We start from the raw sequence: 56,242 nt of genomic DNA on the forward strand, positions 1-56,242 counted from the left end.
AGAACCTGGCCAAGCTGGAGTTCCGCCGCATGTTCAGCGGCGAGATGGACATGAACAACGCCTACCTGGACATCCAGGCCGGCTCCGGCGGCACCGAGGCCCAGGACTGGGCCAATATCCTGCTGCGCATGTACCTGCGCTGGGCCGACAAACGCGGTTTCGACGCAACCATCATGGAACTGTCCGCCGGTGAAGTCGCCGGGATCAAGGGCGCTACCGTGCACATCAAGGGCGAGTACGCCTTTGGCTGGCTGCGTACCGAGATCGGCGTGCACCGCCTGGTGCGCAAGAGCCCGTTCGACTCCGGCAACCGTCGTCACACCTCGTTCTCGGCGGTATTCGTCTCGCCGGAAATCGATGACAACATCGAGATCGAGATCAACCCGGCCGACCTGCGTATCGACACCTACCGTTCCTCGGGGGCCGGTGGCCAGCACGTAAACACCACCGACTCGGCCGTACGGATCACCCACGTACCGACCAACACCGTGGTCAGTTGCCAGAACGAACGGTCCCAGCACGCGAACAAAGACACCGCGATGAAGATGCTGCGGGCGCGTTTGTACGAGCAGGAAGTGCAGAAACGCAACGCGGCGTCCCAGGCCCTGGAAGACACCAAGTCCGATATCGGCTGGGGTCACCAGATCCGCTCGTACGTCCTCGACGCTTCGCGGATCAAGGACCTGCGCACCAGCATTGAACGCAGCGACTGCGACAAGGTGCTCGACGGCGACATCGATGAATATTTGATCGCCAGCCTCAAGCAAGGGCTGTAACGCGACACCCACGTGGCGGGCGGGCACGCTTTCGAAGCGCGGCTCGCCGGCAGACTCCGGCCCGGGCCGGGGGCAACGAACCTGTGATGGAAACCTTAAAGACATGAGCGACCTAGAACTCGACCCGCAAGCCCTGCAACAGGAAGAAAACTCCCTGATCGCCCTGCGCAAGGAAAAGCTTGCTGCCGAGCGCGCCAAGGGCCAGGCCTTCCCCAACGACTTCCGCCGCGATTCGTACTGCGATGCCTTGCAGAAGAAGTACGCGGACAAGACCAAGGAAGAGCTGGCCGAGGCGGCGATTCCGGTCAAGGTTGCCGGTCGCATCATGCTCGACCGTGGTTCGTTCCTGGTGATCCAGGACATGACCGGTCGCATCCAGGTCTACGTCAACCGCAAGACCCTGCCGGAAGAAACCCTGGCCGCCGTCAAGACCTGGGACCTGGGCGACATCATTGCCGCCGAAGGCACCCTGGCCCGCTCCGGCAAGGGCGACCTGTACGTCGAAATGACCAGCGTGCGCCTGCTGACCAAGTCCCTGCGCCCGCTGCCGGACAAGCACCACGGCCTGACCGACACCGAGCAGCGCTACCGCCAGCGCTACGTCGACCTGATCGTCAACGAAGACGTGCGTCACACGTTCCGCGTGCGCTCGCAGGTCATCGCGCACATCCGCAGCTTCCTGATGAAGCGTGACTTCCTGGAAGTCGAGACGCCGATGCTGCAGACCATTCCGGGTGGCGCGGCGGCCAAGCCGTTCGAAACCCACCACAACGCCCTGGACATGGAAATGTTCCTGCGCATCGCGCCGGAGCTGTACCTCAAGCGCCTGGTGGTCGGTGGTTTCGAGAAGGTCTTCGAGATCAACCGCAACTTCCGTAACGAAGGCGTTTCGACCCGGCACAACCCCGAATTCACCATGCTCGAGTTCTACCAGGCCTACGCCGATTACAACGACAACATGGACCTGACCGAAGAACTGTTCCGCGAGCTGGCACAGTTGATCCTGGGCAGCACCGACGTGCCGTACGGCGACAAGGTGTTTCACTTTGGCGAGCCGTTCGTGCGCCTGTCGGTATTCGATTCGATCCTCAAGTACAACCCGGAAATTACTGCGGCCGACCTGCAGGACATCGACAAGGCGCGTGCCATCGCCAAGAAGGCCGGCGCCAAGGTGCTCGGTTTCGAAGGCCTGGGCAAGCTGCAGGTGATGATTTTCGAAGAGCTGGTCGAGCACAAGCTGGAGCAGCCGCACTTCATTACCCAGTACCCGTTCGAAGTGTCGCCGCTGGCCCGTCGCAACGACGAGAACCCGAGCGTGACCGACCGTTTCGAACTGTTCATCGGCGGCCGTGAAATCGCCAACGCCTACTCCGAGCTCAACGACGCGGAAGACCAGGCCGAGCGCTTCATGGCCCAGGTGGCCGACAAGGACGCCGGTGACGACGAAGCCATGCACTACGACGCCGACTTCGTTCGCGCCCTGGAGTACGGCATGCCGCCGACGGCTGGCGAGGGCATCGGTATCGATCGCCTGGTGATGTTGCTGACCAACTCACCGTCGATCCGGGATGTCATCCTGTTCCCGCACATGCGGCCCCAAGCGTAAGTGTTTCAATTAAAAAGCCGCCTCGATGGGCGGCTTTTTAATGCCTGTCTGGTACAAACGTATCAATTGGTTACTTCTGAAATAGCGAGGAAAGACCTGTCGTGAATCGTGCAATGGCTCCAGAAGGTGCAGCGGGCGTCGCCACTGCTGTCGCTGAAAGTGTTCAGTACCAGGGTCGCAAGGCCAGCCGACAGGGCAGTGAACAGCGCCGCCAGGAGATTCTCGACGCGGCCATGCGCATTGTCGTGCGCGATGGCGTGCGGGCGGTGCGCCACCGCGCGGTGGCCGCCGAAGCGGGCGTGCCGCTGTCGGCCACCACTTATTATTTCAAGGACATCGACGACCTGCTCACCGACACCTTCGCCCAGTACGTGGAACGCAGCGCGGCGTTCATGGCGAAGCTGTGGACCAACAATGAAGGCCTGCTGCGCGAGATGGTCGCCTACGGGGATGGCAGCGCCGCGTCGCGCTCGCAACTGGCGGACGACATCGCGCGGATGACGGCGGACTACGTGCAGCATCAATTGCACAGTCGTCGCGACTACCTGATGGCCGAACAGGCCTTCCGCCAGGAAGCACTGCTCAACCCGCGCCTGGCGGTGTTGGTGCGTTCTCACCAGCAGATTTTGCTGCACGGCACCTGCCAGTTTTTCCAGGTCCTGGGCTCCCGCGAGCCACAACAGGATGCCAAAGTGTTGACGGCGATTATCGGACGGATGGAATATCAGGGCTTGCTCAATGGCGCCGAGCCGGTAGCTGAAGAAGACATGCTCGGCATCCTGACCCGTTACATGCACTTGGTACTGGCGTCGGTGTGACCCTGGTGGGTTATTACGGTCCCCTGTGGCGAGGGAGCTTGCTCCCGCTGGGCTGCGCAGCGGCCCCTCTTTTATGAGCGCTGCGCACTCAAGCGGGAGCAAGCTCCCTCGCCACGGAAGACAAGGCGCTGAAGCCATAGGGAGTTCCAATGAAAGCCTGGCGTGCCGTTGCACTGGCCGTGTCGTTGCTGCTGCTCAGTGGCTGCCTGGTGTCGTTCAAGGCGCCGTTGCCCGACAGCGAAGCCGCGCCCAAGGGCCTGCTCGGCCACTGGACCAGCACCAACGCCTGGGGTGAGCCGGTAAACCTGGAGCTGACGGAGGTCGGCAAGCATCGCTACCAGGCCGTCAGTTATTTCAGGGCCAGGCCTCAGGAGCGCGAAGCCATTCCCCTGACCGTCTCCCGCCACGGCAGTCGCTGGTATTTGTCGGCCAAGGTGCCGGCGCGCTTCGGCGGCCATTTCGTCATCGCCGGTTTCGAACTGACCGACAAGCAGGAACTGGTGGTCTACAACCTGGACATGGAACAGATCAACCAGGCCATCGGCCAGAAGCTCCTCAGCGGCCAGCCAAACCAGAGCGAGGAGGGTGATGGCGTGCTGGTGGACAGCGACATGAACAAGGTTTTCAGCTACCTCGACGACCCGGCCAATTCCGATGTGTTCTCGGAAGCCGTGCGCTACCAGCGACTGAGCAAATCCCAATAACGGCTACAAGCGGACGTTTTTTCACAGGAGTTTCGGGTGGACGATTACCAGCAGACGATACGCACCTTGTCCGATCGCATTGTGCTGGCGCAGACACCGATCCGCATTCTCGACGCGGTGAAGTGGGACGAGAGCATCCGCAAGGGGTTTCTCAAGGCCAAGGGCAAGGAAATGCCTGCGGTGGATCGTGATTATTACCTCAACCGGCCACTGTCCTTCGATTCCAGCAAAGTGAAGCTGGAGTTCCAGAACATCGAGCGCGACATCACCCGTCAGCTTGGGCAGTTCAACCCGGTGGGCCAGATCATGCGGCGCATGTGCAAGGAATACCGCATGGTGGTGCGCATGCTAGAAGCGCGCGGCACCGAGGATTTCGGGCTGATTTCCCAGGAGCTGTACGGCGCCGCTTCCGATGCCTTCCACGCCGGTGACCCGACCCTGGCCGACCTGGGCCTGATGCTCTCCGACTACCTGAACAACATCGATGGCCGTGGCGACCTCAAGGACGAGCCCAAGGTGCTCAGTGCCAAGGAGGCCGTCAGCCTGTTGCAGCATCGCCTCAACCGGGTGTTTGGCGAGGCCGAGGAAACCATTCGCGTATTCGAGTCCGACGGTATCGTTGCTGACGCGGCGGCGGGCGCCGACTACATCAAGATCCGCACCGACGCGATGTTCAACGAGCGGGATGTGCGCGCCCTGGAGGTCCATGAGGGACTGGTGCACGTTGGCACCACCCTCAATGGTTTGAACCAGCCGATCTGCACCTTCCTGTCCAAGGGCCCGCCCTCGTCGACGGTGACCCAGGAAGGCCTGGCGATCCTGATGGAAATCATCACCTTCGCCTCCTACCCGAGTCGCCTGCGCAAACTCACCAACCGCACCCGCGCCATCCATATGGTGGAGGAGGGGGCCGACTTCCTGCAGGTCTTCGAGTTCTTCCGCGAGCAGGGCTTCGAAATGGCCGAAAGCTACGGCAACGCCAGCCGCGTTTTCCGTGGCTCGGTGCCGACCGGTCTGCCATTTACCAAAGACTTGTCCTACCTCAAGGGCTTCATCATGGTTTACAACTACATTCAGCTGGCCGTGCGCAAAGGCAAGCTGGAGCAGGTGCCGCTGCTGTTCTGTGGCAAGACCACCCTGGAGGATATGCGCACCCTGCGCCAGTTGGTGGATGAGGGCCTGGTCGTGCCGCCCAAATACCTGCCCGAGCAGTTTCGCGACATGAACGCCTTGTCGGCCTGGATGTGCTTTTCCAACTTCTTGAACCACCTGAGCCTGGACCGGATCGAAGCGGATTATTCGAACATTCTTTAACAGCACCACCCATCCCCTGTGGGAGCGAGCTTGCTCGCGATAGCGGTGGTTCAGTCAACGCCTTTGCTGACTGACCTGCCGCTATCGCGAGCAAGCTCGCTCCCACAATGGGGTGTGTGTAACCTCCAATTTTACGAGGCTTCACCGGATGCGAACCCTCGGCATCATTTGCCTGCTGCTGGCCCTGAGTGGCTGCAGCTCCCTGCTGTTCTACCCCGAACGCGGCCTGCCGTTCACGCCGCAGCGGGCCAAGCTCGAATACCGCGACGTCACCCTGACCACGGCTGATGGCCTGAAGCTGCGTGGCTGGTGGCTGCCGGTGAAGCCGGGTGTCGAGGTCAAGGGCACGGTGCTGCATTTGCACGGCAACGGCGGCAACCTGTCCTGGCACCTCGGCGGGAGCTGGTGGTTGCCGGAGCAGGGTTATCAAGTGCTGATGGTCGATTACCGGGGTTATGGGGTGTCCGAGGGCGAGCCGAGCCTGCCGGCGATCTACCGGGACATCGACGCTGCGTTCAAATGGCTCGACCAATCGCCCGAGGTCCAAGGCAAGCCGCTGGTGCTGCTCGGCCAGAGCCTGGGTGGCGCGCTGGCGGTGCATTACCTGGCGGAGCATCCTCAGCGTCAACAGCAGCTCAAGGCGCTGGTGCTTGATGGCGTGCCCGCCAGCTATCGCGACGTCGGACGCTTTGCCCTGAGCACTTCATGGCTGACCTGGGCGTTGCAGGTGCCGCTGTCCTGGCTGGTGCCGGACGGCGACAGCGCCATTGGCTCGATCGCACAATTGAACGGCGTGCCGAAACTGATCTACCACAGCCTTGACGACCCCATCGTGCCCCTTTCCAACGGCATCCGCTTGTATCAAGCTGCGCCGCCGCCCCGGGTCCTGCAACTGACCCGGGGCGGCCACGTGCAGACTTTCGCCGACCCGACCTGGCGAACCGTGATGCTGCGCTACCTCGACGATCCCCTGCACTTCGATGGCTTGCGCCGCCTGGGCGAGGTGCCGAACTACCCGAAATCCTCCGTTGAATCATCCGAGAACCCGCAATGAGCGAAGAACGCAACGCCATCCCCCTGATCATCACCGGTATCTGCAGCATTCTCGGCACTGTCGCGGCGCTCTGGTACTACGGCTATCTGCATTTCGCCAAGCCCGAGGATGCGTTGCTGCTCAACCAGTTCACCATGCTCAAGACCGTGCCGGGCGAAGACTATAAAGTCGCCCTGGAGCCGGCGCCCCAGGTCGCCCAATGCATTGATGGGGTACTGGTGCTGTTCGACACCGAGCAGAAAGGCCTGACCGGTGTGCTGATCAACGAGAAGAAACGCGCGGTGCGCTGCATGGGGCAGGAGACGCCGCAGAAGCTTCAGCCATAAGCCAATTGAAGCGCACCACACCTCCCCTGTGGGAGCGAGCTTGCTCGCGATAGCGGTGGTTCAGCTACATTGTCAGTGGCTGATACTCCGCCATCGCGAGCAAGCTCGCTCCCACAGGGAGCTGTACAGCCAAACATCTTCTGCCAATAAAAAGCCCCGCCTGATTGAAGTCAGGCGGGGCTTTTGCGTTGCAGTCAGCCGATCAGTTGGCGCTCATGGTCGAGCGCGGGGCGACTGGCTGGTTGTCGTTGGAAATGGTGACTTCCACGCGACGGTTCATGGCACGGCCCGAGACGCTGGTGTTGTCGGCGACCGGAAATTCCTTGCCGTAACCCTGGGTCACGATGCGGGCCGGGTCGACACCCATTTTTACCAGGGCGGTACGCACGGAGCTGGCGCGGCGTTCGGACAGCGACTGGTTGTAGGAATCCGAACCGGTGCTATCGGTATAACCTTCGATGATCACCTTGCGATCCGGGTTTTCCTGGAGGAACTGCGCCAGTTTGCTCACATTGGTCATGCCGCTGGCGCGCAGGTCGGATTTGTTGGTGGCGAACAGCACGTCACCGAAGGTCACCAGCGTACCGCGCTCGGTCTGCTTGGCGTTGAGGCTGTCCTGCAACTGCTTGATCTGCGCGTTGCGGGCGTCGAGCAGTGCGCGGGCGCGTTCGTCACCGGCGTTTTTCAGCTCGGCTTCAGCGTTGCGCAGGGCGATGGTCTGCTTGGCCACTTCGACGCGCTGGTTGGTCAGGTAGGCCAGTTGGTCAACCTTGGCTTCGTCTTCGTTGTCCAGGTAGGCCTTGTCGGCCTTGGCCAGGAAGTCGGAGGCCTCTTTGGTTTCCAGGGCCGCGACCTTGGTGGCCGCCGGGTCGGCCTGCAGGCCGTTGTAGTTGGTACGGGCCTGTTCCAGGTTCGCGTTCGGGTCGTGGGAGCAAGCGGCCAGGGCTACGCAGGCGGCAAGCAGGGCGGGCATCATGAAATGTTTGTGCGTCATAGTCTGTCGTCCTTTTATCAATGAGAAATACGTCGTGGCTCGAACAGGGTTACTGAACCTTGTTCATGCCTTCCTGACGCAGTTCCTGAACCCCTTTCTGGGAATCCTTGAGGGCCTGTTCGGCCTTGGCTGCCTGGGCCTTGCGTTCGGCAACGCGCGCATCCCATTCGGCCTGTTCGGCCAGACGCTTGGCCTCTTCGTAGTTCTCGTCGTGCATGGCGATCTCGGCCTGCTTGAGTTTGTCCTGGGCCGATTTCATTTCCACCGCGGCAAACTCGGTGCCGCCCGCGCTGACGGCGCTGTTGACCGCCGATTGCGTGACCGCGTATTGCTCCGAAGGTGGATTGCCGGCGCAACCGGCCAGGATGAAGCTGCTACCGATAGCCAGGGCAGCCAACTTCAGGCCGCGCAAGCCAGTGGATGAGGGTTTGGCAGTGCAGGTATTCATAGGCTTCAACTCCATTGGAAAACTCCTGAAAAAACACTAATCCATGCTGGGACCGAAGCCGTGACGTCTGTTTTGGCGCTGGCGCCAGGGCGCGTTTATTTAAACGACCGTTCCAGTATGGTTACTCGGTGTGACCCGAGGCGTTTTTCAAAAGTTCAGGTAAGGATGGCCAATCGCCAAAAGAAATGCTGACTGATCGGTCAGTTGCCAAAAAGCTGAACTTTCAAGGCGGGCAGCGGTATTCCGGCACCACAAACTCGGTAGCGGTGCCGGGATAACGCGATGCGGGGGGAGGGGAATCAGTGCTTTGACTTGTCGTTTTGCGAGGAGAGTTGGCGCAGATGACGACGGGACAAGGCGAGAAATCGCGGGGTCGGACCGACGTCTTCGTACAGCGGGTCGCCTTCTTCATCGGTGGCCACGACCTGCGCGCCCTTGATGTAGGGGAAGCTGGCTTCCAGCTCCTCCAGCGCAGCGCCGATCAATTCGCCGAGCAGTTCTTCGGGCTGGCGCTTGGGGTACATGTCGCAGATCGCCGCCAGGCGTGCGGCGGCTTCCACATCCAGATGAATCGTATAACCGGTCTGGGTCAGGTGACCCTTGGCGTTTTCTTCCCAGTGCTGAGCAAGTTCACGGATTTTCATGATGGCGCCTCAATGGACCCGCTCGTGGCGGGCGCGACAGTGACAAGCCGTTGTGTGGCTTACCCATGAGACTAGCTTTGGCTGACAAGGTTTAAAGTCCCTTCGTCGCTTGTCATAAGCGACCGGCATCGGCACTCTCTCCTACAAAGCTGTCTGGACCTTTTTGCTGGAGACCTGCTGATGACCGATATTGATGCCCGCTTGCGCGAGGACGTCCACCTGCTCGGCGAACTGCTGGGCAATACCATTCGCGACCAGTACGGAGACGCCTTTCTCGACAAGATCGAGCAGATTCGCAAAGGCGCGAAGGCTGACCGACGCGGTTCGATGGATGCGGAACTGAGCGCCAGCCTCAACCAGTTGAGCGAGGACGAGTTGCTGCCGGTAGCGCGGGCGTTCAACCAGTTCCTCAACCTGGCCAATATCGCCGAGCAATACCAGCTGATTCACCGCCGCGAAGAATCCAGGCCGGCGCCGTTCGAAGCACGCGTGCTGCCCGAGCTGCTGGCGCGCCTGCGAGCCGAAGGCCATGGCGCCGAAGCGTTGGCCCGGCAGTTGGGCCGGCTGGAAATCGAACTGGTGCTCACTGCGCATCCCACGGAAGTCGCCCGGCGCACGTTGATCCAGAAATACGACGCGATCGCCGCGCAACTGGCAGCCCAGGACCATCGCGACCTCACCAGTGCCGAGCGCGCGCAGATCCACGAACGCTTGCAGCGGTTGATCGCCGAAGCCTGGCACACCGAAGAGATTCGCCGGACCCGCCCGACGCCCGTGGACGAGGCCAAGTGGGGCTTCGCGGTGATCGAGCATTCGCTCTGGCACGCCATCCCCAATTACCTGCGCAAGGCTGACCAGGCCCTGCATGCCGCCACCGGGTTGCGCCTGCCGCTGGAGGCCGCGCCGATCCGCTTTGCCTCATGGATGGGTGGCGACCGGGACGGCAACCCGAACGTCACCGCCGCGGTCACTCGCGAGGTGTTGCTGCTGGCGCGCTGGATGGCGGCGGACCTGTATTTGCGCGACGTCGACCATCTGGCCGCCGACTTGTCCATGCAGAAAGCCAGCGAGGCCTTGCGCGCCCAGGCCGGTGACAGCGCCGAGCCCTATCGCGCGGTGCTCAAGCAATTGCGCGAACGCCTGCGAGCCACGCGCAACTGGGCCCAGGCCTCCCTGAAGGGCACGACGCCGGCCACCGCCGAGGTGTTGCAGGACAACCGTGAACTGCTTGATCCGTTGGAGTTGTGCTACCAGTCCCTGCATGAGTGCGGCATGGGCGTGATTGCCGACGGGCCGTTGCTCGATTGCCTGCGCCGCGCGGTGACCTTCGGCCTGTTCCTGGTGCGCCTCGACGTGCGCCAGGACTCGACGCGGCACACGGCGGCGATGACCGAGATCACCGATTACCTCGGGCTGGGGCGTTACGAGGAATGGGACGAAGAGCAGCGCATCGGTTTCCTCTTGGGTGAGCTGAATAATCGCCGGCCCTTGTTGCCCCCTTACTTCAAGCCGTCGGCCGATACGGCGGAAGTCCTGGCCACGTGCCGCGAGGTTGCGGCGGCACCGGCAGCGTCCCTGGGCTCTTATGTGATTTCCATGGCCGGCGCGGCTTCCGATGTGCTGGCGGTGCAGTTGCTGCTCAAGGAGGCCGGCGTATTGCGGCCGATGCGCGTAGTGCCGCTGTTCGAAACCCTCGCCGACCTGGACAACGCCGGGCCGGTGATCGAACGTCTGCTGTTGCTGCCGGGTTATCGCTCGCGCCTGCAAGGTCCCCAGGAAGTGATGATCGGCTATTCCGACTCGGCCAAGGACGCCGGGACCACGGCGGCAGCCTGGGCGCAATACCGGGCCCAGGAGCGTCTGGTGGACATCTGCCGCGAGCAGCAAGTCGAATTGCTGTTGTTCCATGGCCGCGGTGGCACCGTCGGCCGTGGCGGCGGCCCGGCGCATGCGGCAATCCTGTCCCAGCCGCCGGGCTCGGTGGCCGGACGTTTCCGCACTACCGAACAAGGCGAAATGATTCGTTTCAAATTCGGCCTGCCGGACATCGCCGAGCAGAATCTCAATCTTTACCTCGCCGCAGTGCTCGAAGCGACCTTGCTGCCACCACCGCCGCCAACCCCGCAATGGCGGCATCTGATGGATGAACTGGCTGCCGACGGGGTCAATGCCTACCGGGCCGTAGTGCGGGAAAATCCACAATTTGTCGAGTATTTCCGCCAGTCCACGCCGGAACAGGAACTGGGTCGCCTACCCTTGGGCAGCCGTCCGGCCAAACGTCGGGCCGGCGGTATCGAAAGCCTGCGGGCGATCCCGTGGATTTTCGGCTGGACCCAGACCCGGTTGATGCTGCCGGCCTGGCTCGGTTGGGAAACCGCCCTGGGCAAGGCGCTGGAGCGCGGCGAGGGCGAACTGCTCGGGCAGATGCGTGAGCAATGGCCGTTCTTCCGCACCCGCATCGACATGCTGGAGATGGTCCTGGCCAAGGCCGACGCCGATATTGCCCAGTCCTATGACGAGCGTCTGGTGGAACCAGCGTTGCTGCCTTTGGGCGAGCATTTACGCGACCTATTGTCGCAGGCCTGTTCGGTGGTCCTGGGCCTGACCGGCCAGTCGCAGCTACTGGCACATAGCCCAGACACGCTGGAATTCATCCGCCTGCGCAATACCTACCTCGACCCGCTGCACCTGTTGCAGGCCGAGCTGCTGGCACGTTCGCGGCAGCAGGACGTGGCCCAGGGCAGCCCTGTGGAACAGGCGTTGCTGGTGTCTGTGGCAGGGATTGCCGCCGGTTTGCGCAACACCGGCTAATCTCCCGGAGGGTGAAAAAACAGCACGCCCGGCCTGTCCGGGCGTAGCTGTTTGCAGGGGCAGGGAGGTCGACCAGGCGACAGTTTGTTGCCCGGTTGCGACTCTCACTACCCCCTACGAAGGTCGCGTGCGGCGCGGGTTACTCCGACTTTCGGCGGCTTGTGTGGGTCGGGCCCGCTGTGTATCTTGATCAGCCTTTGGCCGTTTGGGCGGTCACGATCAAGTTTTTCGAAGATTGGCCCCACGAGGCGAATCCGAGCGTTTTACATAAAAAAATTGAGGAGCACATCGATGCGCGTCATTCTGCTGGGAGCTCCCGGGGCCGGTAAAGGTACTCAGGCAAAGTTCATCACCGAAAAATTCGGTATCCCGCAAATCTCCACTGGCGACATGCTTCGCGCCGCGGTCAAGGCTGGCACCCCACTGGGTGTTCAGGCCAAGAGCATCATGGATGCCGGCGGCCTGGTGTCGGATGACCTGATCATCGCGCTGGTCAAGGACCGCATTGCTCAAGCCGACTGCGCCAACGGCTTCCTGTTCGATGGCTTCCCACGCACGATCCCTCAGGCTGAAGCCCTGGTGAGCGCTGGCGTGGAGCTCGACCATGTTGTCGAGATCGCGGTCGATGACGAGGAAATCGTCCAGCGTATTGCCGGGCGTCGCGTTCACGAAGCGTCCGGTCGTGTCTATCACACCGTCTACAACCCGCCAAAGGTCGCCGGCAAGGACGACGTGACTGGCGACGAGCTGGTGCAGCGCAAGGACGACACTGAAGAAACCGTGCGTCATCGCCTGTCGGTCTACCATTCCCAGACCAAGCCGCTGGTGGATTTCTACCAGAAGCTGTCCGCTGCCCAGGGCAAGCCGAAGTACAGCCACATCCCTGGCGTCGGCTCGGTCGACGCGATTACCGGCAAGGTGCTTGAAGCACTGAGCTGAAAACGCTGATTGCAGCCTCAACTACGGCCCGCTTGCGGGCCGTAGTTGTTTATACTGGCGCACTTTTTCCCACCTGATTTACGGACATATCGATGAGCACCTTGCTGGCCCTGGACACCGCGACTGAAGCTTGCTCCGTTGCCTTGCTGCATGACGGCAAGGTCACGAGCCACTACGAGGTGATCCCGCGCCTGCATGCGCAAAAATTGCTGCCTATGATTCAGCAATTGCTCAGCGATGCCGGGATCACCTTGCAAACCGTGGATGCGATCGCCTTTGGTCGCGGCCCAGGGGCGTTTACCGGCGTGCGCATCGCCATTGGCGTCGTGCAGGGCCTGGCCTTCGCCTTGGAACGCCCGGTATTGCCGGTCTCGAACCTGGCCGTACTGGCCCAGCGCGCCTTGCGCGAGCACGGCGCGCATCAGGTAGCGGCCGCCATCGATGCGCGCATGGACGAGGTGTACTGGGGCTGCTATCGCGAAACCGCTGGCGAGATGCGCCTGGTCGGTGCCGAGGCGGTGTTGCCACCCGAAGCGGCGGCGTTGCCGGCTGACACCAGCGGCGACTGGTTCGGCGCCGGTACCGGTTGGGGCTACGGCGAGCGAATCGGCGTCAGCCTTGTCGGCCAGGATGCCTCGATGTTGCCCCATGCCGAAGACCTGCTGGCCCTGGCACGCTTTGCCTGGGAACGCGGCGAAGCCATCCCTGCCGACGATGCGCAGCCGGTGTACCTGCGGGACAAGGTCGCGACGCCCAAGTCCGAACGGTAAACCCAAACTTGACCACACTCTCGAGCGAGCACAATTGTGGCGAGGGAGCTTGCTCCCGCTGGGGCGCGAAGCGGCCCTGAAATTTCCTTGGTGCCCTTACTGGTCGGGCTGAAATTAAGTCTTGGGGTTGCTTCGCAACCCAGCGGGAGCAAGCTCCTCGCCACGAAGGCGTTGCTCCGGCTCAGAATCCGCCAAAGTCATCCCAAGACCCAAAAGTCACACCCAAAATTGCCAGTCGTCACTTTTTTCGCCGGTTTTTAAACCTTTTTGCCTTTATGTGTTCTAGTTATCACTTGCGCATTTGCGCGGATACGAATGTGCCGCTAAATTGCCATCATTGATACCGAGCATTCTGTTATGCGTATAGACGGCGTTTCATCCCAGTCCTACCCCATCAAGCGTCGGCCTCGTGCGGGTAAAGCCGCTGAGCCGGAAAACTTCGATGACATCGATGGTGAGCTGGAATTTCCGTCCGAAGAGCAACTGGCCGCCCGCGCCGCCAAAGCCTCTGCGCAACGCCTGAGCAATCTTCCCGCCCGTCAGCAGGACATGCTGTATCACCGCGCCATGAGCCGCAGTGTCGCCACGGCGCTGGCCAGCTACCTGAGCACCGCCGGTTTTGTTGATTGGGATATGGAAGTGCTGGGCCTCGACCTCTACATCTGATGCGGTTGCCCTACTATCTGGGTTGCCCGTCCTGGAGCGAAAACGCCTGGCGCGATTATCTTTATCCCCAGGACGCCAAAAGCTCCGATTTCCTCAGTCTCTACTCTCAAGTATTCAACGCCGTGGAAGGCAACACGACCTTCTACGCGAGCCCGGCCGCGTCCACCGTTCAGCGCTGGGCCGAAATCATGCCCGAGCACTTTCGCTTCACCGCCAAGATCCCCGGTGACATCAGCCACGGCGGCGACCTGCGCGAACACCTGACCGCCACCGAAACCTTTGTCCAGTTGCTAAGCCCCTTGGGCGAGCGCGTCTCGCCGTTCTGGCTGCAACTGTCCAAGGCGTTCACGCCCAATCGATTGCAGGAGCTGGCGGCATTCATCGACGCGTTCCCACGGTCGTTGGCCGTAGAGGTGCGTCACGATGAGTTTTTTGCCAAAGGCGACGCTGAACGACAGCTCAACCGTTTGCTGCTCGATCGTGGTGTCGAACGCATCTGTCTCGATCCCCGCGGCCTGTTCAGCTGCGCGTCGACCGCCCCTGAAGTCATTCACGCGCAATACAAGAAACCCCGGGTGCCGACGCGACCGGCGGCGTTCACTCAATACCCGCAGGTGCGTTTCGTCGGTCATCCGGTAGTGGAGGCCAACGAGCTGTTCCTGACGCCATGGGTAGAAAAAATCGCCGTGTGGATCGAAGAGGGGCGCACGCCGTATATGTTCCTGCACACCGCGGACAATCTGCTGGCGGCGAAACTCGCGATGCATTTTCACAGCCGCCTGATGAAGCGTTTGCCTGGCTTGCCGGCGCTGCCTGAGCTATATAGAGAACCCGCCGCCGAGCAACTCGGTCTGCTCTGAGGCGAACTCCGCAAAATTGCTCAGGAGCGACTTTCATGGATGCACAAACCCGCCGAGCCCAGGCGTTCAAGGCGTTGCACGAACGCGATGGGGCGTTTGTCATTCCCAATCCATGGGATGCCGGTTCGGCAAAGATGCTCGCCAGCCTCGGCTTTGAAGCATTGGCGACGACCAGTGCCGGTCACGCTTTTTCCCTGGCACGACCTGACGGCGCCCTGGGTCTTGATGACACGCTGGCGAATGTGCGAGCGATTGTTGCGGCCACGGACCTGCCAGTAGCCGTCGACCTGGAAAACGGCTTTGCCGATGCGCCCGAAGACTGCGCCCGCAGCTTGCTCCGCGCCGCGGACGCCGGCGCGGTAGGGGGCTCCATCGAAGATGCCACGGGCCGCGAAGACAGCCCGATCTACGATTTCGAGCACGCCGTGGCGCGGGTCAAGGCCGCCGCCGAGGCGGTGCGCAGTCTGCCTTTCCCTTTCCTGCTGACCGCGCGGGCAGAAAACTTCCTGCATGGCAGGCCGGATCTGGACGACACTATCCGGCGCCTGAAGGCCTTCGCCGACGCCGGCGCCGATGTGCTGTACGCGCCGGGGCTGAGCAGCGCCGAGCAAGTGCTGGCGGTGGTCCGGGCCGTGGCGCCCAAGCCCGTTAACGTACTGATGTCCGGCGCGCTGGACCTGACGGTAGCCCAGTTGAGTGAACTGGGCGTCAAGCGCATCAGTGTCGGATCGGCCCTCGCGCTGGCGGCGTATGGCGAGTTTTTCCGCGCCGCCGAAGAAATCCAACGGCAGGGGACCTTCACCTTCACCCGTCGCTCAATGCCTTTCAACCAGGCCAATCAATTATTCAAGGGTTGAATCCCGAGGCGTTGTCGTGCGGTTTTTGAAAGGACTGATGGTATTGGCGCTGATCGCTGGCGTCGCGGTGGTGGCGGTATGGCGCGGTTGGCTGGCCGTGCCGCCGCAATGGAACCCCTGGGCGCCGCTGGACGTGAAAGCGCCGCCAAATCTGCTGACCCGCTACAAACTCATGGCCCTGCGCAACGATCCGCAACTGTGCGACCAGGCGCTTGCCACGTCGGGGCTGCGGACCGCTCGCCAGGCTGACAGCGGCGCCAATACCTCGTGCCCGCTGACCAATGTGCTGCGGGTGCAGGGCGGTGAGGTGGCGCTTAGCAGCAGCTTCCTCGCCAGTTGCCCACTGGCGGTGGCCTTCGCGCTGTTCGAGCGCCATGCATTGCAGCCGGCGGCAATGGCCGCCTACGGCAAGCAAGTCACGCGGGTCGATCACCTGGGCAGTTTTGCCTGTCGCAACATGTACGGTCGTGAAAGCGGCGCGCGCAGCCAGCACGCCACTGCCAGCGCGTTGGACATCGCCGGGTTTCGCCTGGCCGATGGACGAGCCGTCAGCGTGCTCAGGGATTGGCCGAAGGACAACACCGATGCGCAGTTTCTACGGCAGGTGCGCGATGGCGCCTGCGACATGTTCAGTGTGGTCTTGAGTCCGGATTACAACGCGGCGCACCGCAACCATTTTCATCTGGATGTGGGGCCCTGGTGGATTTGTCGTTGAGGAATCAGGCAGCGATGCGCAGGTTCTGCAGTACGATCGAACGCGCCCAGCGAGTGTCGAAGTCCAGTTGTTTCTGCTGCGCCACCAATTCCTCTTCCGGGAATGGAGGGAATGGCTTGTCCAACAGGTCGAGTTCGAATTCGGCAATCGGCAGGGGCAGTCGACGCGGCTGTGGTGCCGGGCCCGGTTCTGGCAACGGTTGACCGGCGGCGAGGACGATCGGGCGAACCCAATTGCTCTCGAAGGTCTGCTGCTTTTGCTGTGCGACGATTTCTTCTGGCGGGAAGGGCGGGAACGGCTTGTCGAGCAAATCCAGTTCGAACTCGGCGATCGGCAGGAACAACGGCTCGGGTGGCTTGACCTGGGTTTCCGTCACGTCGCAGGTGCGCTGGCTGACGATATTCTCCAGCAGCTCGGCGCCCAGGGTCGGTTCAACCGCTTCATCGAGGGCGACTGGCTGGTAGCTGCCGGGCGCCGGTGCGTTTTCACCCAACTGGTCGGCCAGGGCCCGGGCAAAAAAATCCTGCCACAGGTGACTGACGCCGCTCAGCGCTTGGGTGTTGCGCAGGCTGTAATCGCCGTAAGGGGAGATAACGCCTATCGATGTGGATTGAATGTCTGACATTTTTCTCGGTCGACGCTCAGCTCTGGCAAAATGCCGTTCACCGTTGTTATCGGCCGTTTTTGCCGATCCTTAATTTTTTGAGCATGTTTTCATGACTGAGCAACTCGCGGCTTGCCGCATCCATGTCGAGGCCCTGGCCCCGGCGTTCCAGCCCCGCGCCGAGCAGTGGTCCGAGCAGCTCGGCCTGCCGTTGCAGATGGATGACGGCGAGTTCGCCTTGCAGGTCGGCGAGCACGGGTTGCAATTGCAGCAGCTGGGTCCCGATGCGCCGGGACCGGTGCGCGTGGATTTTGTCGAGGGCGGCGCAGCCCATCGTCGTTTGTACGGGGGCGGCAGTGGCCAGATGATCGCCAAGGCAGTCGGTGTCGCCCAGGGTGTGCGTCCGCGAGTGCTGGATGCCACGGCGGGGTTGGGCAAGGATGCGTTCGTGCTGGCGAGTCTCGGCTGCGAGATGAGCCTGATCGAGCGTCAACCCTTGATCGGTGCTTTGCTGGAGGATGGCCTGGCTCGCGGTGCGGAAGATTTCGATGTGGCGCCGATTGTGGCGCGGATGCGCTTGCTCAAGGGCAATTCCATCGAAGTGATGCGCAGCTGGCAAGGCGAGCCGCCCCAGGTGATCTACCTGGACCCGATGTTTCCCCATCGGGAGAAAACCGCCCTGGTGAAAAAAGAGATGCGCCTGTTCCGCCCGCTGGTGGGCGATGATACCGACGCCCCGGCGCTGCTTGCCGCCGCGCTGGCGTTGGCGACCCACCGGGTGGTGGTCAAGCGCCCGCGCAAGGCCCCCTGCATTGAAGGGCCGAAGCCGAGCCATGGGCTGGAAGGCAAGTCCAGTCGGTACGATATCTATCCGAAGAAAGCGCTCAAGGCTTGAGACCGGGGTGACTTCATTCGCGAGCAGGCTCGCTCCCACATAGGGTCTTGGGAAGGAGCTGTTCAGCATAATCCATATTCACCACCGTTCTCCTGTGGGAGCGAGCCTGCTCGCGAAGAGGCCCTCCCAGCCAGCGAAAGTGACCGGTCGAACTAAGGCCGATAAGCCCGCACAAACAACCCCACCACTTCCTGCACATGCGCTTCGGCCGCTTCGGCGTCCTGCGGCCCGTCGCAGCCATACAACAACCTGAAGTTCGCCGCGCCCTTGATCAGGCAGAAAAAATGCTCGGCGGCGTTGCGCGGTTTGTCGATGCTCAGGGCGCCGCTCTGGTCGATCTTGGTCAGCAACCTTTCCATCCCTGAGAGCATTCGCTGCGGGCCGGCCTGGTAGAAGATGGTCGAGAGCTTTGGATCCTGGCTACCCAACGCCACCATCAGCCGATGCAGGTTCACCGATTCGTCGCTGTTGATCAATTGGTTGAAGCCGCGGGCGATGTTCAGCAGCACGTGTTCAATCGGAACACCGTCGGCCCATTCGAAGAAAAGCGGCGGCACCTGTTCCTCGCACTTGGCAATCACGGCGGCGGAAAACAGCGTTTCCTTGTCATTGAAGTGGCTGTAGACGGTCAGCTTCGAGACGCCGGCCTCGGTGGCCACGGCGTCCATGCTGGTGCTGGCGTAGCCCAGGCTCAGGAACAGGCGTTTCGCGGCGTCGAGAATGGCCTGGCGCTTGGCCAGATCCTTGGGACGACCAGGGCCGCTGGAGGAGGGAGGATTGTTCGACATTATTCGCTTTTAATACTGGACTGGTGAGTTTGCTATTAATAACATACTCGCCAGTATAATTATTCCAAGCACCATTAGCGAAAGGTCATCCACCATGTTCCGCTATGTCCTGCCCCTCGCCGTGCCAGTCAGCCTGGCTTTTTTATTGTCTGCGTGCGGTCATGAGGAGCCGACGCCGGTCGCCGTGCGCCCTGCGATGGTCGTCAAGCCGGAGCCTTCGGCCCAGGCAATGGACAGTTATCCCGGCGAAGTACGGGCGCGGTTCGAGCCGGACCTGGCGTTTCGCATTGGCGGCAAGGTGAGCCGCCGGCTGGTGGAAGAGGGCCAGCGGGTCAAGGCCAACCAGGCGCTGGCCGAACTCGACCCCGAGGATGTGCGCCTGCAACTGGAAGCCAGTCGGGCCCAGGTCGCCGCCGCCGAGGCCAACCTGAGCCTGGTGAAAGCCGAGCGTGACCGCTACAAGACCTTGATGGAGCGGCAGATGGTCAGCCGCTCCCAATACGACAACGCCGAGAATCTCTATCGCTCCGGTGCCGCGCGGCTCAAGCAGATCAAGGCCGAATTCGACGTTGCCAGCAACCAGGCCAGCTATTCGGTGTTGCGTGCACCCCAGGACGGCGTGGTGGCCCGGCGGGCGGTGGAAGTCGGCCAGGTGGTGTCGGCTGGACAGACCGTCTTCACCCTGGCCACCGACGGCGAGCGTGAAGTGTTGATCAGCCTGCCGGAGCAGGGATTTGGTCGGTTCAAGATCGGCCAGCCAGTGTCGGTTGAATTGTGGAGCCAGCCCGATCAGCGCTTCAGCGGACGCATCCGCGAACTCTCGCCGGCCGCCGATCCGAAATCCCGTACCTTCGCCGCGCGCGTCGCCTTCACCGCTGGCAGCGTCCCGGCGGAACTGGGCCAGAGCGCCCGGGTGTTTATCCAGACCGCTGAGAAGGCGCCGCTGTCGGTGCCATTGTCGGCCCTCACCGCCGAGAACGGCGCCACCTTCGTCTGGGTGGTCAAGCCCGACAACACGCTCAAGAAAGTCCCGGTGCGCGTTGGCGCCTTCGGTGAAAAGACCGTGCCGGTGCTCGAAGGCCTGAGTGCCAATGACTGGGTGGTGGCCGCTGGCGTGCATGTGCTTCTGGACGGCCAGCAGGTTCGGCCGGTGGATCGCTCCAATCGCGTGGTCAACCTGGCGGCCAAGGAGTAATCCCCGATGGGCTTCAATCTCTCCGAATGGGCGTTGCGTAACCGCCAGATCGTACTGTTCCTGATGCTCTTGCTGGCGATCGTCGGCGCGCTTTCCTACACCAAGCTGGGTCAGAGCGAAGATCCGCCATTCACCTTCAAGGCCATGGTCATCCGTACCGTCTGGCCAGGGGCCACGGCCGAGGAAGTGTCGCGCCAGGTCACCGAGCGTATCGAAAAGAAGCTCATGGAAACCGGCGACTACGAAAAGATCGTCTCGTTTTCCCGGCCGGGAGAATCCCAGGTTACTTTTGCGGCTCGCGACTCCATGCATTCCAAGCAGATTCCCGAGCTGTGGTACCAGATCCGCAAGAAGATCGGCGATATCCGGCAGACCTTGCCGCCGGGTATCCAGGGACCGTTCTTCAACGATGAGTTCGGCACTACCTTCGGCAATATCTACGCGCTCACCGGCGACGGCTTCGATTATGGCGTGCTCAAGGATTACGCCGACCGTATCCAGATCCAGCTGCAGCGGGTCAAGGACGTAGGCAAGGTCGAGTTGGTCGGCCTGCAGGACGAGAAAATCTGGGTCGAGCTGTCGAACGTGAAGCTGGCGACCCTCGGCCTGCCCCTGGCGGCAGTCCAGCAGGCGCTGGAGGCGCAGAACGCGGTATCGACCGCCGGCTTCTTCGAGACCGGCAGCGAGCGATTGCAGCTACGGGTCTCGGGGAATTTCCAGAGCGTGGAAGAGATCCGTGACTTTCCGATCCGCGTGGCCGACCGGACCTTCCGCATCGGTGACGTGGCCGATGTTCGTCGCGGCTTCAATGATCCACCGGCGCCGCGCATGCGTTTCATGGCGGAGGACGCCATCGGCCTGGCCGTGGCGATGAAGGAGGGCGGCGACATCCTGATCCTCGGCAAGGCCCTCGAGGCCGAGTTTGCCCGCATCCAGAACACCCTGCCGGCCGGCATGCAACTGCGCAAGGTTTCCGACCAGCCGGCTGCGGTGAAGACTGGCGTCGGCGAGTTTGTCCAGGTACTGGTGGAAGCACTGACGATCGTGTTGCTGGTGAGCTTCTTTTCCCTGGGGCTGCGCACCGGAATGGTGGTGGCGCTGGCGATTCCGCTGGTCTTGGCGATGACCTTCGCCGCGATGTATTACCTGGGCATCGGTTTGCACAAGATTTCCCTCGGCGCGTTGGTGTTGGCGCTGGGGCTGTTGGTGGACGATGCGATCATCGCGGTGGAGATGATGGCCATCAAGATGGAGCAGGGCTACGACCGGATCAAGGCGGCCAGCTTTGCCTGGACCAGCACGGCGTTCCCGATGCTCACCGGCACCCTGATCACCGCGGCGGGGTTCCTGCCGATCGCCACCGCGCAATCGGGCACCGGTGAGTACACCCGTTCGATTTTCCAGGTGGTGACCCTCGCGCTGGTGGCTTCCTGGGTGGCCGCGGTGGTGTTCGTGCCGTATCTCGGGGAAAAACTCCTGCCGGACTTGGCGAAGATTCACGCGGCCAGGCATGGCACTGCTGACGGCCAGCCGGACCCCTACGGCACGCCGTTCTATCAGCGAGTCCGGCGAACGGTGGAGTGGTGCGTGCGTCGACGCAAGACGGTGATCACCTTGACCGTGCTGTTGTTCGTCGGCTCGGTGGTGCTGTTCCGTTTTGTCCCGCAGCAGTTTTTCCCGGCGTCGGGACGACTGGAGCTGATGGTCGACCTGAAGCTGGCCGAAGGCGCTTCGCTGGTCAACACCGCGGAGCAGGTCAAGCGCCTTGAAGCGCTGCTCAAGGACCACGCTGGCATCGACAATTACGTGGCGTACGTCGGCACCGGCTCACCACGCTTCTACTTGCCGCTGGATCAACAACTGCCGGCGCCGAGCTTCGCCCAGTTCGTCGTGCTGGCCAAGACCATCGAAGACCGCGAGCCCTTGCGCAGTTGGCTGATCAGCACACTGAACGAGCAGTTCCCGACCCTGCGCTCGCGGGTCACACGCCTGGAAAACGGCCCGCCCGTGGGGTATCCGGTGCAGTTTCGGGTGACGGGTGAACACATCGAAGAAGTCCGCGCGCTTGCCCGGAAAGTCGCGACAAAGGTTCGCGAAAACCCCTACGTCGCCAATGTCCACCTGGACTGGGAAGAACCGAGCAAGGTGGTGTACCTCAACATCGATCAGGATCGCGCCCGCGCGTTGGGCGTCACCACCGCCAACCTGTCGAGCTTCCTGCAAAGCTCCCTCACGGGCTCCAGTGTCAGCCAGTACCGCGAAGACAACGAGCTGATCGAGATCCTGCTGCGCGGCACCGTGCATGAGCGCACCGAGCTTTCGCTGTTGCCAAGCCTGGCGGTGCCTACCGACAACGGCACGAGCGTTGCCCTGTCGCAGATCGCGACGCTGGAATACGGCTTTGAAGAAGGGGTGATCTGGCACCGCAACCGTCTACCCAGCGTGACCGTACGGGCCGACATCTATGGCAAGGAACAACCGGCGACGCTGGTGCAACAGATTTTCCCGACCCTGGACCCGATCCGTGCAGAGTTGCCGGACGGCTATCTGCTGGAAGTCGGGGGCACGGTGGAGGATTCAACCCGTGGGCAGAAATCGGTGAATGCGGGCGTGCCGCTGTTCATCGTGGTGGTGCTGACGTTGCTGATGCTGCAACTGCGCAGCTTCTCGCGCACGGCGATGGTGTTTCTCACCGCGCCGCTGGGACTGATCGGCGTCACGCTGTTCCTGCTGGTGTTCCGCCAGCCGTTCGGTTTCGTCGCCATGCTCGGCACTATCGCGTTGTCCGGGATGATCATGCGCAACTCGGTGATCCTGGTGGACCAGATCGAACAGGACATCAAGGCGGGGCTCGCCCCCTGGCAGGCGATCATCGAGGCGACCGTGCGCCGTTTCCGGCCGATTGTACTGACTGCACTGGCGGCGGTCCTGGCGATGATCCCACTGTCGCGCAGCCTGTTCTTCGGGCCCATGGCAGTGGCTATCATGGGCGGCTTGATCGTGGCGACGGCGTTGACGCTGTTGTTCCTGCCGGCGTTGTATGCGGCGTGGTTCAGGGTCAGGAAAACCTGACCCACAGGCGCACATCGAACCTGTGGCGAGGGAGCTTGCTCCCGCTCGGTTGCGCAGCGACCGCAAAAGACCTGGGGGCGCTACGCACCCCAGCGGGAGCAAGCTCCCTCGCCACAAGTATTGTATTTGTCGGATAGGGCTCAGAGGGTGCCAAACACTTTCTTGGCCAAACTGGTCGCCGCGGCCGCCGGGTTCTGGCGGATCGTTGCTTCCTGCTTGGCAATCATCTTGAACAACCCGTCCAGCGCCTGCTCGGTCACGTAGTTCTCGACGTTGGCGCTCTTGGTGTCCACCACGCCGAGTGTCGCAGCCTGGCCGGCGAAGGCGTTGTACTTCTGGACCAGGCCGACCTTGTCGGTGGCTTGCTTGACGATCGGCAGGAACTTCGCGCGAATCTGCTCGCGGCTGCTCTTGTTCAGGTATTGCGTGGCCGAGTCGTTGCCGCCGCTCAGAATGCCCTTGGCATCCGTCACGCTCATGTTCTTCACCGCATCCACCAGGATCGGCTGGGCCTGCACTACGGCGGCTTCGGCAGCCTGGTTCATGCTGGTTTCCAATTGATCGACCTGAGCGCCCATGCCGAAGGCCTTCATCTTGCTGGCGACTTTACCGAGCTTGCCCGGCAGCTCGATCTTCACGTCGGGGTTGTTGCTGAAACCGCCAGGCTTACCCAGTTGCTTGACCGCGATCTGGGCGCCTTGGGTGAGGGCATCCTTCAGACCGCCCGTGGCGTCCTTCTGCGAGAGATCACCGAGCGACAGGGCCATGGCGTTGGCGCAGATCAACAGGCCGGCGCAGAGGCCGGTGAAACGGAGGGTAGGGCGGAGCATGGGCACTTTCCTTGAACGTTTGGAAAAGCATCAGCGTACGGCATTGCCAGGGATCTTCATATTCAGGGCGCCCGAATGCAACCAGGCGCCCAGGGTTCAGTCCGCAGCCGTCGGAACGTCCTGATCCGCCGCATCTTCGCTGCGATGCAACGCCACCTGGCGGATCGACAGACGAATTTCCGCCGGCAGCACCCGCTTGGCCGCGCCTTCAGCCAGCTCGCCGAGCAGTTCGTGATAGCTCAGCTTGCCTGCTTCGTCGCGCCGCAGGACGTCGAGGTCGAGCATCGTCTGGATGAAGTGGCGGAACAGGCTCTTGTCGAAGAACTCCGGTGCGTTCAGCCCATGCAGGATCGACAGGCGCTGGGCCATGACGGTGCAGAGGTCCTCCAGTTCTTCGGCGCTGATGCTGTTCTGCCCGCTGTTGAGCAGCAGCGAGACGGTCATGTAGAAACGCTGCAAGGTCTGGGCGATGCTTTTCGACAGCAGCGTCAGCAGCACGAAATGCCGCGAACTCGGCGCCGGGCGCAGGTAGAGATCTTTTTCGAAACGCAGCAGGCCTTGTTCAACGAATGCTTCGAGCCACTGGTCGACCACCGCGTCCAGTTCCTCCAGCGACCAGCGAATGAACAGCTCCGACTGCAGGTACGGATACAAGGCCCGGGTGTAGCGCAGGATCTGTTCGCGGCTCATGCGCGAGCTGCTCTGGAAGAAACTGGCGAGCAGCGCCGGCAGGGCGAAGATGTGCAGGACATTGTTGCGGTAGTAGGTCATCAGCACCGCGTTCTGCTCATCCAGATACAGAATCTTGCCCAGGGCGTCCTTCTGTTCCGACAGCAGGTCCATGCCTTTGACGTGCGCGATCAGCGCCTGGCCATCGCCTTCGGGCAAGGTGGTGTGAGGCGAGTATGGCACTTTGCGCAGCAACGCGAGGTACAGGTCCAGTACGCGGGCCATGGCGTGATCGTCCAGGGCCAGACGGCTGGTGGACAGCAGCGCGAGCGCGACCAGGTTGACCGGGTTGATGGCCGCGGCTTCGTTCAGATGGCGGGCGACACGTTCGCCGAGGCGGTTGGTGGTCGCGTTGAGCCAGTCGGGTTTGAACTGCGGACCGAGCTCCTGCTGGCGCCAGCCGGGTTGTTCGCCGTCGAGGAACTCCGCCAGCTTGATTGGTTCGCCAAAGTTAACCGCGACCTGGCCAAAGCGTTGCTTGAGGGCGCCGATGACCTTGAAGATGTCGAAGATCGACTCCTTCTTTTTGCTCGCACCCCGCAGCTCACCGAGGTAGGTGCGGCCTTCCAGTACGCGCTCGTAACCGATGTACACCGGCACAAAGACGATCGGCATGCGCGAGGAGCGCAAAAAGCTACGCAGGGTAATGGCGAGCATGCCGGTCTTCGGTTGCAGCATGCGCCCGGTACGCGAACGGCCGCCTTCGACGAAGTACTCCACCGGGAACCCCTTGGTGAACAGCGTGTGCAGGTATTCGTTGAACACGGCGGTGTAAAGCGGGTTGCCCTTGAACGTGCGACGCATGAAAAACGCGCCGCCACGGCGCAGCAGGCCGCCGATCACCGGCATGTTGAGGTTGATGCCGGCGGCAATGTGCGGTGGGGTCAGGCCATTGCGAAACAGCAGGTACGACAGCAGCAGGTAGTCGATATGGCTGCGATGGCAGGGTACGTAGATGACTTCGTGGCCTTGGGCAACGTTCTGCACGCCTTCGATGTGGTTGACCTTGATGCCATCGTAGATCTTGTTCCAGAACCAGCTCAGCACCACTTCCAGGAAGCGGATCGCGGTGTAGGTGTAGTCCGAGGCAATCTCATTGCCATAACGCAGGGCCTGCGCCTTGGCTTTTTCGGCCGGGATCTTTTCCCGCTCGGCCTCTTCGAGAATGGCCTGCTTGACCAGCGGCTGGTTCAGCAGCCCCTTGACCAGGTTGCGCCGGTGGGAAATGTCCGGGCCGATAACCGCTGCTTTCAGATTGCGGAAGTGCACCCGCAGGATCCGCTGGGCCATGCGCACGGTGCGCTCATGGCCTTTGTCGTGCTCGATCAGTTCGCGCAAATGGATGGGCGCGGAGAACTGCACGCGGGTCTTGCGCCCGAGGATCATGATGCTCAGCAAGCGGCGCAGGCGTCCGGTGACCGCCCAGCTGTCGGCGAACAGCAGCTTCCAGGGGCTGGATTCGCTGTCGGGCGACTGGCCCCAGAAGACGCTGACCGGAATGATCTGGGCGTCCTCGGCGGCGTTGTGGGTCAACTCGTCGACCAGTCGCGTCAGGGTCGGCGGCGCACCGCGTTTGTCCTGGCGCCCGAGCCAGTCCGGCGCCGGCGTCAGGTAGAAAAACGCCGCCGGCTCCAGCAGGCCGCCCACCGAGACGGGCAGCACCGGACGTGGCAGGCCGGCCTTGGTGCATTCGGTGTCGAGCACCGCCAGATCGGTGAGCGAAGGATCTTGCAGGACGTAGAACACCGGACGACTGCGGTCGAGGTTGAGGGTGAAGGACGACTGGTTGATGGTCTCGGAGCGAACCCAGAGGTACAACAGTCGGCGCAGGGTGCCAAACACAAGACGGCGGAACGGGGAGCGGGTCATACGGCTTCTGCGTGAGTGGATAAGAGCAAGCGGTACTAGTGTGCCGGATTCACCGAAAATCGGCAAAAAAGCGGCGAAGTAAAGTCAGTTGAGAGTTTTTCCGGGTGTCATATACTCGGCCAGTTACTGCCCCGGTCTTCCGACGGACGGTGGGACGGAGGCTGAAACGCGTACGGCTTTCCCTCGAAAAGCCGGCTCAGAAAACAAGAACGGGAGTGAGCATCATGGCAGCACGCGAAACTGGCAATGTGAAATGGTTCAACGACGCCAAGGGTTATGGCTTCATCCAGCGCGAAGGCGGGGCGGATGTGTTCGTCCACTACCGCGCGATCCGTGGCGAAGGCCACCGTTCACTGACCGAAGGCCAGCAGGTCGAATACGCGGTGGTGGAAGGGCAGAAGGGCTTGCAGGCTGAGGATGTGGTGGGGTTGTAAGCCGCATTCACTGCTACACAAAACCCATTGTGGGAGCGAGCTTGCTCGCGATAGCGGTGTATCAGGCAATACTTCATCAACTGTCACACCGCTATCGCGAGCAAGCTCGCTCCCACATAGGGTCACTGTTCACATGGATCTTTCATAGGCATGGCGATTGTGGCATGCCTCCAAGCCGTCACGCCGTCTTCCAGGTAATCTCTTCTTCCCCATCGGCGCTGATGCGAATCCAGCGATCCGCCGAATCCTCACCTTCTTCTTCCACCCACGACCCAGGCGCGCAGCGCACTTCGACGTTCAGCGCGGCGAAGGCGGCGCGGGCGCAGGCGATGTCGTCTTCCCACGGGGTCTGGTCACTTTCCAGGTACAGGCTGTTCCATTTGCCTACAGCCTTGGGCAACCAGGTCACCGGGATGTCGCCGGCCTTGCACTTGTACGTCTGACCTTTCTGCACCCAGTCGCTGCACGGGCCGAGGGCCTGGCCGAGCCAGGCGGCGATCGCCTTGTGGTCGACGTCGGCGTCCTTGAGGTAAATCTCGATATCGGGTTGGCGCATGGATGTCCTCACTGCGGTCTCGAAAAATCCATTCGCGGATTTAACTGGCCCCGGACAGTTGTCCGAGGCCCGGAATAAAAAGGTTACTGAAGAACGAAATAATCGTAGCGCATCGACACGCTCACCTCGAACGGCTCGGCCTGCTCGATCACGCTGGCGCGGCGTTCGGCGCTGGCGCGCCAGCCGTGGGGCGTCATCGCCAGCAGGTTGGCGCGATCCTGGCTGTTGTCGAGCGTGAGCTTGAACTCAAGGGTTTCACTGTGATCCAGCGCCATCCCCGACGGCACCAGGGCCAGGTGTTTGTCATCGGTGTATTCGCGAACCTCGTCATATAGCCGCTCGCGCAGCTCCATCAGGTGGCCGCTGGTAGGCCCGACTTTCATCAAGCCGCCGCCGGGGCTGAGCAGGCGCTTGGCCTCCTGCCAGTCCAACGGGCTGAACACGCTGGCGAGGAACTGGCAGCAGCCGTCCGCCAGCGGCACCCGCGCCATGCTGGCGATCAACCAGGTCAGTTGCGGGTTGCGTTTGCAGGCGCGCTTGACGGCTTCGCGGGAAATATCCAGGGCATAGCCATCGGCGTCGGGCAGGGCGTCGGCGAGTTGCGCGGTGTAATAACCTTCGCCACAGCCAATGTCCAGCCAGCGTCCGGGCGCACGTTCGGCGGCCAGTTCAGCCAGGCGCCGGGCGACCGGGGCGTAATGGCCGGCGTTGAGGAAATCGCGGCGGGCCTCGACCATCGCCTGATTGTCGCCAGGGTCGCGGCTGTTCTTGTGCTGAACCGGCAGCAGGTTCAGGTAACCCTGCCGCGCGCGGTCGAAACGATGCCCGGCGGGGCATGCCACGCCGTTGTCCACCGCATTCAAGGGTTCATTGCAGATCGGGCAGGCGAGCATCAGGCGAGCAACTTGATGAGCGTCTTGTAGTAGATCTCGGTCAGCACGTCGAGATCGGCGGCCAGCACGCGTTCGTTGACCTGGTGGATCGTTGCGTTGACCGGCCCCAGCTCAACCACTTGAGTGCCCATGGTCGCGATGAAGCGACCGTCGGAGGTGCCGCCGCTGGTGGAGGCCTTGGTCTCGCGTCCGGTGACGTCCTTGATGCTCGACGACACGGCGTCGAGCAGCGCGCCCGGCTCGGTGAGGAACGGCAGGCCGGACAACGCCCAGTCGATGTGCCAGTCCAGTTGATGCTTGTCGAGGATGTCGGCGACCCGCTGCTGCAGGCCTTCGACGGTGGATTCGGTGGAGAAGCGGAAATTGAACACGGCTTCCAGGTCACCGGGGATCACGTTGGTCGCGCCGGTGCCGGAGTTGAGGTTGGAGATCTGGAAACTGGTCGGCGGGAAGAAATCGTTGCCGTGATCCCAATGCTCGGCGGCCAATTCGGCCAAGGCAGGCGCGGCCAGGTGGATCGGGTTCTTCGCCAAGTGTGGATAAGCCACGTGGCCTTGCTTGCCGCGTACGGTCAGTTTTGCGCCGAGGGAGCCGCGACGGCCATTCTTGACCACATCACCCACCAGCGTGGTGCTCGATGGTTCGCCGACGATGCACCAGTCCAGGCGTTCCTGGCGGGCCTTGAGGCGCTCGACCACGGCTTTGGTGCCATGGTGGGCCGGGCCTTCTTCGTCGCTGGTGATCAGGAAGGTGATCGAGCCCTGGTGATCCGGGTAGTCGGCGACGAACCGTTCGGCCGCCACCACCATCGCCGCCAGGCTGCCTTTCATGTCCGCCGCGCCACGGCCGCAGAGCATGCCCTGTTCGTCGATGACCGCATCGAACGGGTCGAGCTGCCAGGCCTGTACCGGACCGGTCGGGACCACATCGGTGTGACCGGCGAAGCACAATACCGGACCGTCATGCTTGCCATGGCTGGCCCAGAAGTTATCCACATCCTCGATACGCATGGGTTCGAGCTTGAAACCGGCGTCGCCCAGGCGCTGCATCATCAGTTTCTGGCAATCGGCATCCACCGGCGTCACCGACGGACGGCGGATCAGGTCGCAGGCGAGTTGCAGGGTCGGCGAGAGGTCGGCGTGGGCCGTCATGGAAACTCCGGAATATAGTATGGACGCAAGGCTTGTGCTGGCGCGGGCTGGTTCGCGCAAAATGGCGGTTATCTTATAGCAAAACGATCGTCATGGGCCGCTGCCCCCTCAGTTGGAACTCAAAACCTGTGGGAGCGAGCCTGCTCGCGAAAGCGATTTGTCAGTCAACATTTGATGCTGCTGATTCGACGCCTTCGCGAGCAGGCTCGCTCCCACAAGAGACTATTGAGTGGGAACATTTCGCGATCGGTCGCCTGAGGCTCGAATTACCACGGCAAAGCCCTATAATGCGCGCCGGTTTTTGGGGTAATGGTCATGAGTACAGAAGATCCACGGTTCGCCGGCATTGCCCGTTTGTATGGCATCGAAGGCCTGGAGCGCCTGCGGGCGGCGCATGTGGCGATTGTCGGCGTCGGCGGCGTTGGTTCCTGGGCGGCGGAAGCGATTGCCCGTTGTGGCGTGGGCGAGATTTCGCTATTCGACCTGGATGACGTCTGCGTCAGCAACGCCAATCGTCAGTTACATGCCCTGGACAGCACCGTCGGCAAGCCCAAGGTCGAAGTGATGGCCGAGCGGCTGCGGGGGATCAACCCCGATTGCACCGTGCACGCGGTGGCCGACTTTGTCACCCGCGACACCATGGCCGAGTACATCACGCCGAACATCGACTGCGTGATCGACTGCATCGACAGCGTCAACGCCAAGGCTGCGTTGATCGCGTGGTGCAAGCGCCGCAAGATTCAGATCATCACCACCGGCGGCGCAGGCGGGCAGATCGACCCGACGCTGATCCAGGTCTGCGACCTCAACCGTACGTTCAACGATCCGCTGGCCTCCAAGGTGCGCTCCACCTTGCGCCGCGACTACGGTTACTCGCGCACCGTGACCCGTCATTACAGCGTGCCCTGCGTGTTCTCCACCGAGCAATTGCGCTATCCGAAACCGGACGGCAGCATCTGCCTGCAGAAGAGTTTTGTCGGCGACGGCGTCAAGCTCGACTGCGCTGGCGGGTTCGGCGCAGTGATGATGGTCACCGCGACGTTCGGCATGGTCGCGGCGACCAAGGCTGTGGACAAGATCGTCGCGGGTGTGCGGCGGCCGGCGGACCGGCTTAAGCCCGGGCAGTAACAGCTTTTGTGGCGAGGGAGCTTGCTCCCGCTGGGCCGCGAAGCGGCCCTGAAACGGGGCGACGCGGTATGTCAGGCGGATTGAGTTGACTGATTTTGGGACTGCTGCGCAGTCCAGCGGGAGCAAGCTCCCTCGCCACAGGTTATTGCGCCAGCTCGCGCATCCGCTTCAACACCGCATTCAAGCCATTGCTGCGCGAAGGCGACAACTGCCGTGACAACCCCAACTGATTGAACCAGTCCGGCAAATCGACCTGGCGCAAATCCTCAGCCGACAACCCGTTGACCCGCGCCAGCAACAACGCCACCAACCCGCGTATCAAGCGCGCATCGCTGCTGGCGGAAAACTGCCAGTGCCCATCATGCAGCCGACCCACCAGCCATACCTGGCTTTCACAGCCGTTGACGAGGTTGTCCTCGCACTTGTCTGCATCGCTCAGCGGTGGCAAGCGATCGCCCCACTGCATCAGCAGCCGGGCGCGTTGCTCCCAGCCGGAGGCGTCCTGGAAAATCCGCAGTGCCGCAGCGGCATCGGCAGGCAGGCTCATCGCAGCATCTCCAGGGCCTGATCCAGCGCCTCGAAGAACCGTTCGATATCGGCGGAGTCGTTGTACAGCGCCAGCGACACACGAATCGCCCCGGAAAGCTTCAACTGCTTGAACAGCGGCATCGCACAGTGATGCCCGGCGCGCACGGCAATGCCTTGCTCGGTCAACAGGTGCGCCAGATCAGCGTTATGAACGCCTTCGACGCCGAAGCTGACCAGCGCCAGTTGTGGGTTGCCCACCAGCCGCACGCCGTTGCGCGCCAGCAGGCCGTGAAGCAGATAATCGTGCAGCGCGGTTTCGTGATCGATTACTGCCTGCCCGTCGAGATCGGACAGGTAGTCGAGCGTCGCTCCCAGGCCGATCACGCTGGCGGTGGGCGGCGTGCCGGCTTCGAAACCCAACGGCGCCGGGCGGAACGTGGCGCTGTGGTAATCAGCCGTTTGCACCATTTCCCCGCCGAACTGCCAATGACGCAGTCGAGCGAGGGCGTCGGTACGGCCGAACAGCACGCCCAGGCCTTCGGGACCGTAAAGCTTGTGGCTGGAAAAAACATAGAAGTCGCAGCCCAGCGCTTCCACATCATGGCGCCCGTGGACCACGCCCTGTGCGCCATCGACTACCGTCAGCGCACCTTGCGCCTTGGCCATCGCCAGCAACGCCGGCACCGGTTGCCAGGTGCCAAGCACGTTGGACAACTGGCTCACCGCCAGCAGGCGGGTGCGCGGACCGATCAGCCTGGTGGCGGCCTCCGTATCGATCACCCCGTCGGCATCCAGGGGCAGCACCACCAGCGCCAGCGAGCGGCGCTCGGCCAGTTGCTGCCAGGGCAGCAGGTTGGCGTGATGCTCAAGGGCGCTGATGACAATTTCATCGCCCGGGTTGAACAGGTGTTCCAGCCCATAGGCCAGCAGGTTCAGCGCCGACGTGGCGCCGTGGGTAAAAACGATCTGTCCGCAATTTCCCGCATTGAGCCACTGGGAAACCTTGAGTCGGCTGTCCTCGAACGCCTGGGTGGCCAGTGCGCCGGGCAGATGCTGCGCCCGGTGCACGTTGGCCGCGCCGTTGGCGTAGTAATGCGCCAGGGCGTCCATCAGGGCTTGGGGTTTCTGTGTGGTGGCGGCGTTGTCCAGATAGGTCTGGCCTTGCCGTTGCAGGGCGGCGAGGGCCGGAAAATCGGCACGCCAGGGGGATGGAATCAACATGCTTTCGGGCCCTGCTGGAGTTACGCCGGACCCTGTGGGAGCAAGATTGCTCCCACAGGTGAGGTGTGAAGCGGTTCAGTTATGCGCGTGCAGTGCTTCGTTCAGCTCGATGGCCGACTTGTGGGTCTTGCATTCCACTGCGCCGGTCTCGGAGTTGCGCCGGAACAGCAGGTCCGGCTGGCCGGCCAGGTCGCGAGCCTTGACCACTTTGACCAGTTGGTTGTTCTCATCCAGCAGCGCAACCTTGGTGCCGGCGGTCACGTACAGGCCCGACTCCACGGTGTTGCGATCGCCCAGCGGGATGCCGATGCCGGCGTTGGCACCGATCAGGCAGCCTTCGCCAACCTTGATCACGATGTTGCCACCACCCGACAGGGTGCCCATGGTCGAGCAACCGCCGCCCAGGTCCGAGCCCTTGCCGACGAACACACCCGCCGAGACCCGGCCTTCGATCATCCCCGGCCCTTCGGTACCGGCGTTGAAGTTGACAAAACCTTCGTGCATCACCGTGGTGCCTTCGCCCACATAGGCGCCCAGGCGCAGGCGCGCGGCGTCGGCGATACGCACGCCGGCCGGAACCACGTAGTCGGTCATCTTCGGGAATTTGTCCACCGAGAACACTTCCAGCAACTCGCCACGCAGACGGGCTTCGAGCTGGTGCTCGGCCAGTTCGGCCAGGTCGATCGCGCCCTGGCTGGTCCAGGCCACGTTCGGCAGCAGTGGGAAGATGCCGGCCAGGTTCAGGCCGTGGGGCTTGACCAGGCGATGGGACAGCAGGTGCAGCTTGAGGTACGCCTCAGGCGTGGATGCCAGTTGCGCATCTTCGGCCAGCAGCGTGGCGACCAGCGGCTTGTGGCTTTCAGCCAGGCGGGTCAGCAGCTTGGCTTGCGCGGCGTCGACGTTGCGCAGCGCTTCAGCCAGTTGCGAGGCCTGGGCCGTGGTGAACGTGATGGCCTGGTTGCCTTCGCTGTAGCCAAGGATCGGCGCAATGGCGGCAACGATCTCGGCCGACGGGTTGAGCAGCGGTTGGGCGTAGAAGACTTCCAGCCAGGCGCCTTCACGGTTTTGAGTGCCGACACCGAAGGCCAGGCTGAACAGGGTAGTGGACATGAAAATTACCTCAACAAAATGGACTGGGCAGGCTTACTTGATCTCTGCCGCATAGATATCTGGCTTGAAGCCAATCAGGGTTCGGTCACCGAGATCGAGCACCGGGCGCTTGATCATCGAGGGTTGGGCGAGCATCAGTTCGATGGCTTTCGTCTGGTCGAGATCGGCTTTGCGTTCGTCGTCGAGTTTGCGAAAGGTCGTACCGGCACGGTTCAACACCACTTGCCAGCCATGCTCGTTGCACCATTGGGCCAGGTGCTCACGGTCGATGCCGGCAGTCTTGTAATCGTGAAAGTCATAATGCACCGCGTGTTCATCGAGCCAGGTGCGGGCCTTTTTCATCGTGTCGCAGGCTTTGATGCCGTAAAGCTTTAAGTGCTTGATTTCATTGGGCATGAATGCTCCCCCAAAACGTTCCCGGTATCGTCCTGAAAATCAGCCGACGATTATGCCACGTCGTTCCACTGCGTGCCTCGACTGTCGGCGGATCGGACGGTACGGAACCGATAGGCCAAGGCGACCACACAGCACAGGTGAACCCCAGCACTTTATTTCGCATAAGAGACTCCCCATGGATGCCATCTTACCGATACCGCTTCATGCCTTGACGAATCAATCCCAAGAAACACTCCCGCCCCAGCAACACGGCGTGCCGGCTCATTCAACAACGGCGAGCACCGGGACCGCTGCATCCGTCCCGATTGGCCCGGTCACGGCTGAACAGGACCTGGCAGATCGGGCGGGCGCCATCAAAGCCCAGCTCACCAGGGTTTTCGAGCCCCATATGAACGGCGCCAATCGCGAAGCCCTCGAAGCGCTGATCGACGATCGTTCGCGTACCTTGGCCAATGATGGGGAAACTGCGCAAAGCGTCGACGCCGTCCTGGCCAAGGGTTCGCGGCTGGATCGCGCGGCCCATGATGCTGTTGGATTCGTGCGCTCGGTTCCTTTCGGTGCCGCGTCCATCGCATTGGACTTCGCCCCAGCGGTAACGGGAAATGGCTCCATAACAGCGCCGTTGGCGTTGTCGGCGATTTCCGGCCTGGTCAGCAGTGCCGCCGATACCGTCGGCAATGGGCTGATGAAACGTGCGACTAGTGATACCCAATGGCTCGTTGCAGAGGATACCCAGCTGGAGCCGGTCATGCAGGAGGCGGCCCAGGCGGTGAAGCCGAGCCTGGCGACTCAGGCGATCGAAGGCAGCCTGACCTTCCAGACCTTTTCCGCGCGAAACGTACTGCGCACGGTTATCCAACCCATCGTGACGAAGACCGTCGATGCCCAGACGGGGAGCAAAGTGGACTCGGTGATAGCTGCCGTCGGTTCTCCGCTTTCCGGCATGGCCGCCTATGATCTGCAACATTCCATTGATAAATCGAAACATCGGGTTGGCCCGGAATACCTTTTGGGTCGCCACGACTGGCACCAGCGCTACAAGGACCTCAAGGGCTATGGCGTGGGCAGTGCCGCCATGGGAATTGCGAAGCGGGTCGGCAGCTTACCCCTGGACGCGGTGCGCGACGGCAGCAAATCGCTGCAAGCGCTGGTTACACCCACGGGGCTGGTCAGTGGCCTCGGTGCATTGGCCGGTGGTATCACCGCGATCGGCATGGCCCAGACGGCGGCTGTCAACGCGGCCAGGCGTGCCGGGGTTTCGCCGGCGGGAATAGCGGCGGCGGGCAAGGCGACCGTCACCGCGACTATGGCCCCTGTGGTCGCCGCATGGGTGACCACGGCTGTGATGACTCAGCCCTTGGCGGACAAGGCTTCCGCTGCGTTGGACAGGCTTACCACCGGGCCCGCGCATCCAGATGAGCTACAAGGCATGTTGCCCCTGGTCGAAACGAATGCGACCGAACGGCTCGGTAGTGATAGCGAGAGCGAAGGCGACGATATCGTGCCGGCACGCTCGACCCTCAATGCTGCGGAGCGGGCAGTTTAGCTTGGGTAGTGACCGGTCACGCCAAGCCCGGAGAAGTGTGGCGTGGCCGGACCCTTTGCGCTGGTGCCGAGGTACGCGACGAAGACATCTTGTGGCGGCCTGGCGGTGTCGCCGCGCTCCAGATCTGCTGGCATCCAAATTAGGGAGGACTGCGACATAGGTGTAACGGCCAGGCCAATGCCAAGCGGTTAACATGGCACTTCAACGGCAAGCTGTTGCCGGATGTGTGTGGCTGTCACTGGAAAGCTGTTATGCAAAGCGCCTATACCGTCCTGATCCTGTTGATGCTGGTGGGCGTCTCGCGCCTGGTCGGGCGATTGATCCCGCTGCCGCTGCCCCTGGTGCAGATCGCTGCCGGCGCCGTGCTGGCCTGGCCGTCGCTGGGGCTGCATGTGGCGCTTGATCCCGAGTTGTTCCTGTTTCTGTTCCTCCCGCCGTTGTTATTCTCCGACGGCTGGCGGATGCCCAAGCGCGAGCTGTGGCGCCTGCGCGGGCCGGTCCTGACGCTGGCGGTCGGGCTGGTGTTGTTCACGGTGGTCGGCGCGGGTTATTTCATTCATTGGTTATTGCCGAGCATCCCGTTGCCGGTGGCCTTCGCCCTGGCGGCGGTGCTGTCGCCGACTGACGCGGTGGCCGTGTCGGCAATTGCCCGGGACCGCTTGCCCGCGCCGTTGATGCACATGCTCCAGGGTGAGGCACTGATGAACGATGCGTCGGGCCTGGTGACTTTCAAGTTCGCTGTGGCAGCGGCCATCACCGGGGTGTTCTCCCTGGCCAGTGCCAGCCTGACTTTTGTCCTGGTCGCTGTCGGTGGCCTGCTGGTAGGTGTGGCCCTGAGTTGGCTGGTGGGACGCTTGCGGGCATGGATGATCGCCCGGGGCTGGGACGACCCCGCCACCCATGTGGTGTTCATGTTGTTGCTGCCGTTTGCCGCTTATGTGCTGGCTGAACGCCTGGGCGCCTCGGGCATTCTCTCGGCGGTGGCGGCTGGGATGATGCAGAGCTGGCTTGACCTGCTGCCGCGCCAGACCGGCACGCGGTTGCTCAATCGCAGCGTCTGGGCGCTGTTGGAATTTGCCTTCAATGGCTTGATTTTCTTGCTGCTGGGCTTGCAACTGCCGGACATCATCAAAGCCGTGACCAGCCACGAGACCACGTTGTGGCCGATGTTGTTCTACCGCTGCCTGGATGTGGTGGCGATTTTCCTGGTGCTGCTGGTGTTGCGTTTTGTCTGGGTGCAAAGCATCTGGCGCTTGTCCGGGCTGTTGCGCCGCTGGCGCGGCAAGGGCGAGTTGACCCTGGTGCCGACCGCGCGCTCTTGCTGGTTGCTGACGTTTGGCGGCGTGCGCGGGGCGGTAACGCTGGCGGGCGTGATGTCGGTGCCGTTGCTGTTGGGGGCGGGGGAGGCGTTTCCCGAGCGCGACTTGCTGATCTTCATCGCTGCGGGGGTGATTCTGCTGTCACTGGTCGCCGCTTGCATCGCTTTGCCCCTGCTGTTGCGCGGCGTCGAGAAGGGGCCGGACGACAAACGCCGCAACGAAGTCCGTGAGGCCTGGCGTAAAACCGCTGAAGCGGCGATTCATGCCTTGGAAGTGGAGGAACCGGCCGAGACAGCCGCGCCTGCCGCGGCCACGGCGGCTCTGGCGACGGAGGTCAAGGCGCGGCTGATGTCCGAGTATCGTCATCAGCTTGAGGTATTCAACGACTCGGCCGAAGCCCAGGCGCTGGCGTTCGAAATGGACCTGCTGGAGCGCCGATTGCGTTTGAAGGCGTACCGAGCGCAGCGGTTGGAGCTGTATCGCCTCAGTCGCCAGCACCAGATTGGCGATGATGTGTTGCGTGAGGTGCTGGCGGAGCTGGATTTGGCGGAGGCGAATTTGGGGTTGGGTAAATAAATCCTGGCCTCATTTCCCGAATAGCCCGGGGGCGGGCCGGGCTAGTATCAGGCAGCTTTTACTGGCTTTATCAGGCTTTCTGCTGGGATGCCGAACATATCGTGAAGCTTCCAGATCATGGGCAGAGTTAACGAGCGCTTACGGTTGAGCACCTCGTATACGCGGTTCGTTTTTCCGATAGCGGGAGCAAGATCGGCCGCGGTGAGTCCGGATTGCTCCATGCGAAACTTGATGGCTTCAATTGGGTCGGGCAGATCCACCGGGAAATGCTTGGCTTCATATGCCTCGATCAGAGTGACCATGACTTCGAAAACATCGCCTTCCGGGGTGCCAGGTTCAGGCTCATTCTCAAACAGGGGAGAGATCTCTTTGAGAGCTACCCGGTATTCTTCATCGGTGCGGATTGGGCGAATGTTCATGATGATTACTCCATTTCCACGGTGTTTGCGTCGATCTCATCGTACCGGCGATGAGTGCCGACAAACTTGATGTACACAGCGCCGAAGCGGTAGGCAATGGCGATCACCAGGCGGTAGTCGTTACCCTTGATGTTGAACACCACGCGGCGACTCTTGAGAATGCTTGCGTTACCGTATTGCGCCTTGATGTCGTTTGGGTTGGTCCAAGTGGCTTTTTTGGCATCGTCAAGCCAAGCCTTAAGCTGCTGTTCGGAATCTGGGTATTTCTCCCAAAAGGCTTTCAGATGACTGAGGGCGATAATTCTCATGGGTGAGAATGTAGTCCCGTGGTGGGACTTTTGCAAGCATTCACAAGCAACAGCCCATGACCGCAATTTGCTGTATGGGCAGCGTGTTGTATGGATCGTTCCCACGCAGAGCGTGGCAACGATCCAACGGAATACATCAGACAGATTGAGTTGTCTGCTTTAGGGCCGCTTCGCAGCCCAACGGGAGCAAGCTCCCTCGCCACGACAGCGGTCCGTTTCGGCTCGATAGAGCCATCAACCCCGGCGCTGGATGAATGCGCGGATTCGTTCCGCCGCTTCCACGCATTCGGCCAATGGCGCGACCAGGGCCATGCGCACGCGGCCGGCGCCGGGGTTGACGCCGTCCACATCGCGCGACAGGTACGAGCCTGGGACGACCGTCACGTGTTCCTGTTCGAACAGGTCACGGCAGAATGCCGCGTCGTCGCCGGCCACGTTCGGCCACAGGTAGAAGCTGCCATCGGGGCGTTGCACGTCGAGCACCGGGCTGAGGATTTCCAGCACCGCGTCGAATTTCTCCCGGTACAGCGCGCGGTTGGCCCGGACGTGCACCTCGTCGTTCCACGCGGCAATGCTCGCCAATTGGGTCTGAACCGGCATCGCGCAACCGTGATAGGTGCGGTAGAGCAAAAAGCCCTTGAGGATGTCGGCGTCGCCAGCAACGAAACCGGAGCGCAGGCCCGGCAGGTTGGAGCGCTTGGACAGGCTGTGGAACACCACGCAGCGCTTGAAGTCCTTGCGACCCAGTTCGACGCAGGCGCTGAGCAGGCCTGGCGGCGGGGTCTGTTCGTCGAAGTAGAGCTCGCTGTAGCACTCGTCCGCGGCGATGACGAAGTCGTGCTCGTCAGCCAGGGCGATGAGCTTCTTCAGCACGTCCACCGGAATCAAGGCGCCGGTCGGATTGCCCGGGGAGCAGAGGAACAGGATCTGGCAGCGTTTCCAGATATCCGGCGAGACGGCATCGAAATCCGGGTTGAAGCCGTTCGTGTCCAGGCATGGCAGGTAGTGTGGCTTGGCTCCGGCCAGGAACGCTGCGCCTTCGTAGATCTGATAGAAGGGGTTCGGGCTGACGACCAGGGCGTCATCGCCACGGTTGACCACGGTCTGGGTGAAGGCGAACAAGGCTTCACGGGTACCGTTGACCGGCAGCACATGGCGCGCCGGATCGAGCCAGCCGTCTGGCACGTTGAAGCGGCGCTCGCACCAACCGGTGATGGCTTCGCGCAGCTCGGGAATGCCAAGGGTGGTCGGGTACACCGCCATTTTTTCCAGACTGCCGGCCAGGGCTTCAGCCACAAAAGTGGGTGAGCGATGCTTGGGTTCGCCGATGGACAACGCGATCGGGCGCTTGTCCGGATTGGGCGTGACGCTGCCGAGCAAGGCGCGAAGCTTCTCGAACGGGTAGGGCTGGAGCTGGGACAGGGCGTTGTTCATCGGGGGCCTCGTTCAATGTGGGCACTGCCCCTTGTGAGAGCGAGCCTGCTCGCGAATACGCTGTGTCAGTCGATAAAATCATTGACTGATCCGCGGCTTTCGCGAGCAGGCTCGCTCCCACAGGGGGATATGTTCGTTCAGATGCTGATGCGCGTCAGGTTGATGTCGGGTTCCTGGTTGACGCTCAGGTGCCGCACGATCGCTTCCTGCAAACGGCTGCACAGCTGCGGGTCGGACAGCGGCTGGTTATGGGCGTCGGTGATGAAGAATACGTCTTCCACCCGCTCGCCGAGGGTCGCGATCTTGGCGTTCTGCAGCGACAGATCGAATTCCAGGAAAATATGGCCGACCCGCGCCAGCAGGCCCGGGCGGTCCGGCGCGCTGAGTTCCAGCACGGTGACCTGGCGCTGTGCGTCGTTGTGGATCGTTACCTGCGGCGCAAAGGCGAAATGCTTGAGCTGGCGCGGCACCCGGCGCTGGATGATGGTCGGGTAGTCCGCGGGGTTGCGCAGGGCTTCGGTGAGACCGTCGCGAATCTGCTTGACCCGCGCCGGGTTGTCGCCGATCGAGTCGCCGTCAGTGTCGAGCACGATGTAGGTGTCGAGGGTGAACTGGCTGCTGGACGTGATGACTCGGGCGTCATGGATGTTGAGGTTGAGCTGGTCCATCGCCGCCACGGTCACGGCGAAGAAATCGTGCTGGTCGGGGGCGTAGATGAAGATCTGCGTACCGCCCTCGAATTCGCGCTGGGTGGTTTCCTTGATCAATACCAGCGGACCGCCATCGGCCGGCTGCTGGAGAATCGCATCGGTGTGCCAGGCCACATCGCCGGCGGTGTGGCGCAGGAAGTAGTCATCGCCCAGTTGCGACCAGAGTTGCTCGACATCATCCGGATCGGTGCCGCCGCGTACCAGGATGTCCAGAGCCGCGCTCTGGGTGCGGCGGATCTGTTCTTCGCGATCCACCGGGTTCTCCAGACCACGGCGCAGGGCACGCTTGGTCTCGGTGTACAACTGGCGCAACAGGCTGGCGCGCCAGGAATTCCACAGGGTCGGGTTGGTGGCGTTGATGTCGGCCACGGTCAGCACGTAGAGATAATCCAGGCGGGTTTCATCGCCCACCGCCTGGGCAAAATCGTGGATCACCTGCGGGTCGGACAAATCCTTGCGCTGGGCGGTGGTCGACATCACCAGGTGGTTCTGCACCAGCCAGACGATCAGCCGGCTGTCCCACACCGGCAACTGGTGCCGCTGGCAGAACGCCTCAGCATCCACCGCGCCAATCTCCGAATGGTCGCCTTGGCGGCCCTTGCCGATGTCGTGATACAGCCCCGCCATGTAGATGAGCTCAGGCTTGGGCAGCTTGGCCATGAGCTTGCTGGCCAGCGGGAATTTCTCCGACACCTGGGTGTACTGCAACTTGCGCAGGTGTTTGATCAGGTTCAGCGTGTGCGCATCGACCGTATAGATGTGGAACAAGTCGTGCTGCATCTGCCCGACGATGTAGCCGAACTCCGGCAGGTAACGTCCGAGGATCCCATAGCGGTTCATGCGCCGCAGGTTGCGGTGCACGCCGATCTTGCACTTGAACAGTTCGATGAACAGGCTGGTGTTGCGAATATCGTGGCGGAAGTCGTCATCGATCAAGTGACGGTTTTCCCGCAGCAGGCGGATGGTGTCGGCGCGCACGCCCTTGATTTCCGGCTGCTGGGCCATGAGCACGAAAATCTCGAGCATGGCGAACGGCGTGCGGCGAAACACGTTGGCGTGGCGCGCCTCGATGTAGCCGTCGTGCAACTGGAACCGGGAATTGATCGGCTGCGGCGGCGCCTCGTCTTCCGGCGCGAGGATCACTTCTTCGAAGTGCTGGATGATCAGTTCGCTGAGCTGGGCGATGCTCATCACCACGCGATAGTACTGCTGCATGAAGTTTTCGATGGACTGCTTGGCGTCCTGGCCTTCGAAACCCAGCAGGCCGGCGATGGAGCGCTGGTGATCGAACAGCAGGCGATCCTCGGAGCGCCCGGCGAGCATGTGCAACGCGTAGCGGACCTTCCAGAGGAATTCCTGGGAGGAGGCCAGCAAGGCGTTCTCGCTTTCCACCAGGAAGCCTTCGCCGGCCAGTGCGCGCAGGTTCAGCGTGCCGTACTGGCGACGGGCGACCCACAGGATGGTCTGGATGTCCCGCAGCCCGCCTGGCGAGCCTTTGACGTTGGGTTCCAGGTTGTACTCGGTATCGTTGTACTTGTGATGGCGAGCCTTCTGCTCGGCGCGCTTGGCGAGGAAGAAGTCCTTGCTCGGCCACATGTGCGCCGTGCTGGTGACGTCGAGCATGCGCTGGCGCAAGCGCTCGGGGCCGGCAATGGTGCGGCTTTCCATCAGGTTGGTGATCACCGTGAGGTCGGCGCGGGCCTCGTCGGCGCATTCCTGCACCGAACGCACGCTCTGGCCGACTTCCAGGCCGATGTCCCACAGCAGCGTGAGGAAACGCTCGATGGAATCACGGAAAATCTCGTGGTCGGCGCTCTCCAGCAGGATCAGCAGATCGATATCGGAGTAGGGGTGCAGTTCGCCGCGCCCGTAGCCGCCCACGGCCACCAGGGCGATGTCGGCGTCCTCGCTCCAGTTGAATTGCTCCCAGGCCTTTTGCAGGATGTTGTCGACGAACCAGGCGCGGTCCTCGATCAGCCGACGAATATCACGGCCACTGCGAAAGCGCTGGTCGAGCACTTCGTGGGCCTGGCGGATCGCCTTCTTGAATGCCGAGATGGGGCTTGCCTTCAGGGCCAGTTCAGCCTGGAACTGGCCGCGGTCGAAGAGTTCGGGATCCACCTGCGGCATTGAATGGCTTTCCTTTCTATCTATATCTATCGGATCGGTCAGGCTGGGTTCTGATCAGGCGGAAACACGGGGAATGGTGTCATCGCTGCGCAGGGTGAAGATCTCGTAGCCAGTCTCGGTGACCAGCAGTGTGTGCTCCCACTGCGCCGACAGCTTGCGATCCTTGGTGATGGCGGTCCAGCCGTCGCCCAGTACCTTGGTGTCGGCGCGGCCCTGGTTGATCATCGGTTCGATGGTGAAGGTCATGCCCGCCTGCAGTTCCATGCCGGTACCGGCGCGGCCGTAGTGGAGGATCTGCGGTTCTTCGTGGAACACCTTGCCGATGCCGTGGCCGCAGAATTCACGCACCACCGAAAAACCGTTTTTCTGCGCATGCTTCTGGATCACTTCGCCGATATCACCCAGGCGGCAGCCCGGCTTCACCAGTTCGATGGCCATGTACATGCATTCCTGGGTGACCTTGGACAGGCGCTCGGCCCACTCCGGTACGTTGCCGACGTGGAACATGCGGCTGGTATCGCCGTGGTAGCCGTCCTTGATGACGGTGACGTCGATGTTCAGGGTGTCGCCATCCTTCAACGGTTTCTCGTTGGGGATGCCGTGGCAGACCACGTGGTTGATCGAGGTGCAGATCGACTTCGGGAAGCCTTTATAGTTGAGCGGAGCCGGGATGGCCTTCTGCTCGTTGACGATGTAGTCGTGGCAGATGCGGTCCAGCTCTTCGGTGGTGACGCCCGGCTTGACGTAGTCGGCGATCATTTCCAGCACTTCGGCGGCGAGTTTGCCGGCGACACGCATTTTGGCGATGTCCTCGGGAGTCTTGAGGGTGACGGTCATACAGGCTCTCTCTGCGCCCGACGGCGCTGTTCAAAACGAAATGGGCGGCGGATGATGTCGTTGCGGCCCTGAAAAAGGCGATTCTACCAGACGATCAGCGCAAATCCGCGCCCGCGTGCATCGCTTCTCTCTATAAGGGTGCGTATTCCCAGGCAATGAACGGGCGGCGTGCAAGCGCTTCGCCAGGTTTTCAGAATCCGGGTTTCGTTTTAATCCTTGCTGTGGTATAAAATGCGCCGCTTTCCGGGGATGACCCCGTAAGCTTAAATCCACACACGTGTCGACACGATGACCTGGGTGCCTTCGGCTTTTACAGTCGCTGGTTGGTCATTGGGATACGTGGAGGCCAAACCCGACTTATCAAGGAACTATCATGTCCCAAGTCAACATGCGCGATATGCTGAAGGCCGGTGTGCACTTCGGCCACCAGACCCGTTACTGGAACCCGAAAATGGGCAAGTACATTTTCGGCGCGCGCAACAAGATCCACATCATCAACCTTGAAAAAACCCTGCCGATGTTCAACGAAGCACTGACCTTCGTAGAGCGCCTGGCCCAGGGCAAAAACAAGATTCTGTTCGTCGGCACCAAGCGTTCCGCTGGCAAGATCGTTGCTGAAGAAGCAGCACGTTGCGGTTCGCCGTACGTCGATCACCGCTGGTTGGGCGGCATGCTGACCAACTTCAAGACCATTCGCGCTTCCATCAAGCGTCTGCGTGACCTTGAAGTCCAGTCCGAAGACGGTACTTTCGCCAAGCTGACCAAGAAAGAAGCGCTGATGCGCACTCGTGATCTTGAGAAGCTGGACCGCTCCCTGGGCGGTATCAAGGACATGGGCGGTCTGCCTGACGCGCTGTTCGTGATCGACGTTGACCACGAGCGCATCGCGATCACCGAAGCCAACAAGCTGGGTATCCCGGTCATCGGCGTTGTCGATACCAACAGCAGCCCGGAAGGCGTTGACTACATCATCCCAGGCAACGATGACGCCATCCGCGCCATCCAGCTGTACATGGGTTCGATGGCTGACGCTGTCATCCGTGGTCGCAACAATGTAAATGGCGGCACCGAAGTCTTCGCTGAAGAAGCTCCGGCAGCAGCCGCTGAGTAATTGACGCCCTGGCGTTGACTCAGTAAGCAAAAAGGGGGCTTGGCCCCCTTTTTGCCACCTCGAAAACCACTTGTCGCCAGCGCAGCTACCTGTTTGTAACCTGCAGCGGTCTATAAGCAGTGGTTTTTCAGGAAGAATTGATCGCCCGTTCGGTCGGGTGGAATGGTTGAAAACCTATCCAAGAGGATTTTGAAATGGCAGAGATTACTGCAGCGTTGGTCAAAGAACTGCGCGAGCGTACCGGCGAAGGCATGATGGACTGCAAGAAAGCCTTGACCAAGGCTGGCGGCGACATCGAGAAAGCCATTGATGACATGCGCGCTTCGGGCGCCATCAAGGCTGCCAAGAAAGCCGGCAACATTGCCGCTGAAGGCGCGATCGGCATCAAGGATGACGGTAAAGCTGCCGTTATCATCGAAGTCAACTCGCAGACCGACTTCCTGGCCCTGCAAGACGACTTCAAGGCATTCGTTGCCGCCAGCGTCGAAAAAGCATTCGCCGACAAACTGACCGACGCAGCTCCGCTGATCGCCGCTCAGGAATCGGCTCGTGAAGCCCTGGTTGCCAAAGTAGGCGAAAACGTCAACATCCGTCGTCTGGTTCGCGTCGAAGGCGATGTTGTCGGTTCTTACCTGCACGGCAACAAGATCGGTGTTGTTGTGGCCCTCAAAGGCGGCAACGTCGAGCTGGCCAAAGACATCGCAATGCACGTCGCTGCCAGCAATCCTGAGTTCCTGCTGCCGTCGGAAGTTTCCGCTGACGCCATCGAGCGTGAAAAAGCTGTGTTCATGCAGCTCAACGAAGACAAGATCAAAGGCAAGCCAGCCGAAATCGTTGAAAAAATGGTTGCCGGTCGTATCACCAAGTTCCTGGCTGAAGCCAGCCTGGTTGAGCAGGCGTTCGTCAAGAACCCTGAAATCAAGGTCGGTGAACTGGCCAAGAAGGGCGGCGCTGAAATCGTTTCCTTCACCTACTTCAAAGTGGGCGAAGGCATCGAGAAGCCAGTAGACAACTTCGCTGAAGAAGTGGCTGCTCAGCTGGCTGCCAGCAAGCAATAAGATAGTTTGTATAACTGTCGCCCTGAAGAGGCTGCCCGCTCACGCGCGCAGCCTCTTTTCGGATAAGGATGCCGATTTATATTGGTTTCCTGTCGGAACTGGCTTACAAAGCCGTGTTCCGATGGCGCTGTGTCAGCGTCAAGCTAGAGTGAACGCAGGCTGCAAACAGCCCGCAACAGAATTTTTTGAAAAATACGCCGCAGGAGAGATTCGCAATGGCTCAGCAGGGCAGTGGTTATCAGGCTCGCTATAAACGCATTCTACTCAAGCTTAGCGGCGAGGCCCTGATGGGCTCGGAAGAGTTCGGGATCGACCCGAAAGTGCTGGATCGCATGGCCCTGGAAGTGGGCCAGTTGGTCGGGATCGGCGTTCAGGTCGGCCTGGTCATCGGCGGCGGCAACTTGTTCCGTGGCGCGGCGCTGAGCGCGGCGGGCATGGATCGGGTCACGGGCGACCACATGGGCATGCTGGCCACTGTGATGAACGCCCTGGCTATGCGCGACGCGCTGGAGCGTGCCAATATCTCCGCGATCGTGATGTCGGCGATTTCCATGGTTGGCGTGACCGATCACTACGATCGCCGCAAGGCCATGCGCCACCTCAATTCCAAGGAGGTGGTGATTTTTGCCGCGGGTACCGGCAATCCGTTCTTCACCACGGATTCGGCCGCGTGCCTGCGAGCGATCGAGATCGACGCCGATGTCGTGCTCAAGGCTACCAAGGTGGATGGCGTGTACACCGCTGACCCGTTCAAAGACCCGCATGCCGAGAAGTTCGATCATCTGACCTACGATGAAGTGCTGGATCGCAAGCTGGGTGTAATGGACCTGACCGCTATTTGCCTGTGCCGCGACCACAAGATGCCGCTGCGCGTTTTCAACATGAACAAACCCGGGGCCCTGCTCAACATCGTGCACGGTGGCGCCGAAGGAACACTGATCGAGGAAGGCAAGCAATGATCAACGACATCAAGAAAGACGCTCAAGAGCGCATGCAGAAATCCCTGGAGTCTCTGAGCCACGCATTCGGCCAGATTCGTACCGGCAAGGCTCACCCGAGCATCCTCGGCAGCGTCATGGTGCCTTACTACGGCACTGACACGCCGCTGAGCAGCGTCGCCAACGTCACCGTGAAAGACTCGCGCACCCTGCAGGTCGTGGCTTTCGAGCGCAACATGCTCGCCGCTGTAGACAAGGCGATCCAGAGCGCCGGTTTGAACCTCAACCCAACCAACCTCGGTGAGCTGCTGCTGATCCCGATGCCGGCCCTCACCGAGGAAACGCGCAAAGGCTTCACGAAACAGGCCCGTAGCGCCGCGGAAGACGCGCGTGTTGCCGTGCGCAATATCCGTCGTGACGCGTTGGGTGAGCTGAAGAAGCTGGTCAAGGACAAGGAAATCAGTGAAGACGAAGAGCGTCGTGCCATCGCTGATATCGATAAGCTGACCAAAGAATCCGAGGCCCAGATCAGCAAGGCTACGGACGAGAAAGAAAAAGACCTGATGGCCGTATAAGGGTCTCGTTTTCATGGATAAGACCAAGCAGGCCGTGCCGTTCGCGGTACCGCGCCATGTGGCGATCATCATGGACGGCAATAACCGCTGGGCCAAGAAGCGCTTTATGCCCGGTGTTGCCGGGCATAAAGCCGGGGTCGACGCGGTTCGGGCGGTCATTGAGGTGTGTGCCGAGGCCGGGGTCGAGGTGCTCACCCTGTTCGCGTTTTCCAGCGAAAACTGGCAGCGTCCGGCTGACGAGGTCAGCGCCTTGATGGACCTCTTCCTCAAGGCATTGCGGCGTGAAGCCAAGCGCCTCGACGAGAACCGGATCAGTCTGCGGATCATCGGTGATCGCTCGCGCTTTCATCCGGAACTGCAGGCTGCGATGCGCGAAGCCGAGACCGCCACGGCTGGCGCCGATCGGTTCGTTCTGCAGATTGCCGCCAATTACGGCGGTCAGTGGGATATCGCCCAGGCGGCGCAGCGCCTGGCGCGGGAAGTCCAGGCCGGTCACCTGCGGCCCGAAGACATCACGCCCGAGCTGTTGCAAACCTGCCTGGCAACCGGCGACCTGCCGTTGCCGGATCTGTGCATCCGCACCGGTGGCGAACATCGCATCAGCAATTTCCTCCTCTGGCAGCTGGCTTACGCCGAGCTGTACTTCTCCGACCTGTTCTGGCCGGACTTCAAACACGAAGCCATGCGCACTGCGCTGGCCGATTTCGCTTCCCGTCAGCGTCGTTTCGGTAAAACGAGCGAGCAGATCGAAGCTGGAGCCCGGGTTTAATGCTCAAACAACGAATCATCACCGCCCTGATCCTGTTGCCCATCGCCTTGGCTGGCTTTTTCCTGCTTGAAGGAGCCGGCTTCGCCCTGTTCATCGGCCTGGTCGTGACGCTGGGCGCCTGGGAATGGGCGCGGCTGGCAGGTTTTGCTGCGCAGTCGGCGCGCATGATCTACGCGGCAGTGGTCGCCGCCATGCTGTTCATCATGTACCTCGTGCCTGGCATCGCGCCGTGGGTGCTGGGGGCGGCAGTGCTGTGGTGGGCGACGGCAACCTTCCTGGTGCTGACCTATCCACGCACTACGCACCACTGGGCCAATGCCGCGACCAAGCTGATGATCGGCCTGTTGATCCTGCTGCCGGCCTGGCAAGGGCTGATCTGGATCAAGCAGGGCGCACTGGGCAACTGGCAGATCATGGCGGTGATGGTGCTGGTCTGGGGGGCTGACGTTGGCGCCTATTTCTCCGGTCGTGCCTTTGGCAAGCGCAAGCTGGCGCCGAAAGTCAGTCCGGGCAAAAGCTGGGAAGGTGTCTACGGTGGCCTGGCCCTGAGCCTGGTCATTACCGCCGTTGTCGGTTTTGTGCGGGACTGGACCGTCGCGCAATTGCTGATGGGCCTGTTCGGCGCGGCCCTGGTGGTTTTCGTATCGGTCGTCGGCGACCTGACCGAAAGCATGTTCAAGCGTCAGTCCGGGGTCAAGGACAGCAGTAACCTGCTGCCGGGCCACGGTGGTGTACTGGACCGTATCGACAGCCTGACCGCCGCGATCCCGATCTTCGCCGTGCTGTTGTGGATGGCGGCACCGTGAGTCGTCCTCAGCAGATTACCGTTCTGGGGGCCACGGGCTCCATCGGACTGAGTACCCTTGATGTCATCGGTCGCCATCCGGAGCGCTATCAGGTATTCGCTCTCAGTGGCTTCACCCGTCTGAGCGAGCTGCTGGCGCTGTGCATCCGCCACACGCCGCGCTTTGCCGTGGTGCCACATGCCGATGTGGCGCGGGCGCTGCAGGACGACCTGCGCGCCGCTGGCCTGCAAACTCGTGTGCTGGTGGGCGAGGAGGGCCTTTGCCAGGTGGCTTCCGACCCTGAAGTCGACGCCGTGATGGCGGCAATCGTCGGGGCGGCTGGCTTGCGTCCGACGCTGGCGGCGGTGGAGGCTGGCAAGAAAATCCTGCTGGCGAACAAGGAAGCGCTGGTGATGTCCGGTGCACTGTTCATGCAGGCGGTGCGCAAAAGCGGCTCGGTACTGCTGCCCATCGACAGCGAACACAATGCGATTTTCCAATGCATGCCGCAGGATTTTTCCCGCGGCCTGGGGGCGGTCGGCGTTCGGCGGATTCTTCTGACAGCGTCTGGCGGCCCATTCCGGCAGACACCCCTGGAAGAATTGGTGCATGTTTCGCCCGAGCAGGCTTGCGCCCACCCGAACTGGTCCATGGGACGCAAGATATCCGTGGACTCCGCCAGCATGATGAACAAGGGGCTGGAGCTGATCGAGGCCTGCTGGCTGTTCGATGCCCGGCCGTCCCAGGTCGAGGTGGTAATCCATCCACAAAGCGTGATCCACTCCCTGGTGGATTATGTCGATGGTTCGGTCCTCGCCCAGCTGGGGAACCCGGACATGCGCACGCCGATCGCCAATGCGCTGGCCTGGCCGGAGCGGATCGATTCGGGGGTGGCGCCGCTGGACCTGTTTGCCATCGCCCGTCTGGATTTCCAGGCGCCCGATGAGCAGCGGTTTCCTTGCCTGCGCCTGGCTCGGCAGGCGGCCGAGGCCGGCGACAGTGCCCCGGCCATGCTTAACGCGGCCAACGAAGTGGCGGTCGCAGCGTTTCTCGATGGGCGTGTCCGTTACCTCGAGATCGCGAGTATCATCGAGGAGGTCTTGAATCTCGAGGCCGTGGTTTCGCTTGATGATCTCGATGCGGTATTTACCGTCGACGCCAGGGCTCGTGAGCTGGCGGGCCATTGGTTGAAGCGCCACGGGCGTTGAGACTGCGGTACCTTAGCCAGGGTTGTCCCGGGCAGGATTGTGGAGAAAACAGATGAGCGCGCTCTATATGATTGTCGGCACCCTGGTTGCGCTGGGGGTGCTGGTCACTTTTCACGAATTCGGCCATTTCTGGGTCGCGCGTCGCTGTGGCGTCAAGGTTCTGCGTTTTTCCGTTGGCTTCGGCATGCCTTTGCTGCGCTGGCACGACAAGCAGGGCACCGAGTTCGTCGTCGCGGCCATCCCGCTGGGCGGCTACGTCAAGATGCTCGATGAGCGCGAAGGCGAAGTGCCTGTCGATCAGCTTGACCAATCTTTCAATCGCAAGACCGTTCGTCAGCGTATCGCTATCGTGGCGGCGGGCCCGATCGCCAATTTCCTGCTGGCCCTGGTGTTTTTCTGGGCGTTGGCAATGCTCGGCAGCGAGCAGGTGCGCCCGGTCATCGGTGCGGTAGAGGCCGGCAGCGTGGCGGCTCGGGCCGGGTTGGGCGCAGGCCAGGAAATTGTCGCCATCGATGGTGAACCCACCTCGGGCTGGGCGGCGGTCAACCTGCAGTTGGTGCGCCGCCTGGGCGAAAGTGGCTCGCTGCAATTGCTGGTGCGCGAGCAGGGCTCGACGGCGGATTCGCCGCGAGAGCTGATTCTCGACAACTGGCTCAAGGGCGCCGACGAGCCGGATCCGATCCGTTCCCTGGGGATCCGCCCATGGCGTCCGGCGCTGCCGCCTGTGCTGGCCGAGCTCGATCCGAAAGGCCCGGCTCACGCCGCAGGTCTGAAAACCGGCGACCGATTGCTGGCATTCGATGGCCAGTCGGTGAATGACTGGCAACAGGTGGTTGATTCGGTTCGTGTACGTCCTGATACCAAAATCCTGCTGCGCGTCGAACGCGACGGTGCTTCAATCGACGTCCCGGTGACTCTGGCCGCCCGTGGCGAAAGCAAGGCGCCGACCGGTTACCTGGGGGCGGGCGTCAAGGCGGTCGAGTGGCCGCCGGAAATGATCCGCGAGGTCAGCTTCGGCCCTCTTGAGGCGATTGGCGAGGGTGCGCGTCGTACCTGGACCATGAGTGTCCTGACCCTGGACTCGCTGAAGAAAATGTTGTTCGGCGAGCTCTCGGTAAAAAACTTGAGTGGACCGATAACCATTGCTAAAGTGGCGGGCGCTTCTGCCCAGTCGGGCGTCGCTGATTTCCTGAATTTCCTTGCTTATCTGAGCATTAGCCTGGGGGTTCTGAATTTGCTGCCCATTCCGGTACTGGATGGGGGGCATCTGCTGTTTTATCTGATCGAGTGGGCGCGTGGTCGTCCCTTGTCGGATCGGGTGCAAGGTTGGGGGATACAGATCGGTATCAGCTTGGTGGTCGGGGTGATGTTGCTTGCTCTGGTCAACGATCTGGGTCGTCTGTAACGCTTCGCTGAATTGCGAATCTGCCGCATTTTGCGGCAGTTTGTTTATTGCCAGTTGGAATAAGAAAGGACTTCATGAAACGTCTGCTGCTAACTGCGGTTCTCACCGTATTGATGATCGCCGAAGTTCACGCCGAGTCCTTCACTATCTCTGATATTCGCGTCAACGGCCTCCAGCGGGTTTCCGCGGGTAGCGTCTTTGGTGCCTTGCCGTTGAACGTCGGCGAGCAGGCGGATGATCGGCGCCTGGTGGAATCCACTCGTGCGCTGTTCAAGACCGGCTTCTTTCAAGATATCCAGCTGGGCCGCGACGGCAATGTCCTGGTCATCACGGTCGTCGAGCGCCCATCGGTTGCCAGTATCGAGATCGAAGGCAACAAGGCGATCTCCACTGAAGACCTGATGAAAGGCCTCAAGCAATCCGGCCTGGCCGAAGGCGAGATCTTCCAGCGCGCGACCCTCGAAGGCGTCCGTAACGAGCTGCAACGCCAATACGTTGCCCAGGGCCGTTATTCGGCGACTGTCGACACCGAAGTCGTGCCGCAGCCGCGCAACCGCGTCGGCCTGAAGGTCAACATCAACGAAGGCACCGTCGCCGCCATCCAGCACATCAACGTGGTCGGCAACACGGTGTTCCCGGATGAAGACCTGATCGACCTGTTCGAACTCAAGACCACCAACTGGCTGTCGTTCTTCAAGAACGACGACAAGTACGCTCGTGAAAAACTCTCCGGTGACCTGGAGCGCCTGCGTTCCTACTACCTGGACCGTGGCTACATCAACATGGACATTGCTTCGACCCAGGTGTCCATCACCCCGGACAAGAAGCACGTCTACATCACTGTCAACGTCAACGAAGGAGAGAAGTACACCGTTCGTGACGTCAAGCTCAGTGGTGACCTGAAAGTTCCGGAAGACCAGGTCAAATCGCTGTTGCTGGTGCAGAAGGGGCAGGTGTTCTCGCGCAAGCTGATGACCACCACGTCCGAGCTGATCACTCGCCGCCTGGGTAACGAGGGTTACACCTTCGCCAACGTGAACGGCGTGCCACAACCGCACGATGAAGACCATACCGTCGACATCACGTTCGGCGTGGACCCCGGCAAGCGTGCCTACGTCAACCGCATCAACTTCCGTGGCAACACCAAGTCCGAGGACGAAGTGCTGCGTCGCGAAATGCGCCAGATGGAAGGTGGCTGGGCGTCGACCTACCTGATCGACCAGTCCAAGACCCGCCTGGAGCGCCTGGGCTTCTTCAAGGAAGTCAACGTCGAGACCCCGGCCGTACCGGGCGTCGATGACCAGGTGGATGTGAACTACAGCGTCGAGGAACAAGCCTCCGGTTCGATCACCGCCAGTGTCGGTTTCGCCCAGAGCGCGGGCCTGATCCTGGGTGGTTCGATCACCCAGAACAACTTCCTCGGTACCGGTAACCGCGTCAGCGTGGGCCTGACCCGCAGCGAGTACCAGACCCGCTACAACTTCGGTTACGTGGACCCCTACTGGACTGCCGACGGTGTGAGCCTGGGCTACAACGCCTTCTATCGCACCACCGACTACGACGAGCTCGACTCTGACATCTCCAGCTATGCGGTGGACAGCCTGGGTGCCGGCGTCAACATCGGCTATCCGATCAGCGAAACGTCGCGCCTGACCTTCGGCCTCACCGCCCAGCAGGACGAGATCAGCACTGGCCGCTATACCGTTGACGAAATTTTCGATTTCGTCGAGAAAGAGGGCGACAAGTACCTGAACTTCAAGGCGTCTGTTGGTTGGTCCGAGTCGACCCTGAACAAGGGTGTGTTGGCGACCCGTGGCCGTTCCCAGAGCTTGGTCCTGGAAACCACCACGCCTGGCAGCGACCTGTCGTTCTTCAAGCTCGACTACCGCGGCCAGCTGTTCCAGCCGCTGTCCGACAACTACACCATGCGCCTGCACACCGAGCTGGGTTATGGCGATGGCTACGGTTCGACCGACGGCCTGCCGTTCTACGAGAACTACTACGCCGGTGGTTTCAACTCGGTGCGTGGCTTCAAGGACAGCACCCTGGGCCCGCGCAGTACCCCGAGCCGAGGTGCAGCTGTCACTGGCAACCAGGGGACCATCCGGGATCCGGACCAGGATCCACTGCCGTTCGGTGGTAACGTCCTGATCCAGGGCGGTGCCGAGCTCCTGTTCCCGATGCCGTTCGTCAAGGATCAGCGCTCCCTGCGTACCTCGGTATTCTGGGACGTGGGTAACGTATTCGACTCCAGCTGCGATAAGCCTACTAACAACAATGGCACGTCATCCAACGCAGAGTGCAACGACATCAGCCTGAGCAACCTCGCCAGCTCCGTCGGCGTCGGCGTGACCTGGGTCACCGCGCTAGGCCCGTTGAGCTTCGCGTTGGCGATGCCGATCAAGAAACCGGATGACGCTGAAACCCAGGTTTTCCAATTCTCCCTCGGTCAGACGTTCTAAGCGTCTGACCCAAGATAACGACAATGGATTTTGTAGGAGTACATCGTGCGTAAGTTGACTCAATTGGTTCTCCTGGCGACCGTACTGGTCGCAGGTCCGGCTTTTGCCGACATGAAGATCGCCGTCCTGAACTATCAGATGGCCCTGCTGGAATCCGACGCGGCGAAGAAATACGCTGTGGACGCGGAGAAAAAATTCGGCCCGCAACTGACCAAGCTCAAAGGCCTGGAAAGCAGCGCCAAGGGTATCCAGGATCGTCTGGTGGCAGGTGGCGACAAAATGGCCCAGGGTGAGCGCGAGCGCCTGGAGCTTGAATTCAAGCAAAAGGCCCGTGACTTCCAGTTCCAGTCCAAGGAACTGAACGAAGCGAAAGCCGTTGCCGACCGCGAAATGCTCAAGCAGCTCAAGCCGAAACTCGACAGCGCTGTGGAAGAAGTCATCAAGAAGGGTGGTTTTGACCTGGTGTTCGAGCGTGGTGCAGTGATTGATGTCAAGCCTCAGTACGACATCACGCGCCAGGTTATCGAGCGCATGAATCAGCTGAAGTAATCCATGACAGCGACTATCAAGCTCGGCCAGTTGGCCGAGTTCCTCGGCGCCACCCTGCGTGGCGACCCGGAGAAGGTCATCACTGGGCTAGCCACTTTGCAAGAGGCTGGCCCAGCTCAGTTGAGCTTCCTGGCAAATCCTCAATATCGCAAATACCTGGCTGATAGCCGGGCTGCCGCGCTGTTGCTCAAGGCCGGTGATGCCGAAGGGTTTGCCGGTGATTCGCTGATCGTGGCCGACCCCTACCTTGCGTATGCGCGGATTTCCCATCTGTTCGATCCCAAGCCCAAGTCGGCTGCCGGTATCCACCCGAGTGCGGTGATCGCGGCGGACGCCGTGGTGGATCCCTCGGCCAGCGTTGGCCCGTTTGTCGTGATTGAAGGCGCCGCCCGGATTGGCGCCGGTGTGACGCTGGGGGCCCATTGCTTCATCGGCGCGCGCTGCGAGATCGGCGAAGGTGGCTGGCTGGCGCCCCGGGTGACGCTGTATCACGATGTGCGCATCGGCAAGCGGGTAGTGATCCAGTCTGGCGCAGTGCTCGGTGGCGAAGGCTTCGGTTTTGCCAATGAGAAAGGCGTCTGGCAAAAGATTGCCCAGATCGGTGGCGTAACCGTCGGCGATGACGTGGAGATCGGCGTCAACACCGCCATCGACCGTGGCGCGCTGGCCGACACGGTCATTGGTAATGGCGTCAAGCTCGACAACCAGATCCAGATCGCCCACAACGTCCAGGTCGGTGACCACACCGCCATGGCCGCCTGCGTGGGCATCTCCGGCAGTACCAAAATCGGCAAGCACTGCATGCTCGCCGGTGGCGTGGGCCTGGTGGGCCATATCGATATCTGTGACAACGTGTTCCTGACCGGAATGACCATGGTGACCCACTCGATTACCGAGCCGGGTGCCTATTCTTCCGGCACAGCCATGCAACCGGCAGCCGAGTGGCGCAAGAGCGCGGCGCGTATCCGCCAGCTCGACGACATCGCGCGGCGCCTCAAGCAGGTGGAAAAGCGTGTAGGGGACGTGACCCCTGGCGGTAATGCTTCATCAGATGGCTGATACCATTTCCATATCAAGTGTGCACAGCCGCTAGGCCCTGGCTTCCTTGATTTGCTAGCGGGGTGCGCGTCAATCGTGCGCTCCCAATCTTTACATAGGCTTCCCCCCGAAATGATGGACATCAACGAGATTCGCGAATACCTGCCTCACCGTTACCCGTTCCTGCTGGTGGATCGGGTCGTGGACCTGGATGTTGAAGGCAAGCGCATTCGCGCCTACAAGAATGTCAGCATCAACGAACCCTTCTTCAATGGTCACTTCCCCGCGCATCCAATCATGCCGGGCGTATTGATCATCGAGGCGATGGCTCAGGCTGCCGGGATCCTTGGTTTCAAAATGCTCGACGTGAAGCCTGCCGACGGTACGCTTTACTACTTTGTTGGCTCGGACAAGCTGCGCTTCCGCCAGCCGGTCACTCCGGGCGATCAGTTGATCCTCGAAGCCAGGTTCATCAGTTGCAAGCGCCAGATCTGGAAATTCGAATGCCAGGCTTCGGTCGATGGCAAGCCGGTCTGCTCCGCTGAAATCATCTGTGCGGAACGCAAGCTATGAGTTTGATTGACCCTCGCGCAATCATCGATCCGACGGCCGTACTGGCCGCCGATGTCGAGGTTGGCCCTTGGTCGATCATCGGCGCAGGTGTGGAAATCGGCGAGGGCACGGTGATCGGGCCCCATGTGATCCTCAAGGGGCCGACCCGGATCGGCCGGCACAACCGCATCTACCAGTTCTCATCGGTAGGCGAGGACACGCCCGACCTCAAGTACAAAGGTGAAGAAACCCGCCTGGTGATTGGCGATCACAACGTGATCCGCGAAGGCGTGACGATTCACCGTGGCACCGTCCAGGACCGTTCCGAAACGACGCTGGGCGACCACAACCTGATCATGGCCTATGCCCACATCGGCCACGACAGCGTTATTGGCAACCATTGCATCCTGGTCAACAACACCGCGTTGGCCGGACATGTGCACGTAGATGACTGGGCGATCCTGTCCGGTTTCACCCTGGTCCACCAGTATTGCCACATTGGCGCCCATAGCTTCTCCGGCATGGGCACCGCCATCGGCAAGGACGTCCCTGCCTACGTCACCGTGTTCGGCAATCCGGCCGAGGCTCGCAGCATGAACTTCGAAGGCATGCGTCGGCGTGGTTTCAGCGAAGAGGCCATAACTGCCCTGCGTCGCGCCTACAAGGTTGTGTATCGCCAGGGCCTGACGGTCGAGCAGGCGCTCGCCGAACTGGCCGAGGCAGCGGCACAGTTTCCGGAAGTCGCAATATTCCGCGATTCCATCCTGTCTTCGACCCGCGGCATCACCCGCTGATCATGGCGAACCTGCGTA

Annotated in this window: 54 protein-coding genes (2 of these 54 only partly in view); 35 read left to right on the forward strand and 19 right to left on the reverse strand. The window is 61.7% G+C overall.

Annotation, left to right across the window (positions count from 1 at the left end):
- From prfB to J3P84_RS05915, 7 genes are all read left to right on the forward strand, one after another.
- The gene (gene prfB, locus J3P84_RS05885) for a peptide chain release factor 2 (RefSeq protein WP_095963568.1) occupies positions 1 to 776 on the forward strand (it extends 320 nt beyond the left edge of the window). Within the gene, positions 1 to 776 belong to an annotated coding region that runs on past the window's edge; the region does not span the whole gene.
- Positions 777 to 879: 103 nt separating this feature from the next.
- Positions 880 to 2,382 (forward strand): lysine--tRNA ligase, encoded by a 1,503-nt coding sequence (gene lysS / locus J3P84_RS05890; RefSeq protein ID WP_434628655.1) that lies wholly within the window; start codon positions 880 to 882, stop codon positions 2,380 to 2,382.
- Between the two features lie 101 nt (positions 2,383 to 2,483).
- A complete protein-coding gene (locus J3P84_RS05895) occupies positions 2,484 to 3,200 on the forward strand; it encodes a TetR/AcrR family transcriptional regulator (RefSeq protein WP_434572066.1) in 717 nt (238 codons plus the stop codon).
- 149 nt (positions 3,201 to 3,349) lie between these two features.
- Complete coding sequence (locus J3P84_RS05900) at positions 3,350 to 3,904, forward strand: hypothetical protein (RefSeq protein WP_305499058.1); 555 nt, start codon at positions 3,350 to 3,352, stop codon at positions 3,902 to 3,904.
- A gap of 36 nt (positions 3,905 to 3,940) precedes the next feature.
- Complete coding sequence (locus J3P84_RS05905; protein WP_014336757.1) at positions 3,941 to 5,218, forward strand: flavohemoglobin expression-modulating QEGLA motif protein; 1,278 nt, start codon at positions 3,941 to 3,943, stop codon at positions 5,216 to 5,218.
- 148 nt (positions 5,219 to 5,366) lie between these two features.
- The gene (locus J3P84_RS05910) at positions 5,367 to 6,272 is read left to right on the forward strand and encodes an alpha/beta hydrolase (protein WP_434628658.1); all 906 of its coding nucleotides are present in this window, start codon (positions 5,367 to 5,369) and stop codon (positions 6,270 to 6,272) included.
- Positions 6,269 to 6,598, forward strand: coding sequence for a hypothetical protein (locus tag J3P84_RS05915; protein ID WP_305499060.1), 330 nt, complete (start codon positions 6,269 to 6,271; stop codon positions 6,596 to 6,598). The genes J3P84_RS05910 and J3P84_RS05915 overlap by 4 nt, the downstream gene beginning before the upstream one ends.
- Positions 6,599 to 6,800: 202 nt before the next feature.
- Here the strand turns inward: J3P84_RS05915 and J3P84_RS05920 are convergent, their stop codons facing one another.
- The 3 genes from J3P84_RS05920 to J3P84_RS05930 all read right to left on the reverse strand — a co-directional run bounded on the left by J3P84_RS05920 (position 6,801) and on the right by J3P84_RS05930 (position 8,684).
- Positions 6,801 to 7,592: an OmpA family protein gene (locus tag J3P84_RS05920; RefSeq protein WP_305499061.1), complete on the reverse strand. Its 792-nt coding sequence runs from the start codon at positions 7,590 to 7,592 to the stop codon at positions 6,801 to 6,803.
- A gap of 49 nt (positions 7,593 to 7,641) precedes the next feature.
- Complete coding sequence (locus J3P84_RS05925; protein WP_014336761.1) at positions 7,642 to 8,055, reverse strand: DUF4398 domain-containing protein; 414 nt, start codon at positions 8,053 to 8,055, stop codon at positions 7,642 to 7,644.
- A 284-nt stretch (positions 8,056 to 8,339) separates the two neighbouring features.
- A complete protein-coding gene (locus J3P84_RS05930) occupies positions 8,340 to 8,684 on the reverse strand; it encodes a pilin assembly protein (protein ID WP_434572070.1) in 345 nt (114 codons plus the stop codon).
- 180 nt (positions 8,685 to 8,864) lie between these two features.
- Between J3P84_RS05930 and ppc the strand changes: the two genes are divergently transcribed.
- The 7 genes from ppc to J3P84_RS05965 all read left to right on the forward strand — a co-directional run bounded on the left by ppc (position 8,865) and on the right by J3P84_RS05965 (position 16,302).
- The gene (ppc, locus tag J3P84_RS05935) at positions 8,865 to 11,495 is read left to right on the forward strand and encodes a phosphoenolpyruvate carboxylase (RefSeq protein WP_434628661.1); all 2,631 of its coding nucleotides are present in this window, start codon (positions 8,865 to 8,867) and stop codon (positions 11,493 to 11,495) included.
- 291 nt (positions 11,496 to 11,786) lie between these two features.
- On the forward strand, positions 11,787 to 12,434 hold the full coding sequence (gene adk / locus J3P84_RS05940; protein ID WP_434601734.1) for an adenylate kinase: 648 nt from the start codon (positions 11,787 to 11,789) through the stop codon (positions 12,432 to 12,434).
- 92 nt (positions 12,435 to 12,526) lie between these two features.
- Entirely contained in the window at positions 12,527 to 13,204 is a 678-nt protein-coding gene (gene tsaB / locus J3P84_RS05945) for a tRNA (adenosine(37)-N6)-threonylcarbamoyltransferase complex dimerization subunit type 1 TsaB (protein WP_434628663.1), read from the forward strand.
- A 357-nt stretch (positions 13,205 to 13,561) separates the two neighbouring features.
- Positions 13,562 to 13,870, forward strand: coding sequence for a hypothetical protein (locus tag J3P84_RS05950; protein WP_305499067.1), 309 nt, complete (start codon positions 13,562 to 13,564; stop codon positions 13,868 to 13,870).
- Complete coding sequence (locus J3P84_RS05955; RefSeq protein ID WP_434628665.1) at positions 13,870 to 14,730, forward strand: DUF72 domain-containing protein; 861 nt, start codon at positions 13,870 to 13,872, stop codon at positions 14,728 to 14,730. The genes J3P84_RS05950 and J3P84_RS05955 overlap by 1 nt, the downstream gene beginning before the upstream one ends.
- 35 nt (positions 14,731 to 14,765) lie before the next feature.
- On the forward strand, positions 14,766 to 15,587 hold the full coding sequence (locus J3P84_RS05960) for an isocitrate lyase/PEP mutase family protein (protein WP_434628667.1): 822 nt from the start codon (positions 14,766 to 14,768) through the stop codon (positions 15,585 to 15,587).
- A gap of 37 nt (positions 15,588 to 15,624) precedes the next feature.
- Positions 15,625 to 16,302 carry an extensin-like domain-containing protein gene (locus tag J3P84_RS05965; RefSeq protein ID WP_434631165.1) on the forward strand — a complete coding sequence of 226 codons (678 nt, stop codon included), beginning with the start codon at positions 15,625 to 15,627 and terminating at the stop codon, positions 16,300 to 16,302.
- Between the two features lie 4 nt (positions 16,303 to 16,306).
- On the opposite strand, the gene J3P84_RS05970 is transcribed toward J3P84_RS05965, so the two are convergent.
- Positions 16,307 to 16,927: an energy transducer TonB gene (locus tag J3P84_RS05970; RefSeq protein ID WP_434628669.1), complete on the reverse strand. Its 621-nt coding sequence runs from the start codon at positions 16,925 to 16,927 to the stop codon at positions 16,307 to 16,309.
- A 91-nt stretch (positions 16,928 to 17,018) separates the two neighbouring features.
- On the opposite strand from J3P84_RS05970, the gene J3P84_RS05975 reads away from it, so the two are divergent.
- A complete protein-coding gene (locus J3P84_RS05975) occupies positions 17,019 to 17,801 on the forward strand; it encodes a class I SAM-dependent methyltransferase (RefSeq protein WP_434628671.1) in 783 nt (260 codons plus the stop codon).
- A gap of 152 nt (positions 17,802 to 17,953) precedes the next feature.
- On the opposite strand, the gene J3P84_RS05980 is transcribed toward J3P84_RS05975, so the two are convergent.
- On the reverse strand, positions 17,954 to 18,589 hold the full coding sequence (locus J3P84_RS05980; protein ID WP_434572083.1) for a TetR/AcrR family transcriptional regulator: 636 nt from the start codon (positions 18,587 to 18,589) through the stop codon (positions 17,954 to 17,956).
- Between the two features lie 94 nt (positions 18,590 to 18,683).
- On the opposite strand from J3P84_RS05980, the gene J3P84_RS05985 reads away from it, so the two are divergent.
- Together J3P84_RS05985 and J3P84_RS05990 are read left to right on the forward strand one after the other, a co-directional pair.
- Entirely contained in the window at positions 18,684 to 19,784 is a 1,101-nt protein-coding gene (locus tag J3P84_RS05985) for an efflux RND transporter periplasmic adaptor subunit (RefSeq protein ID WP_434628673.1), read from the forward strand.
- Between the two features lie 6 nt (positions 19,785 to 19,790).
- Positions 19,791 to 22,856, forward strand: a complete 3,066-nt coding sequence (locus tag J3P84_RS05990; protein ID WP_434628675.1) for an efflux RND transporter permease subunit — start codon at positions 19,791 to 19,793, stop codon at positions 22,854 to 22,856.
- 140 nt (positions 22,857 to 22,996) lie between these two features.
- On the opposite strand, the gene J3P84_RS05995 is transcribed toward J3P84_RS05990, so the two are convergent.
- Both J3P84_RS05995 and plsB read right to left on the reverse strand, forming a co-directional pair.
- A complete protein-coding gene (locus J3P84_RS05995; RefSeq protein WP_434628677.1) occupies positions 22,997 to 23,686 on the reverse strand; it encodes a DUF4197 domain-containing protein in 690 nt (229 codons plus the stop codon).
- Positions 23,687 to 23,782: 96 nt separating this feature from the next.
- Complete coding sequence (plsB, locus tag J3P84_RS06000) at positions 23,783 to 26,284, reverse strand: glycerol-3-phosphate 1-O-acyltransferase PlsB (RefSeq protein WP_434628679.1); 2,502 nt, start codon at positions 26,282 to 26,284, stop codon at positions 23,783 to 23,785.
- Positions 26,285 to 26,508: 224 nt separating this feature from the next.
- Here plsB and J3P84_RS06005 point away from each other — a divergent pair, with 224 nt between their 5' ends.
- Positions 26,509 to 26,718, forward strand: a complete 210-nt coding sequence (locus J3P84_RS06005; RefSeq protein WP_003184959.1) for a cold-shock protein — start codon at positions 26,509 to 26,511, stop codon at positions 26,716 to 26,718.
- A 178-nt stretch (positions 26,719 to 26,896) separates the two neighbouring features.
- Here the strand turns inward: J3P84_RS06005 and J3P84_RS06010 are convergent, their stop codons facing one another.
- From J3P84_RS06010 to dapE, 3 genes are all read right to left on the reverse strand, one after another.
- Entirely contained in the window at positions 26,897 to 27,274 is a 378-nt protein-coding gene (locus J3P84_RS06010) for a hypothetical protein (RefSeq protein ID WP_305499079.1), read from the reverse strand.
- Between the two features lie 83 nt (positions 27,275 to 27,357).
- Complete coding sequence (locus tag J3P84_RS06015) at positions 27,358 to 28,167, reverse strand: putative RNA methyltransferase (RefSeq protein WP_434572092.1); 810 nt, start codon at positions 28,165 to 28,167, stop codon at positions 27,358 to 27,360.
- Entirely contained in the window at positions 28,167 to 29,318 is a 1,152-nt protein-coding gene (gene dapE, locus J3P84_RS06020) for a succinyl-diaminopimelate desuccinylase (RefSeq protein WP_434572093.1), read from the reverse strand. The genes J3P84_RS06015 and dapE overlap by 1 nt, the downstream gene beginning before the upstream one ends.
- 309 nt (positions 29,319 to 29,627) lie before the next feature.
- On the opposite strand from dapE, the gene tcdA reads away from it, so the two are divergent.
- Positions 29,628 to 30,446, forward strand: a complete 819-nt coding sequence (gene tcdA / locus J3P84_RS06025; protein WP_434628682.1) for a tRNA cyclic N6-threonylcarbamoyladenosine(37) synthase TcdA — start codon at positions 29,628 to 29,630, stop codon at positions 30,444 to 30,446.
- A 142-nt stretch (positions 30,447 to 30,588) separates the two neighbouring features.
- On the opposite strand, the gene J3P84_RS06030 is transcribed toward tcdA, so the two are convergent.
- The 4 genes from J3P84_RS06030 to J3P84_RS06045 all read right to left on the reverse strand — a co-directional run bounded on the left by J3P84_RS06030 (position 30,589) and on the right by J3P84_RS06045 (position 33,701).
- Positions 30,589 to 30,993, reverse strand: a complete 405-nt coding sequence (locus J3P84_RS06030; RefSeq protein ID WP_434628684.1) for a SufE family protein — start codon at positions 30,991 to 30,993, stop codon at positions 30,589 to 30,591.
- Complete coding sequence (locus J3P84_RS06035) at positions 30,990 to 32,195, reverse strand: aminotransferase class V-fold PLP-dependent enzyme (protein WP_434628686.1); 1,206 nt, start codon at positions 32,193 to 32,195, stop codon at positions 30,990 to 30,992. The genes J3P84_RS06030 and J3P84_RS06035 overlap by 4 nt, the downstream gene beginning before the upstream one ends.
- Before the next feature lie 75 nt (positions 32,196 to 32,270).
- Positions 32,271 to 33,305, reverse strand: coding sequence for a 2,3,4,5-tetrahydropyridine-2,6-dicarboxylate N-succinyltransferase (dapD, locus tag J3P84_RS06040; protein WP_434628688.1), 1,035 nt, complete (start codon positions 33,303 to 33,305; stop codon positions 32,271 to 32,273).
- 33 nt (positions 33,306 to 33,338) lie between these two features.
- Positions 33,339 to 33,701: an ArsC family reductase gene (locus tag J3P84_RS06045; RefSeq protein ID WP_434628690.1), complete on the reverse strand. Its 363-nt coding sequence runs from the start codon at positions 33,699 to 33,701 to the stop codon at positions 33,339 to 33,341.
- A 175-nt stretch (positions 33,702 to 33,876) separates the two neighbouring features.
- Here J3P84_RS06045 and J3P84_RS06050 point away from each other — a divergent pair, with 175 nt between their 5' ends.
- On the forward strand, positions 33,877 to 35,247 hold the full coding sequence (locus J3P84_RS06050; protein WP_434628692.1) for a type III effector protein RopAA: 1,371 nt from the start codon (positions 33,877 to 33,879) through the stop codon (positions 35,245 to 35,247).
- Between the two features lie 251 nt (positions 35,248 to 35,498).
- Entirely contained in the window at positions 35,499 to 37,142 is a 1,644-nt protein-coding gene (locus J3P84_RS06055) for a Na+/H+ antiporter (protein ID WP_434628694.1), read from the forward strand.
- Positions 37,143 to 37,189: 47 nt separating this feature from the next.
- Here J3P84_RS06055 and J3P84_RS06060 read toward each other — a convergent pair whose 3' ends face one another.
- From J3P84_RS06060 to map, 5 genes are all read right to left on the reverse strand, one after another.
- Complete coding sequence (locus J3P84_RS06060) at positions 37,190 to 37,561, reverse strand: helix-turn-helix domain-containing protein (RefSeq protein WP_434628696.1); 372 nt, start codon at positions 37,559 to 37,561, stop codon at positions 37,190 to 37,192.
- Positions 37,562 to 37,566: 5 nt separating this feature from the next.
- On the reverse strand, positions 37,567 to 37,869 hold the full coding sequence (locus J3P84_RS06065; RefSeq protein WP_434628698.1) for a type II toxin-antitoxin system HigB family toxin: 303 nt from the start codon (positions 37,867 to 37,869) through the stop codon (positions 37,567 to 37,569).
- A 234-nt stretch (positions 37,870 to 38,103) separates the two neighbouring features.
- Positions 38,104 to 39,303 (reverse strand): succinyldiaminopimelate transaminase, encoded by a 1,200-nt coding sequence (dapC, locus tag J3P84_RS06070; protein ID WP_434628700.1) that lies wholly within the window; start codon positions 39,301 to 39,303, stop codon positions 38,104 to 38,106.
- Between the two features lie 137 nt (positions 39,304 to 39,440).
- On the reverse strand, positions 39,441 to 42,143 hold the full coding sequence (locus tag J3P84_RS06075) for a [protein-PII] uridylyltransferase (RefSeq protein WP_305499088.1): 2,703 nt from the start codon (positions 42,141 to 42,143) through the stop codon (positions 39,441 to 39,443).
- A gap of 54 nt (positions 42,144 to 42,197) precedes the next feature.
- Complete coding sequence (gene map, locus J3P84_RS06080) at positions 42,198 to 42,980, reverse strand: type I methionyl aminopeptidase (RefSeq protein WP_030139491.1); 783 nt, start codon at positions 42,978 to 42,980, stop codon at positions 42,198 to 42,200.
- Positions 42,981 to 43,353: 373 nt separating this feature from the next.
- Between map and rpsB the strand changes: the two genes are divergently transcribed.
- From rpsB to lpxB, 14 genes are all read left to right on the forward strand, one after another.
- Entirely contained in the window at positions 43,354 to 44,091 is a 738-nt protein-coding gene (gene rpsB, locus J3P84_RS06085; RefSeq protein ID WP_003198231.1) for a 30S ribosomal protein S2, read from the forward strand.
- A gap of 194 nt (positions 44,092 to 44,285) precedes the next feature.
- Complete coding sequence (tsf, locus tag J3P84_RS06090; protein ID WP_024619613.1) at positions 44,286 to 45,149, forward strand: translation elongation factor Ts; 864 nt, start codon at positions 44,286 to 44,288, stop codon at positions 45,147 to 45,149.
- A 215-nt stretch (positions 45,150 to 45,364) separates the two neighbouring features.
- Entirely contained in the window at positions 45,365 to 46,108 is a 744-nt protein-coding gene (gene pyrH, locus J3P84_RS06095; RefSeq protein ID WP_039591983.1) for a UMP kinase, read from the forward strand.
- Complete coding sequence (gene frr, locus J3P84_RS06100) at positions 46,105 to 46,662, forward strand: ribosome recycling factor (protein ID WP_305499089.1); 558 nt, start codon at positions 46,105 to 46,107, stop codon at positions 46,660 to 46,662. The genes pyrH and frr overlap by 4 nt, the downstream gene beginning before the upstream one ends.
- 13 nt (positions 46,663 to 46,675) lie before the next feature.
- On the forward strand, positions 46,676 to 47,431 hold the full coding sequence (gene uppS / locus J3P84_RS06105) for a polyprenyl diphosphate synthase (protein ID WP_305499090.1): 756 nt from the start codon (positions 46,676 to 46,678) through the stop codon (positions 47,429 to 47,431).
- Positions 47,431 to 48,237, forward strand: coding sequence for a phosphatidate cytidylyltransferase (locus J3P84_RS06110; RefSeq protein ID WP_434572113.1), 807 nt, complete (start codon positions 47,431 to 47,433; stop codon positions 48,235 to 48,237). The genes uppS and J3P84_RS06110 overlap by 1 nt, the downstream gene beginning before the upstream one ends.
- Positions 48,234 to 49,424: a 1-deoxy-D-xylulose-5-phosphate reductoisomerase gene (gene ispC / locus J3P84_RS06115; RefSeq protein WP_434628703.1), complete on the forward strand. Its 1,191-nt coding sequence runs from the start codon at positions 48,234 to 48,236 to the stop codon at positions 49,422 to 49,424. The genes J3P84_RS06110 and ispC overlap by 4 nt, the downstream gene beginning before the upstream one ends.
- Positions 49,425 to 49,476: 52 nt before the next feature.
- Complete coding sequence (gene rseP / locus J3P84_RS06120; RefSeq protein ID WP_434572117.1) at positions 49,477 to 50,829, forward strand: RIP metalloprotease RseP; 1,353 nt, start codon at positions 49,477 to 49,479, stop codon at positions 50,827 to 50,829.
- 74 nt (positions 50,830 to 50,903) lie between these two features.
- Complete coding sequence (bamA, locus tag J3P84_RS06125; RefSeq protein WP_434628705.1) at positions 50,904 to 53,291, forward strand: outer membrane protein assembly factor BamA; 2,388 nt, start codon at positions 50,904 to 50,906, stop codon at positions 53,289 to 53,291.
- Positions 53,292 to 53,336: 45 nt separating this feature from the next.
- Entirely contained in the window at positions 53,337 to 53,840 is a 504-nt protein-coding gene (locus J3P84_RS06130) for an OmpH family outer membrane protein (RefSeq protein ID WP_003184901.1), read from the forward strand.
- A gap of 3 nt (positions 53,841 to 53,843) precedes the next feature.
- Entirely contained in the window at positions 53,844 to 54,899 is a 1,056-nt protein-coding gene (gene lpxD / locus J3P84_RS06135; protein WP_434628707.1) for a UDP-3-O-(3-hydroxymyristoyl)glucosamine N-acyltransferase, read from the forward strand.
- 111 nt (positions 54,900 to 55,010) lie between these two features.
- Positions 55,011 to 55,451, forward strand: coding sequence for a 3-hydroxyacyl-ACP dehydratase FabZ (gene fabZ / locus J3P84_RS06140; protein WP_008154051.1), 441 nt, complete (start codon positions 55,011 to 55,013; stop codon positions 55,449 to 55,451).
- Positions 55,448 to 56,224, forward strand: coding sequence for an acyl-ACP--UDP-N-acetylglucosamine O-acyltransferase (gene lpxA / locus J3P84_RS06145; protein WP_434572124.1), 777 nt, complete (start codon positions 55,448 to 55,450; stop codon positions 56,222 to 56,224). The genes fabZ and lpxA overlap by 4 nt, the downstream gene beginning before the upstream one ends.
- A 2-nt stretch (positions 56,225 to 56,226) precedes the next feature.
- Positions 56,227 to 56,242, forward strand: partial view of a lipid-A-disaccharide synthase gene (lpxB, locus tag J3P84_RS06150; protein WP_434628710.1) — the 5' end (the start) only. The gene runs 1,115 nt beyond the window's last position; only the first 16 of its 1,131 coding nucleotides appear in the window; it begins with the start codon at positions 56,227 to 56,229; its stop codon lies off the right edge, out of view.

Origin of the sequence: Pseudomonas sp. Z1-29 (genome assembly GCF_051131995.1) — a bacterium.
GTDB lineage: Bacteria > Pseudomonadota > Gammaproteobacteria > Pseudomonadales > Pseudomonadaceae > Aquipseudomonas.

Excerpts from the sequence above, each read along its gene's own strand:
- rpsB (WP_003198231.1), top strand. The coding sequence starts at position 43,354 with ATGTCCCAAGTCAACATGCGCGATATGCTGAAGGCCGGTGTGCACTTC.
- tsaB (WP_434628663.1), top strand. The coding sequence starts at position 12,527 with ATGAGCACCTTGCTGGCCCTGGACACCGCGACTGAAGCTTGCTCCGTT.
- pyrH (WP_039591983.1), top strand. The coding sequence starts at position 45,365 with ATGGCTCAGCAGGGCAGTGGTTATCAGGCTCGCTATAAACGCATTCTA.
- J3P84_RS05955 (WP_434628665.1), top strand. The coding sequence starts at position 13,870 with ATGCGGTTGCCCTACTATCTGGGTTGCCCGTCCTGGAGCGAAAACGCC.
- rseP (WP_434572117.1), top strand. The coding sequence starts at position 49,477 with ATGAGCGCGCTCTATATGATTGTCGGCACCCTGGTTGCGCTGGGGGTG.
- J3P84_RS06060 (WP_434628696.1), bottom strand. The coding sequence starts at position 37,561 with ATGAACATTCGCCCAATCCGCACCGATGAAGAATACCGGGTAGCTCTC.
- dapE (WP_434572093.1), bottom strand. The coding sequence starts at position 29,318 with ATGACGGCCCACGCCGACCTCTCGCCGACCCTGCAACTCGCCTGCGAC.
- J3P84_RS06110 (WP_434572113.1), top strand. The coding sequence starts at position 47,431 with ATGCTCAAACAACGAATCATCACCGCCCTGATCCTGTTGCCCATCGCC.
- plsB (WP_434628679.1), bottom strand. The coding sequence starts at position 26,284 with ATGACCCGCTCCCCGTTCCGCCGTCTTGTGTTTGGCACCCTGCGCCGA.
- J3P84_RS06050 (WP_434628692.1), top strand. The coding sequence starts at position 33,877 with ATGGATGCCATCTTACCGATACCGCTTCATGCCTTGACGAATCAATCC.
- lpxD (WP_434628707.1), top strand. The coding sequence starts at position 53,844 with ATGACAGCGACTATCAAGCTCGGCCAGTTGGCCGAGTTCCTCGGCGCC.
- fabZ (WP_008154051.1), top strand. The coding sequence starts at position 55,011 with ATGATGGACATCAACGAGATTCGCGAATACCTGCCTCACCGTTACCCG.
- J3P84_RS05990 (WP_434628675.1), top strand. The coding sequence starts at position 19,791 with ATGGGCTTCAATCTCTCCGAATGGGCGTTGCGTAACCGCCAGATCGTA.
- dapD (WP_434628688.1), bottom strand. The coding sequence starts at position 33,305 with ATGTCCACTACCCTGTTCAGCCTGGCCTTCGGTGTCGGCACTCAAAAC.
- map (WP_030139491.1), bottom strand. The coding sequence starts at position 42,980 with ATGACCGTCACCCTCAAGACTCCCGAGGACATCGCCAAAATGCGTGTC.
- tcdA (WP_434628682.1), top strand. The coding sequence starts at position 29,628 with ATGGTCATGAGTACAGAAGATCCACGGTTCGCCGGCATTGCCCGTTTG.
- J3P84_RS05960 (WP_434628667.1), top strand. The coding sequence starts at position 14,766 with ATGGATGCACAAACCCGCCGAGCCCAGGCGTTCAAGGCGTTGCACGAA.
- J3P84_RS06045 (WP_434628690.1), bottom strand. The coding sequence starts at position 33,701 with ATGCCCAATGAAATCAAGCACTTAAAGCTTTACGGCATCAAAGCCTGC.
- J3P84_RS06065 (WP_434628698.1), bottom strand. The coding sequence starts at position 37,869 with ATGAGAATTATCGCCCTCAGTCATCTGAAAGCCTTTTGGGAGAAATAC.
- J3P84_RS05985 (WP_434628673.1), top strand. The coding sequence starts at position 18,684 with ATGTTCCGCTATGTCCTGCCCCTCGCCGTGCCAGTCAGCCTGGCTTTT.
- lysS (WP_434628655.1), top strand. The coding sequence starts at position 880 with ATGAGCGACCTAGAACTCGACCCGCAAGCCCTGCAACAGGAAGAAAAC.
- J3P84_RS05975 (WP_434628671.1), top strand. The coding sequence starts at position 17,019 with ATGACTGAGCAACTCGCGGCTTGCCGCATCCATGTCGAGGCCCTGGCC.
- J3P84_RS06030 (WP_434628684.1), bottom strand. The coding sequence starts at position 30,993 with ATGAGCCTGCCTGCCGATGCCGCTGCGGCACTGCGGATTTTCCAGGAC.
- J3P84_RS06005 (WP_003184959.1), top strand. The coding sequence starts at position 26,509 with ATGGCAGCACGCGAAACTGGCAATGTGAAATGGTTCAACGACGCCAAG.
- J3P84_RS05930 (WP_434572070.1), bottom strand. The coding sequence starts at position 8,684 with ATGAAAATCCGTGAACTTGCTCAGCACTGGGAAGAAAACGCCAAGGGT.
- uppS (WP_305499090.1), top strand. The coding sequence starts at position 46,676 with ATGGATAAGACCAAGCAGGCCGTGCCGTTCGCGGTACCGCGCCATGTG.
- frr (WP_305499089.1), top strand. The coding sequence starts at position 46,105 with ATGATCAACGACATCAAGAAAGACGCTCAAGAGCGCATGCAGAAATCC.
- dapC (WP_434628700.1), bottom strand. The coding sequence starts at position 39,303 with ATGAACAACGCCCTGTCCCAGCTCCAGCCCTACCCGTTCGAGAAGCTT.
- J3P84_RS05900 (WP_305499058.1), top strand. The coding sequence starts at position 3,350 with ATGAAAGCCTGGCGTGCCGTTGCACTGGCCGTGTCGTTGCTGCTGCTC.
- J3P84_RS06055 (WP_434628694.1), top strand. The coding sequence starts at position 35,499 with ATGCAAAGCGCCTATACCGTCCTGATCCTGTTGATGCTGGTGGGCGTC.
- J3P84_RS05915 (WP_305499060.1), top strand. The coding sequence starts at position 6,269 with ATGAGCGAAGAACGCAACGCCATCCCCCTGATCATCACCGGTATCTGC.
- tsf (WP_024619613.1), top strand. The coding sequence starts at position 44,286 with ATGGCAGAGATTACTGCAGCGTTGGTCAAAGAACTGCGCGAGCGTACC.
- J3P84_RS05920 (WP_305499061.1), bottom strand. The coding sequence starts at position 7,592 with ATGACGCACAAACATTTCATGATGCCCGCCCTGCTTGCCGCCTGCGTA.
- J3P84_RS06075 (WP_305499088.1), bottom strand. The coding sequence starts at position 42,143 with ATGCCGCAGGTGGATCCCGAACTCTTCGACCGCGGCCAGTTCCAGGCT.
- J3P84_RS05910 (WP_434628658.1), top strand. The coding sequence starts at position 5,367 with ATGCGAACCCTCGGCATCATTTGCCTGCTGCTGGCCCTGAGTGGCTGC.
- ppc (WP_434628661.1), top strand. The coding sequence starts at position 8,865 with ATGACCGATATTGATGCCCGCTTGCGCGAGGACGTCCACCTGCTCGGC.
- J3P84_RS06015 (WP_434572092.1), bottom strand. The coding sequence starts at position 28,167 with ATGCTCGCCTGCCCGATCTGCAATGAACCCTTGAATGCGGTGGACAAC.
- J3P84_RS05965 (WP_434631165.1), top strand. The coding sequence starts at position 15,625 with ATGGTATTGGCGCTGATCGCTGGCGTCGCGGTGGTGGCGGTATGGCGC.
- J3P84_RS05980 (WP_434572083.1), bottom strand. The coding sequence starts at position 18,589 with ATGTCGAACAATCCTCCCTCCTCCAGCGGCCCTGGTCGTCCCAAGGAT.
- bamA (WP_434628705.1), top strand. The coding sequence starts at position 50,904 with ATGAAACGTCTGCTGCTAACTGCGGTTCTCACCGTATTGATGATCGCC.
- J3P84_RS05925 (WP_014336761.1), bottom strand. The coding sequence starts at position 8,055 with ATGGAGTTGAAGCCTATGAATACCTGCACTGCCAAACCCTCATCCACT.
- adk (WP_434601734.1), top strand. The coding sequence starts at position 11,787 with ATGCGCGTCATTCTGCTGGGAGCTCCCGGGGCCGGTAAAGGTACTCAG.
- J3P84_RS06035 (WP_434628686.1), bottom strand. The coding sequence starts at position 32,195 with ATGTTGATTCCATCCCCCTGGCGTGCCGATTTTCCGGCCCTCGCCGCC.
- J3P84_RS05970 (WP_434628669.1), bottom strand. The coding sequence starts at position 16,927 with ATGTCAGACATTCAATCCACATCGATAGGCGTTATCTCCCCTTACGGC.
- J3P84_RS05995 (WP_434628677.1), bottom strand. The coding sequence starts at position 23,686 with ATGCTCCGCCCTACCCTCCGTTTCACCGGCCTCTGCGCCGGCCTGTTG.
- J3P84_RS05950 (WP_305499067.1), top strand. The coding sequence starts at position 13,562 with ATGCGTATAGACGGCGTTTCATCCCAGTCCTACCCCATCAAGCGTCGG.
- J3P84_RS06010 (WP_305499079.1), bottom strand. The coding sequence starts at position 27,274 with ATGCGCCAACCCGATATCGAGATTTACCTCAAGGACGCCGACGTCGAC.
- lpxA (WP_434572124.1), top strand. The coding sequence starts at position 55,448 with ATGAGTTTGATTGACCCTCGCGCAATCATCGATCCGACGGCCGTACTG.